The organism is Cellulophaga geojensis KL-A, assembly GCF_000568425.1.
Taxonomy (GTDB): domain Bacteria; phylum Bacteroidota; class Bacteroidia; order Flavobacteriales; family Flavobacteriaceae; genus Cellulophaga; species Cellulophaga lytica.
This window is the reverse complement of record NZ_ARZX01000013.1, coordinates 57,672-108,478: the sequence shown is the minus strand read 5'-3', so window position 1 is coordinate 108,478 and position 50,807 is coordinate 57,672. Positions and strand designations below refer to the sequence as shown.

The 50,807-nt window shown below is 33.1% G+C and carries 44 protein-coding genes (1 of these 44 only partly in view); 22 read left to right on the top strand and 22 right to left on the bottom strand.

The annotated features are described in order from the left end of the window. Positions 1–106: 106 nt before the first annotated feature. Complete coding sequence (locus KLA_RS10890; RefSeq protein WP_034645814.1) at positions 107–451, bottom strand: YegP family protein; 345 nt, start codon at positions 449–451, stop codon at positions 107–109. 394 nt (positions 452–845) lie between these two features. On the opposite strand from KLA_RS10890, the gene KLA_RS10885 reads away from it, so the two are divergent. Then, positions 846–1,925 carry a metallophosphoesterase gene (locus tag KLA_RS10885; RefSeq protein WP_034645813.1) on the top strand — a complete coding sequence of 360 codons (1,080 nt, stop codon included), beginning with the start codon at positions 846–848 and terminating at the stop codon, positions 1,923–1,925. A gap of 105 nt (positions 1,926–2,030) precedes the next feature. Beyond that, entirely contained in the window at positions 2,031–3,206 is a 1,176-nt protein-coding gene (locus tag KLA_RS10880; RefSeq protein ID WP_034645812.1) for a dicarboxylate/amino acid:cation symporter, read from the top strand. A gap of 129 nt (positions 3,207–3,335) precedes the next feature. Here the strand turns inward: KLA_RS10880 and KLA_RS10875 are convergent, their stop codons facing one another. The 10 genes from KLA_RS10875 to KLA_RS10830 all read right to left on the bottom strand — a co-directional run bounded on the left by KLA_RS10875 (position 3,336) and on the right by KLA_RS10830 (position 21,122). Next, complete coding sequence (locus KLA_RS10875; RefSeq protein WP_034645811.1) at positions 3,336–4,973, bottom strand: sulfatase; 1,638 nt, start codon at positions 4,971–4,973, stop codon at positions 3,336–3,338. Positions 4,974–4,975: 2 nt separating this feature from the next. Then, positions 4,976–5,905, bottom strand: a complete 930-nt coding sequence (locus tag KLA_RS10870; RefSeq protein WP_034645810.1) for a carboxylesterase family protein — start codon at positions 5,903–5,905, stop codon at positions 4,976–4,978. Between the two features lie 9 nt (positions 5,906–5,914). Next, positions 5,915–8,179 (bottom strand): beta-glucosidase BglX, encoded by a 2,265-nt coding sequence (gene bglX / locus KLA_RS10865; protein ID WP_034645808.1) that lies wholly within the window; start codon positions 8,177–8,179, stop codon positions 5,915–5,917. Positions 8,180–8,236: 57 nt separating this feature from the next. Further along, positions 8,237–9,619: a glucoamylase family protein gene (locus KLA_RS10860; protein ID WP_034645806.1), complete on the bottom strand. Its 1,383-nt coding sequence runs from the start codon at positions 9,617–9,619 to the stop codon at positions 8,237–8,239. After that, entirely contained in the window at positions 9,609–10,946 is a 1,338-nt protein-coding gene (locus KLA_RS10855) for a glucoamylase family protein (protein WP_013620855.1), read from the bottom strand. The genes KLA_RS10860 and KLA_RS10855 overlap by 11 nt, the downstream gene beginning before the upstream one ends. Positions 10,947–10,981: 35 nt before the next feature. Continuing rightward, entirely contained in the window at positions 10,982–12,706 is a 1,725-nt protein-coding gene (locus tag KLA_RS10850; RefSeq protein ID WP_034645803.1) for a LamG domain-containing protein, read from the bottom strand. A 13-nt stretch (positions 12,707–12,719) separates the two neighbouring features. Further along, on the bottom strand, positions 12,720–14,270 hold the full coding sequence (locus KLA_RS10845) for a RagB/SusD family nutrient uptake outer membrane protein (protein WP_013620853.1): 1,551 nt from the start codon (positions 14,268–14,270) through the stop codon (positions 12,720–12,722). Positions 14,271–14,275: 5 nt separating this feature from the next. Continuing rightward, a complete protein-coding gene (locus tag KLA_RS10840; RefSeq protein WP_013620852.1) occupies positions 14,276–17,302 on the bottom strand; it encodes a SusC/RagA family TonB-linked outer membrane protein in 3,027 nt (1,008 codons plus the stop codon). A gap of 232 nt (positions 17,303–17,534) precedes the next feature. After that, positions 17,535–20,300, bottom strand: a complete 2,766-nt coding sequence (locus KLA_RS10835) for a triple tyrosine motif-containing protein (protein ID WP_013620851.1) — start codon at positions 20,298–20,300, stop codon at positions 17,535–17,537. 66 nt (positions 20,301–20,366) lie between these two features. Then, entirely contained in the window at positions 20,367–21,122 is a 756-nt protein-coding gene (locus KLA_RS10830; RefSeq protein ID WP_034645801.1) for a sulfite exporter TauE/SafE family protein, read from the bottom strand. A 74-nt stretch (positions 21,123–21,196) separates the two neighbouring features. Between KLA_RS10830 and KLA_RS10825 the strand changes: the two genes are divergently transcribed. Beyond that, entirely contained in the window at positions 21,197–23,008 is a 1,812-nt protein-coding gene (locus tag KLA_RS10825) for a sodium:solute symporter family protein (RefSeq protein ID WP_034645799.1), read from the top strand. Continuing rightward, the gene (locus KLA_RS10820; RefSeq protein WP_034645797.1) at positions 23,009–24,094 is read left to right on the top strand and encodes an acyltransferase family protein; all 1,086 of its coding nucleotides are present in this window, start codon (positions 23,009–23,011) and stop codon (positions 24,092–24,094) included. A 1-nt stretch (position 24,095) separates the two neighbouring features. On the opposite strand, the gene KLA_RS10815 is transcribed toward KLA_RS10820, so the two are convergent. Beyond that, positions 24,096–24,680 carry a riboflavin synthase gene (locus tag KLA_RS10815; RefSeq protein WP_034645796.1) on the bottom strand — a complete coding sequence of 195 codons (585 nt, stop codon included), beginning with the start codon at positions 24,678–24,680 and terminating at the stop codon, positions 24,096–24,098. A 55-nt stretch (positions 24,681–24,735) separates the two neighbouring features. Between KLA_RS10815 and pdxA the strand changes: the two genes are divergently transcribed. The 12 genes from pdxA (at position 24,736) to KLA_RS10755 (ending at position 36,459) form a co-directional block, all read left to right on the top strand. After that, positions 24,736–25,788: a 4-hydroxythreonine-4-phosphate dehydrogenase PdxA gene (gene pdxA / locus KLA_RS10810; protein ID WP_013620846.1), complete on the top strand. Its 1,053-nt coding sequence runs from the start codon at positions 24,736–24,738 to the stop codon at positions 25,786–25,788. 167 nt (positions 25,789–25,955) lie between these two features. Further along, positions 25,956–26,489, top strand: a complete 534-nt coding sequence (locus KLA_RS10805; protein WP_034645794.1) for a YceD family protein — start codon at positions 25,956–25,958, stop codon at positions 26,487–26,489. 9 nt (positions 26,490–26,498) lie between these two features. After that, positions 26,499–26,696 (top strand): 50S ribosomal protein L32, encoded by a 198-nt coding sequence (gene rpmF / locus KLA_RS10800; RefSeq protein ID WP_013620844.1) that lies wholly within the window; start codon positions 26,499–26,501, stop codon positions 26,694–26,696. 172 nt (positions 26,697–26,868) lie between these two features. Further along, complete coding sequence (locus KLA_RS10795) at positions 26,869–27,864, top strand: beta-ketoacyl-ACP synthase III (RefSeq protein ID WP_034645792.1); 996 nt, start codon at positions 26,869–26,871, stop codon at positions 27,862–27,864. 40 nt (positions 27,865–27,904) lie between these two features. Further along, complete coding sequence (gene accB, locus KLA_RS10790) at positions 27,905–28,390, top strand: acetyl-CoA carboxylase biotin carboxyl carrier protein (protein ID WP_013620842.1); 486 nt, start codon at positions 27,905–27,907, stop codon at positions 28,388–28,390. A 66-nt stretch (positions 28,391–28,456) separates the two neighbouring features. Further along, positions 28,457–29,812 carry an acetyl-CoA carboxylase biotin carboxylase subunit gene (gene accC / locus KLA_RS10785; protein ID WP_013620841.1) on the top strand — a complete coding sequence of 452 codons (1,356 nt, stop codon included), beginning with the start codon at positions 28,457–28,459 and terminating at the stop codon, positions 29,810–29,812. Between the two features lie 141 nt (positions 29,813–29,953). After that, on the top strand, positions 29,954–30,712 hold the full coding sequence (locus KLA_RS10780) for a DUF2314 domain-containing protein (protein WP_034645790.1): 759 nt from the start codon (positions 29,954–29,956) through the stop codon (positions 30,710–30,712). A gap of 95 nt (positions 30,713–30,807) precedes the next feature. Next, a complete protein-coding gene (locus KLA_RS10775) occupies positions 30,808–31,497 on the top strand; it encodes a hypothetical protein (protein ID WP_034645788.1) in 690 nt (229 codons plus the stop codon). 4 nt (positions 31,498–31,501) lie between these two features. Continuing rightward, positions 31,502–33,442: a hypothetical protein gene (locus tag KLA_RS10770; RefSeq protein ID WP_034645786.1), complete on the top strand. Its 1,941-nt coding sequence runs from the start codon at positions 31,502–31,504 to the stop codon at positions 33,440–33,442. Between the two features lie 12 nt (positions 33,443–33,454). Continuing rightward, on the top strand, positions 33,455–34,852 hold the full coding sequence (locus KLA_RS10765) for a hypothetical protein (RefSeq protein WP_034645784.1): 1,398 nt from the start codon (positions 33,455–33,457) through the stop codon (positions 34,850–34,852). Between the two features lie 45 nt (positions 34,853–34,897). After that, entirely contained in the window at positions 34,898–36,016 is a 1,119-nt protein-coding gene (locus KLA_RS10760) for an NAD(P)/FAD-dependent oxidoreductase (RefSeq protein ID WP_034645782.1), read from the top strand. Next, on the top strand, positions 36,010–36,459 hold the full coding sequence (locus KLA_RS10755; RefSeq protein WP_034645780.1) for a 3-oxoacyl-ACP synthase: 450 nt from the start codon (positions 36,010–36,012) through the stop codon (positions 36,457–36,459). Before KLA_RS10760 ends, KLA_RS10755 begins: the two co-directional genes overlap by 7 nt. A 64-nt stretch (positions 36,460–36,523) precedes the next feature. On the opposite strand, the gene KLA_RS10750 is transcribed toward KLA_RS10755, so the two are convergent. The 9 genes from KLA_RS10750 to KLA_RS10715 form a co-directional block, all read right to left on the bottom strand. Next, complete coding sequence (locus tag KLA_RS10750; protein ID WP_034645777.1) at positions 36,524–36,910, bottom strand: plastocyanin/azurin family copper-binding protein; 387 nt, start codon at positions 36,908–36,910, stop codon at positions 36,524–36,526. A gap of 35 nt (positions 36,911–36,945) precedes the next feature. Continuing rightward, positions 36,946–37,479, bottom strand: a complete 534-nt coding sequence (locus KLA_RS10745) for a carboxymuconolactone decarboxylase family protein (RefSeq protein ID WP_034645775.1) — start codon at positions 37,477–37,479, stop codon at positions 36,946–36,948. Between the two features lie 54 nt (positions 37,480–37,533). Beyond that, on the bottom strand, positions 37,534–37,695 hold the full coding sequence (locus KLA_RS18095) for a hypothetical protein (RefSeq protein WP_156099830.1): 162 nt from the start codon (positions 37,693–37,695) through the stop codon (positions 37,534–37,536). A gap of 97 nt (positions 37,696–37,792) precedes the next feature. Further along, on the bottom strand, positions 37,793–38,635 hold the full coding sequence (locus KLA_RS10740) for a helix-turn-helix domain-containing protein (protein ID WP_034645774.1): 843 nt from the start codon (positions 38,633–38,635) through the stop codon (positions 37,793–37,795). A 132-nt stretch (positions 38,636–38,767) separates the two neighbouring features. Next, positions 38,768–40,216: a pyruvate kinase gene (gene pyk, locus KLA_RS10735; RefSeq protein WP_013620831.1), complete on the bottom strand. Its 1,449-nt coding sequence runs from the start codon at positions 40,214–40,216 to the stop codon at positions 38,768–38,770. Positions 40,217–40,218: 2 nt separating this feature from the next. Next, positions 40,219–40,683, bottom strand: coding sequence for an IPExxxVDY family protein (locus KLA_RS10730; protein WP_013620830.1), 465 nt, complete (start codon positions 40,681–40,683; stop codon positions 40,219–40,221). A 110-nt stretch (positions 40,684–40,793) separates the two neighbouring features. Then, positions 40,794–41,534 (bottom strand): ribonuclease III, encoded by a 741-nt coding sequence (gene rnc / locus KLA_RS10725; protein ID WP_013620829.1) that lies wholly within the window; start codon positions 41,532–41,534, stop codon positions 40,794–40,796. Positions 41,535–41,538: 4 nt separating this feature from the next. Further along, positions 41,539–42,789 (bottom strand): beta-ketoacyl-ACP synthase II, encoded by a 1,251-nt coding sequence (gene fabF, locus KLA_RS10720; protein WP_013620828.1) that lies wholly within the window; start codon positions 42,787–42,789, stop codon positions 41,539–41,541. A gap of 114 nt (positions 42,790–42,903) precedes the next feature. Then, on the bottom strand, positions 42,904–43,137 hold the full coding sequence (locus tag KLA_RS10715; protein ID WP_008269813.1) for an acyl carrier protein: 234 nt from the start codon (positions 43,135–43,137) through the stop codon (positions 42,904–42,906). A gap of 162 nt (positions 43,138–43,299) precedes the next feature. Here KLA_RS10715 and KLA_RS10710 point away from each other — a divergent pair, with 162 nt between their 5' ends. The 5 genes from KLA_RS10710 (at position 43,300) to KLA_RS10690 (ending at position 49,110) form a co-directional block, all read left to right on the top strand. Then, positions 43,300–43,866: a phosphoribosylglycinamide formyltransferase gene (locus KLA_RS10710; RefSeq protein ID WP_034645769.1), complete on the top strand. Its 567-nt coding sequence runs from the start codon at positions 43,300–43,302 to the stop codon at positions 43,864–43,866. Next, positions 43,866–44,498: a viroplasmin family protein gene (locus KLA_RS10705; RefSeq protein WP_034645766.1), complete on the top strand. Its 633-nt coding sequence runs from the start codon at positions 43,866–43,868 to the stop codon at positions 44,496–44,498. Before KLA_RS10710 ends, KLA_RS10705 begins: the two co-directional genes overlap by 1 nt. Before the next feature lie 86 nt (positions 44,499–44,584). Next, complete coding sequence (locus KLA_RS10700; RefSeq protein ID WP_013620825.1) at positions 44,585–45,511, top strand: PfkB family carbohydrate kinase; 927 nt, start codon at positions 44,585–44,587, stop codon at positions 45,509–45,511. Positions 45,512–45,559: 48 nt separating this feature from the next. Further along, entirely contained in the window at positions 45,560–47,458 is a 1,899-nt protein-coding gene (locus KLA_RS10695; RefSeq protein ID WP_013620824.1) for an amidophosphoribosyltransferase, read from the top strand. Positions 47,459–48,213: 755 nt separating this feature from the next. Beyond that, complete coding sequence (locus KLA_RS10690) at positions 48,214–49,110, top strand: metalloprotease (RefSeq protein ID WP_034645764.1); 897 nt, start codon at positions 48,214–48,216, stop codon at positions 49,108–49,110. A gap of 406 nt (positions 49,111–49,516) precedes the next feature. On the opposite strand, the gene KLA_RS10685 is transcribed toward KLA_RS10690, so the two are convergent. Then, a complete protein-coding gene (locus KLA_RS10685; RefSeq protein ID WP_034645819.1) occupies positions 49,517–50,125 on the bottom strand; it encodes a superoxide dismutase in 609 nt (202 codons plus the stop codon). A gap of 122 nt (positions 50,126–50,247) precedes the next feature. Between KLA_RS10685 and KLA_RS10680 the strand changes: the two genes are divergently transcribed. Beyond that, positions 50,248–50,807: the 5' portion of a UvrD-helicase domain-containing protein gene (locus tag KLA_RS10680; protein ID WP_034645762.1), read on the top strand. 2,560 nt of this gene lie beyond the right edge of the window; only the first 560 of its 3,120 coding nucleotides appear in the window; its start codon is at positions 50,248–50,250; its stop codon lies beyond the right edge, outside the window.

Below are 50,807 nucleotides of genomic sequence, written 5' to 3'. Positions count from 1 at the left end.
ACAGAAATGTAAAGGCTTTTTTGGTTTTAGGGGATAATTGAGGAGACAAATTTTGATTCGTTTTTTTGTTATAAATAAGTTAATTAAAAATTAAGTTATTAAATTACTACTCTTCCTCACTAAAATTTTTAATTGTAGCCACTGTTGCATATAGCATTACAGATGCAATGCCTAGTTCTTTTGCTTCTTCTGTATTGTATGTATTGCTTTTGCCTAGCAACGTATCTTCATTTAAATACAAATAAAAGTAGTGTTTGTTGTCTTTTGTTAATTTACTATGGTAGTAATCATAGTCATAAGCATATTGTTTTATAAAAATAATTTGCTGCTTACACTCTTCTAAACTTTTAAAAACCTCGCCATATAGTATTATTTCTCCTTCACTAGTTTTTAAATTAAAGTAGTACTCATTAGTAATGGTCTTCTTAATCTCGTAGTATGGTTTAGTCATATTGGTTGTGCGTAGAAAAATACAAACTTACATTATTTAGCTTACAATAAAATACAGAAATAAATAAATACATAAAGAAAAGGTCTTGCCTACTAATTTCGATAACTTCCCCCATTACCGCATTAGCAAGCAGACCTATTACCTTACTAATTGTTACCAATAAAATAATAACAACGCAAACTTATAACTTGCGTTAAATAAAGTATTACGGAAATCTGTAATGAGCAGCTATTTTTTTAGGTTGACACTTTACAAATATGCTCCTTTTTTAATATTAAGTTAACTTTATATAATTTGTTTTATAGATTCCAAAAGTAATTTTTCAGTTATTTTTGATGACTAAAATAAAAGAAGACAATCAATTTTTTTAAGGTTGATAAATAATTACACTTGTATGAAAAAGGTTTACCAGTTTATAGTAGTAGCGTTGTTACTTTTTACAACCCAACAATCTATTATAGCCCAAAAAAAATACGAAGCACCAAAACTATCTAACCCAAACTCTTGGAGTTTAATCTTGGTGCCAGATACCCAAAACTACGTTAAGTACCAACGCAACCAAGGCACTTTAGATTTAATGACGGCTTGGATAAGTGAAAACGTAGATTCGCTAAATATTAAAATGGTATTGTGTACCGGGGATTTGGTAGAGCAAAACGATATGATTGTACCAAATGGAAAAAACGGAAACCAAACAAGCAGACAACAATGGATGGCTGTGTCTAGAATGTTTGGTAGGTTAGATGGGCAAGTACCTTATGTGTTGGCTGCAGGTAACCATGATTACGGATACAAAGGTGTAGAACACAGAGGATCTAACTACAATACGTATTTTCCGGCACATAAAAACCAAGCTAATTATAAGTTACTAAGTGCGGCTGCAAAAAATGCTGGCGGTCACCCAAGTTTAGAAAACGCAGCTTTTGATTTTACAGCGCCTAACGGGCGTAAATTTTTATTTATGACCTTAGAGTTTGCACCAAGAGATACTATTGTACAATGGGCAAAAAATGTTGTTGATGAAGATAGGTATAAAGACCATACAGTTGCAGTACTTACACACTCCTACTTAAACGCTAAAAACCAGCGTATAGAAAAAGAGAATTATCCTGTAAAAGATGCTAACTACGGAGAGGCAGTTTGGAAAAAATTAGTAGAACCATCTAAAAACATACAACTAGTCTTTTCTGGTCATATTGGTGGTGCAGATGATTTTAAAGCTCACGTGGGCTTTAAAGTAGACAAAAATAAAGGAGGTAAAAAAGTGAGTCAAATGGCATTTAACGCTCAAGCTATGGGTGGCGGGTGGCAAGGTAATGGTGGAGACGGTTGGTTACGAATTTTAGAATTTTTACCAGATAATAAAACGGTAAAAGTGCATACGTTTTCTCCGTTTTTTGCAGCATCACCAGCAACAAAGCACTTAGCATGGAGCACAGAAAGTTATAACGACTTTTCTTTTTCTTTAGATTAACTCTAGTTTATAAACCTAACTAGTTAATAAGTAACTGTTATTATAAATTAGTGACTAGCTTACTTAGGCTATATTTGTGTTTTTTACAAACATAAAAACTAGGCTATGCTTAAAAAAATTACTTCAAACCTATTATTTAAAGTATTTATTGCAATTATTTTAGGTATTTTAATTGGGTTGTACTTACCAGAATCTGTAAATAGGTTATTTAACACTTTTAAAGCTGTTTTTAGTCAGTTTTTAGGCTTTGCAATACCGTTAATCATTTTAGGATTAATTATGCCAGCTATTGCAGATTTAGGCAAAGGAGCTGGTAAACTATTAGTTATAACGGCTGCTATAGCGTATGGGTCTACGTTGTTTTCTGGGTTTTCAACCTACTTTGTAGCATCTGGTTTTTTTCCTTCTTTTATAGAAGCACAAACAGTACAAAATGTTGGTGAAGGTGTAGAAAAATTAAGTCCGTTTTTTTCCATAACAATTCCACCTGTGTTAGATGTAATGTCTGCTTTAGTGTTAGCATTTGTTATTGGTTTAGGATTAGCAACGCAAGGAGAGAGTAGTTTAAAAAAGGTAGCTAACGATTTTCAAAAAATAATAATGCTGGTGATAGAAAAGGTAATTATTCCTTTATTACCACTATATATTTTAGGTATTTTTTCTGCCATTGCTTATAACGGTCAGGTAGAGTCTGTACTTAGTGTGTTTTTAAAAATTATAGGAATTATTTTTATAATGCACTTTTTACTAATGTTAGTACAGTTTATTATAGCTGGTGCAATAACCAAGCAAAATCCATTAAAAGCATTGCTTAATATGGCTCCTGCATATTTAACAGCTTTGGGTACACAATCTTCTGCTGCTACCATACCAGTTACATTACAGCAAGTACAAAAAAATGGCGTATCTCCTAAGGTTGCTAATTTTGTTGTGCCACTTTGCGCCACTATACATTTAGCGGGTAGTACAATGAAAATTGTTGCCTGTGCAGTAGCACTTATGCTTATGCAAGGTTTAGATTTTAACTTTACAATGTTTGCTGGTTTTGTAATGATGTTAGGTATAGCTATGGTTGCTGCTCCAGGAGTTCCTGGTGGTGCAATTATGGCTGCTGTAGGTATATTACAAACAATGTTAGGTTTTAATGCAGAGGCACAAGCGCTAATGATAGCGCTTTATATTGCAATGGATAGCTTTGGTACAGCGGCAAATATAACTGGTGATGGCGCAATTGCATTAATAGTAAATAAAATAGTAAATAAAGATGAGGTTAGCGCGTAATTGTTAATGCAACATTGATATTAAATTAACATTTAAGACTTTAAAAACAGTAACATTTGCGCTAGATTAATTGTTCTTTTATTAATCTAATTTAAGTCAGTTTAAAGTCGGTGTGTATGCACCGACTTTTTAATTTATGGGTGTTCCTCTTAGTTTTTTAAATTGCTTGTATGCCTTGTCTACGTCTTCTTTTTTGGCTTTTGTAAACTCTTTATTAGTTATTTTATATTCTTTTTGAAGTTCTTTAAGTTTCGCATGCATTAACTTAATTTCTTTGGTATACGCTGCATTATTTATTTGGTTGTTTTGCTCTTTAGGGTCTGTTTCTAAATCGTAAAATTCCCAACTATCTATATCATCATAAAAATGAATAAGCTTATAGCGCTTTGTTCTAATACCGTAATGCTTTTTTACCATATGAAAAGCAGGATAGTCGTAATAGTGATAATAAATAGCGTCTCTAAAATCACTCTCGTTAACAGAACCATTTAATAAGCCCTTAAATGATACTCCTTGCATATCTTTTGCTTTATTAGGTATGCCAACAAAGTCTAAAATTGTTGGTGCATAATCTAAATTTTGTACTAAAGCATTAATTTGCGTACCTGGTTGTATGGCTTTTGGGTATTTTATAAGTAAAGGTGTTCTAAAAGAGTCTTCATACATAAAACGCTTATCAAACCAACCATTTTCACCCATATAAAAACCCTGATCAGAAGTGTATACTACAATAGTATTTTCATCTAAATTGTTCGTCTTTAAATAGTCTAAAATTTCACCCACACCTTCATCTACAGCTGCTATGGTTGCCATATAATCTTGTAAGTACCTTTGACCTTTCCAAATTGCTATTTCTTCATTACTTAAATCTGCCTCATAAAAAGCGTTGTTTTTTGCTAAATAAGCGCTGTCCCAAGTAGCTCTCTGAGTCTCTGTCATTCTATCAAAATCAGTGGTCCAAGGGTTATGTGCAAGCTTGGTTTTATTAACACCAGTAGATAGTTTTAAGTCGTGCCCTTCATACATATCATTATAAATGGTTTGTAATTGAGCTCTGCTAGCTTTTTGATTATTAAACTCTGGAAAATAAGAAGTAGGTAAAGTGAAAGAAACAGAATCGTATTTATTTAAATGACGTAAGGCTGGCATCCAATTTCTGTGAGGTGCTTTGTGTTGTACCATTAAAAAAAACGGAACACTATCTTTTCTTTTATTTTTTAACCAATTTATGGCATCTGCAGTAATTAAGTCTGTAGCATAGCCTTGAACACGGGTTGTATCACCATTAATTATAAAATCTGGATTGTAATAATTACCTTGATCTACAAGAATTTTCCAATCGTCAAAACCTTGTGGGTAATCATGTAAATGCCATTTGCCCATTAGGGCTGTCTGGTACCCTTCTTTTTTTAAAATTTTTGGCAATGTTTCTTGGTTTCCATCAAAATGATCTCCGTTTTGCCTAAATCCATTTATATGGCTGTGTTTACCGGTTAATATTACGGCTCTGCTTGGCCCACAAATAGAATTGGTAACATAACTACCATTAAAAATTGCGCCTTCTGTAGCTATTTTATCAATATTTGGCGTTGGTGCCAATTTACTAATAGGGTGGTTGTATGCACTAATGGCTTGTATTGCATGATCATCAGACATAATATAAATAATATTAGGTCTTTTTTTTGTTTGCTTTTCTGGAGATTTCTTTTGTTTGCAACCAATAGCAAATACTAATAAAACTACAATATAAAACTCCTTTTTAAACATAATTAATTTTTGTGCTTTACTTTAATTGTGCTTTGTATATTTTGTTTTTCTAAAACACTTTCTGTAATAAACTTGGCAATAAGGTTGGTGTAACTATAGGGGATGTTAGCCCAGTTATGGTTGCCATCTTTGTCACTTACAAGTGTGTGTGCAACATCCAATTTTTCTAATTTTTCTGCAATAGTATAAGAGCCATCTAGGATAATAAAACCAGGTTTATTTTCTTCACATAAATGATGAGGTGCAGTTGCGTATGGCACCATATTATCTTTAGCTCCGTGAAAAAGCATTGTTGGTATAGCTGTATTTTTAGTAATGTAATTTGCATTAACTATAGCACCTGCAAAAGAGATAACTCCTGCGTATTTAATAGTAGCATAAGGCAACTTTTTAAAGGTGTATTCATTCTTCATAAATACTGTGTTTAAAACAGCTTCTGCGCCAGCGCTACTACCAACAAGTATTATGCTTTCTGGATTAAATTTTAATTTATCTTTCTTATCAATTAAAAACTGTGTTGCTTTAATAATATCTCTAGATACAGATACAAATGTTTCTATTTTTTGATCTGCCGGACAATTACATCCAAAACCAAGTGAGTTGCCTTTGCGTACTAACCTATAGCTCATAGAGGCTACAGCGTAGCCTCTTTTTGCCATATCTTCACAAAATTTTATTTCTAACGGATTGTTGCGTTTTCCCCCACTGAAACCGCCTCCGTGAACTAAAATTAGTAAAGGTTTGTTTGTAACTGTATCTTTTTTGTAGCTATAAAAATCTAACTTTAAAGTATCTGCATAGCTATAGGTTTTCACCTTAATGTCTGAAAACACTTTTTGCGTATACCTTGTTTGTGCATAACCAATAGTAGTTGTAAGTACAATTAATATTAAAAAAGTAGCACGTTGTAAAAAAGTTAAATAATTAGGCATTTGTATCTTTTATTTTAGGGTTAAAGTAGCCTTTAGTTGGGCGTTAGAATTTGTCCCTACAAATATTTCAAAATCTCCTGGTTCAGCAACAAAATCTAAAGTACTATTGTAAAACTTTAAATCGTCTGCAGTAAGTACCAATTCTACAGTTTTAGACTCTCCTTTTTTTAAGAATACTTTTTTAAATCCTTTTAATTGTCTCATTGGAGGTGTAATGCTACGTACAACATCTCTTAAGTACAATTGCACAACTTCTTCACCATCAAAATTACCAGTGTTTTTTACTGTAACAGATACTGTTACGTCTTCTCCTTGTGCAATTTCTTTTTTAGATAGGTTGATGTTAGAATACTTAAAACTGGTATAACTAAGTCCGTAACCAAAAGGCAATAAAGGCGCATTTTTAACATCTAAATAATTGCTTTTAAATTTTTCAAAAGCTTCAGTTGGTGCTGGTCTCCCTGTAGTTTTAATACTATGGTAAATAGGAATTTGACCAACGTTTCTAGGCCACGTAGCTGTTAGTTTACCAGACGGATTATAATCACCAAAAATAACATCAGCAACGGCATTACCTGCTTCTATACCAGGATGCCAAACTTGAAGAATACTAACAGGAAGATTAAATTCTTCTTCAATAGTTAACGGTCTACCGCTCATTAATACTAAAACAACCGGTTTGCCTGTTTTAACAAGTTCTTGTATTAATCTTTTTTGACTATTAGGAATAGAAATATCTGTTCTACTTGCAGCTTCACCACTCATTTCAGATGCTTCACCAACAACGGCAACAACAACGTCTGATGTTTTAGCAAGGTCTAATGCTTCTTGCAAAAGTTCTTCAGATGACCTTTTGTCAATATCTACACGTGTTCCAAAAACATTTACTTTTTTAGCTAACTCAGTATCATCTGTAATATTTGCACCTTTAGCATATGTTATTTTGGCTTTAGAAGCAACGTTTTTAAATCCGTTTAAAATAGGAATAGACAATTGCGGGTCTCCTGTTGGTGCCCAAGTACCCAGCATATTATTTTTGTTATTTGCTAAAGGCCCCACTAACGCAATTTTAGCTGTTTTACTTAGTGGTAGTATGTTATTATGGTTTTTAAAAAGTACAAAAGAGCGTTTAGCAGCCTCCCTTGCTAATGTTTTACTCTTTTTGGTTAAAATGTCTTTTTTAGGTCTTTTTGCATCAATATACTTGTACGGATCATCAAAAAGGCCAAGTTTATACTTAGCTTCTAAAATTCTTCTACAAGCATTGGTAATTTCTTCTTCTGTAACACGGCCTTCATCTAAAGATTTTTTTAGTGTAGTTAAAAAACCCTCGCCAACCATATCCATATCTAAACCAGCTTTTAAAGATAATGCAGATACATCTTGTAAATCTCCAAGCCCGTGAGCAATCATTTCGTTTACAGAAGTGTAATCTGAAACCACAAAACCTTTAAACCCCCATTTTTTGCGTAATAAGTCTGTAAGTAACCATTTGTTACCGCTTGCAGGTATGCCATCTACATCATTAAAAGAAGTCATTATACTTGCTGCACCGGCATCTATACCAGCTTTATAAGGAGGTAAGTACTGGTTAAACATTTTTGTTCTGCTCATATCCACAGAGTTGTAGTCTCTACCAGCCTCTGCAGCACCATAAAGTGCAAAATGTTTTACCGTGGCTAACATTGTATTTTTAGCAGTTAAATTGTTTCCTTGGTAGCCGTGCACCATTGCTTTTGCTATTGCAGAACCTAAATACGGATCTTCACCAGCACCTTCAGCAATTCTACCCCAACGAGGATCACGCGCCACATCTACCATAGGAGAAAAGTTCCAGTTTATACCATCTGCAGTTGCTTCAAATGCAGCGGTCTCTGCCATTTTTTTAATCAAATCCATGTCCCAACTAGATGCTGTTGCAAGCGGAATAGGAAAAGTTGTTTTGTACCCATGTATTACATCAGAACCAAAGAATAACGGAATTTTTAAACGTGTATCATTTACCGCAAAGTCTTGTGCTATTTTTAGTTTTTCTGGTCCAGATATACCAAACATACCACCAACTTTGGCGGCTTTAATTTTTTCTTCAACGTTACTACTTACAACAGAACCTGTAGCAATACCTCCGCCAGGTGTTACCAAGTTTAGTTGTCCAATTTTTTCCTCTATAGTCATTTTAGCAAGCAAGTCTTCTATAAAAGGAACTTTTGTTTGCCCAATAGCCAAAAAGCTGCTGCAAAATGTGAGTATTAGTAGTAGGTTTGTTTTTTTCATATGCTGTAATTTTTATTTCCCGTGGTGGGTATTTTTTATCTTTTAGATTGATGTTTTTTATTCTGTATAGCTAAATTCTAACTTGTCTAAACCATTTTTTACATCGATATTTTGCATAAATAAGTCCCATAGAAGTCCGGTTCTGTAATTCTCTATCATAAGTAAAATAGGTCCTTGGTCTATAGCTAAATACTGTTCTGCAACCCAATAATTATATTCCGGACTAAACGCATCATAAAACCCAGCAGGGCCTAACAACTTATCTTTATTTTTGTAGAAATAATGCATTGCCAGCATAGATTCTGTTGGTGTATACGGTAAAGAACTAATTGCTGCTGTTGGCGAGATGACTCCAGTATCATTAGACGGACTATGAGCATTATACCCAATTGTACCGTCTGAATTTCTTGTATAACTGGCTGTTAAGCCCCAACAATCTTTTCCATAATCTTTAAATTGCTTTGGATTTTCTACACTATAGCTGTAATTTATTTTAGCGTGATTAGTGTTTACGTTCCAGTAATTTAAATACTCGTCTGATAATCCTTTAGGGTTTAGGCCCAAGTAGGAGTAATGAGCCCAAAATAATGGTCCGCCATATTCTTGGTTGCCAGCGTGTTTAGCCAATATAGGAAACCCATACTTTGTGTTAGTAGATGCAATTGAACCGTTAGATGCACAACCGTTTGTATATACCTCTTTAGAAATTGAATAATTGGGTGAAGCAGCAGCTAATACATAAGCAATTAATACTTCATTATACCCTTTTAGCTCTAGGTTTATTGCAAAATTGTTGTTAGGGCTCCAATGCCAGTATAGTGTATTTTCATTGTTTGTATACCAATCCCATTGCACACCTTTCCAAAGCTCATCTGCTTTTGCTGCTATAGCTTTTTCTTTATCAGAGCCATTTTTTAAATACTCCTTTAAACAAATTAAACCTTGAGATAAAAAGGCAGTTTCTACCAAATCTCCTCCATTGTCTAAATCGCTAAAAGGCATAACCTTAGCAGTTTCTCCATTAATCCAATGTGGCCAAGCACCGTGAAAACGATCTGATTTTTCTAAAAAATCTAGAATTTTGGAAAAACGATCTATACCTTCTTCCTTGGTAATAAACCCCCTTTCTATACCCACAATAAGTGCCATAATACCAAAACCTGTACCACCTGTTGTAACTGTGTATTCACTATTACTTGGGTCGTTAGGATGGTAGCGCTCTCTTGCTGCGCCAGAATTTACCTCAGCAAAATCCCAAAAATATTTAAAGGTTTCAGCCTGTGTAATATCTAGCAGCTCCTCATCTGTTATTGTAGGTGTAGAAATTGGATCGTCATCAGTAGGAAATTCAATTGGAGTATACTCGTAATCATCTCCGCTTTTGCACGAGATAATTACAAGTATAAGTAATGTTGTAAAAAGACTATTTTTAATTGTCATTTTTGTGCGTTGTAGAGAAACCTAGTTTTTCTAATCCCTTATGTAAGTCTTTGTTTTTCATAAATAAATTCCATAATAAACCTGTTCTATAGTTTTCTATCATTACAGGAATTGGACCTTGGTCTATGGCCAAATAACGAGGTAAAGACCAGTTGTTTTCTAAGCTGAAAGCATCATAAGGGCCATACTTACCAACAAGCGAATCTTGCTCTGTATACATATAGCGTAAAAACTGCATACTTTCTTTTGGTGTATATGGCATAGAAGATAATGCTGCTGTTGGTGATATTACACCTAAGTCGTTATCTGGTCTGTGGCCAGCATAGCCTTTTACAGAATAGCTAGATGTTAACCCCCATAAGTTTTTGCCATAACCCTTATACTTATTTGGATTTTCTACGGCGTGTCTGTAGTGTATTTTAGCGTGATTAACATTTAGTTTCCAATAGTCTGCATAGGCATCTGTTAATCCTTTAGGGTTTAAACCTAAGTATGAATAATGTGCCCAAAATAACGGACCAACAGGAGATGCATCATGCTCATAATGATTAAGCTCTGTTTCTAAACCATAATAAACAGTGTCTTTTGCAATTTGCCCATTTAGAGCCCAACCTTTATCATAAACCTCTTTAGATACAGGGTGTGTTGGTGATGCAGCAGCTAATATGTACATTATTAATGCTTCATTGTAACCACCAACAGGGAAATTCATTTTCCATGCTACATTAGGAGACCAATGCCAGTATAAGGTGTTTTCTCCTTTTGTGTACCAATCCCACTCTACTTCTTCCCAAAGTTTCTGAATTTTAGCAACTAGTTTTTGTTCACGTTCACCGCCATTTGCATAGTATTCTTTTACAGTTAATAAACCCTGAATTAAAAAGGCAGTTTCTACTAAATCTCCACCATCATCATACTGACTAAAGGGAGCAACTTTGCCACTAGGCATTAACCAATGTGGCCATGCACCATGAAAACGATCTGCTTTTTCTAAGAAATCTACAGATTTTTCAAATCTAGATAAAGCTTCTTCTTTGGTAATGTAGCCACGTTCTGCACCAACAACAATGGTCATTAGTCCAAATCCTGAACCGCCAATAGTTATAATGTCTTTATGGTGTGTTGGGTAAATACTGTCTAAATGTATACGTTCTCTAGCTAGTCCAGAAACAGGCTCTGCGCCATCCCAGAAATAGTTAAACGTTTGTTTTTGTACAGAGTCCAGTAAAGCTTCATCTGTCCAAACTTGTTTTTGAATTTTTTTTGGCTTGTTGTTGCACCCTGTTAATAAGGATGCAACAGCCAATACTACTAAAAATAATCTCATAAAAATGAATTAACTAAAAACTAAAAATGTATTTATTATAAATCTGCGTCTCTAATAGACTGTATTTCTTGTTGTGAAAGTGCTTTATTGTATAGGCGTAGTTCGTCTATAGCACTGTTATCTGATTTATGATCCCAGTAACTAAATGTTTCACCACCAGAACCCACTGTTATAAGGTCACAACCTGTCCAGTCTATAGGAGCAGCTAAGTCTGCAGAATTAACAGCAACACCATCAAAATAAATAGTGCTTTTTGTAGCAGAAACAACTAAGGTTACAAATACCCACTCTTGGTCTGCAACGTTAATAATGTCACCATCATTCCAGCTTTCATTAGTTCCAATACCAATATTGGCTTTAATTCTTTGTTCTGTGTCACTACCTTCTCTAAATAGCCTTAGTCCTTGAAAACGATCATCAGCATCATCACCAATAACTAAAATTCCTGCTCTGTCTGGGGTTGCATTTACTTTATACCAGAATGTTGCGCTAAACTCTGTGCCACTTAATAAGTTATTTGCAGGATAAGTTATATAAGAATCTGTAGTACTTGCAAAGGCGTTACTACCAATAACACTTTCATCTGCAAATCCTGGAGAACCAACTACGGTAGCCTCTTGAGCCGTAAATTTATTTTTTGTGTCGTTATCAAAAGCAGCGTAGAACATTTCTCCATCATAAACACCTGTATAAGGGTTAGTAACGTTTATCATATTTTCTATGTCGCTATCAGTAAGTGCTTTGTTAAAGAAACGTAGCTCATCAATAGCACTGTTGTCTGATTTATGGTCCCAGTAACTAAAAGTATCTCCACCAGCACCAATTGTAACAGTATTACAATTTGTCCAATCTACAGGTGCTGCCAAATCTGCAGTATTTACTGCAACACCATTAAAAAAGATAGTACTCTTGGTAGCAGAAACGGCAAGTGTAATATATATCCATTCTTGTTCTGCAACATTTATAACGCCACCATCATTCCAGCTTTCTCCTGCTCCTGTCCCTACATTAGCTTTTATTCTTTGCTCAGCGCCGTTACCTTCTCTAAATAATCTTATACCTTGAAAACGGTCTTCTGCATCATCACCAATAATTAAAATACCAGCTCTGTCTGGGGTTGCATTTACCTTGTACCAGAATGAAGCACTAAACTCTGTACCGCCAATTAAACCGTCTGTAGGATATTCTAAATATGCATCTGTAGCGCCTGCATATGCATTGGTGCCAACAACACTTTCTCCAGCAAAATTAGGGTTACCAACTTTAGTTGCTGCTTGTAAGCCAATAAGATCTATATAATCACCATCAAAAGGCATATATAAGGTTTCTCCGGCAAACAATGGTGTATAGGCAGGTTCTTTTTCAAAGTTTACAGAGGCTTCAGTGGTTTTACCTTCTAAATCTGTTGCGGTAATTGTTAGTTTATGTGTGCCATCAACTAAATTATCAAAAACTAAATCATCTATTAAAACACGTCTATAGTCTTTAAAACTTGTAAAAGATTGTATTGTATTATTATCTATGGCAACATTTATAGAGGCAACTTCTATATCATCAGTAACTTCAAAATCTATTACAATAGAAGTAACAATGTCTAGTACTTTAATTTTTGTGCCTTCTGTAGGATAATTTATTTTAACTTCTGGAGCAGTTTCATCTGCACCTGCAGCTACTTGCGTTATGTTATCTATACCTTGGTCACAAGAATAGAAAAATAATGCAGAAACCAAACAGGTTATTGTATATTTTAAATTTTTCATAGCGTTTAGTTTTTTAGTTTGATGAGTTTCCTAAAATTGGAAATTGGTCTACCTGTGGTTGTGGGTAAGGAAGGTAAACCTTGTCTTCAGAAAATGTTCTTCCGTCATAGTTTAGCTCGCTAAATCTGCCTAGTCTAACCATATCGTAATAGCGCTTGCCCCATTCCATACCCAGTTCGGCAAATTTTTCATCTATTACATTGTCTAATGTTACACCAGTAAGAGATGGCATACCAGCTCTTTCTCTTACCAAGTTTACAGCATTATCTGCAGTTATAGATGTTGCTGTTGCTCCTTGTGTAATGGCTTCTGCATACATTAATAAAATTTCTGCATAACGTATAACATTGTAGTTTTTGTTACTACCGTATTCTGTTCTGCCTTCTATTAATTGGTTTGATGGCAAATAGTGTTTACCACTAGAAAATAGGGCTCTAGAATAGTCGTTTATAACATCACCATCTCTGGTTGTGTTTTTTACAAAACTTGGTAAAGTAGCGTAATTTGGATCTGTTTGAAGCTCTGCAATACCGCGATCTGTAAATAGTACGCTAGTTTCTAAACGCACAGCTTCTCCACGGTCTAACATAAATTTTATAAATTTTAAGCTAGGCTCATAAAAACCCCAGCCAGATGCAGCACCAGTAACAGCCGGAGTCCAGTTTTGCGGGCCATAAGGAGCAAACAAATGTCCTTCTCTATCACCTTCACCTTGTCCAAAATCTGAATATTGTAAATCTAAAATACTCTCATCACTTAATTTACCAGGAGTTTTAAAAAGCTCATAATAATCTGTAAATAAACTAAACTTACCAGAGTTAATTATTTGTCCAGTTGCAGCAGCAACTTCTTGGTAATTTTTAAGTTCTTGGTTAGCCAATGCTTTTATAGCTAAAGCAGTATATTTTGTAACCCCTCCAGGGATATCTATACGCTCATTAGGTCTAGCGTCTGGTAAAAATGAAATTGCTTCATCCATCTGGTTAGATATATGTTGCATAACCTCATCCTTAGTAGGTAACTCTGTAACGTTTAAAAGGGCGCCAGTGTCTGAAGATTCTGGAATAAAAATATCTCCCCAAACCTGAGAAATTTGAAACAACATCATTCCTCTTAAAACTTTAGCTTCTGCAATGTATTGGTTTCCTTTATCAATACCGTCCGCATCTGCAAACTCTTGGTAACGTGCTATTTGTTCCATAGCTGTATGTGCTGTAATAACATCTACATATACGTTTTCCCAAAGAGAATTGTACATCCAATAATCTTTGTTATAATTAAAAAGGTCAGTTTCAGCAAAATCTTGTTGGTCACCTAAACCACCAGCATTAACATCGTCTCCACGAACAGAAATTAATAAAGGTTGTTCCCATCCACGAGATTGAAAAGCATCGTAAACACCAATGATAGACAATATCATATCCTCGGTTTTTGTAAAATCTGTACCACCAGCAAAGTTGTTGTTTTCCTGTGGCTCATCTAACTTGTCTGAACACCCAACAAATACTGATGCAATAAATGCTAGTATAAGTAGAGGTGATATATGTTTTTTATACAGTTTCATAAGTCTTATATTTTAATGTTAACTCCCATTGTATAAACTGCAGGGATAGGATATGTTTGGTTATCTATACCATTAGCAACCTCAGGGTTAAACCCGTTATAACCAAATATGGTTAATGGTTTTTCTGCTGTTAGGTAAATACGGGTTTTAGGAATACCTTTTAATTCTCCATTTTTATTAATTGTGTACCCAAGTGTTATGTTCTGAATTCTAAAGTAGTCACCATCTTCTACGTAGTAATCGTTTAATTTTTGGTTCCACCCTTTACGTACTGCGGCTGCAGACGGGTATGAGTTTGTAGTACCCTCACCGTGCCAACGGTTAACAGCAAAATCTCTGTCCCAGTTAGTATCACTAGTAAAAATTACTTCTAGTCTTTTACGGTTAAGTATTTTGTTGCCACCTTGACCAGAAGCAGTAGCCGTGAAGTCAAAATTTTTGTAGTTAAACCCAAAGTTAAATCCGTATGAGTATGTTGGTAAGTAAGATCCTAAAACTACGCGGTCATCATCATCAATAGTAGTAGGATCTCCACCGTTTTCTTTGTATTTAAAATCGCCAGGGACTAAGTTATTAGCTACAGCAACAGGGTCTGCAAGTATTTCTGCTTCATTTTGGTAAATGCCAACAACCTCGCGACCATAAAAAGCGTAAAGAGGTTCACCAACTATAGAACGTTGACGAAATTCTGCTGAGCCAGCATCTATATATTGTTGACCATCTAAACTTAATACTTCATTTTTAAGTGTAGAAAAATTACCGCCAATGTTATAACTAAAATCATCTGATACTTTTTTACTCCAGTTTAATGACATTTCAAAACCAGAGTTTCTAATTTCTCCTACGTTTTGTCTGGTAGAACCAGGTATTAATGGTCTTTGTACAGGGATAACGGCGTCTTTTGTATCTCTAACATAATAATCTGCCTCTAAAGATAAATTGTTGGCTAAAAAACTAGCATTTATACCAATGTTAGTTTCCTCTGTAACCTCCCATTTTAAAGAAGTAAAATCACTACCTGTGTTTAAACCGCTAAACATAGTGTCTCCTAACGCAGTTGTAACAACAGAAGAAGTAATAGAACCGTTACTGCCAGCAACATTATCATTACCTAATTTACCCCAACTACCGCGTAGTTTAAGAAAATCAAAAACACCATTGTTTTGCATAAAAGGTTCTTCAGATACAACCCAACCAGCACCAACTGTAGGGAAATAACCCCATTTTTCTTGGTATTTGTTAGTTCCGTCTGCTCTAAAGGTTCCGTAAAGTAGGTATTTACCATCATAATTATAAGATACTCTACCAAAGTATGAGAAACCATATTCTCTTGCACCACCATCACCAACACTATTTTCTACAATAGTCTGTGCTTGGTCTAAATAATAAGCTTCTTCACCAGACAACGGAAAGTTTAATCCTGTTGCACTTAAAAACTGATAAGATTCATCTCTGAACGAAGTACCAGCTAAGACAGTTACATCATGATTACCAAAAGATTCTTTATAAGTTAGAGTATTATCCCATATCTGATTTGATATTGTTGTGTTACTCTTTGTTAATGAAGCATCTGGTCTTTGAAAACTATCGCCAATGTAGTAAGGTAAATTAACACTTCTGTACTCTAGAGTTTGGTAGTTGTGGTTGTATGCAGTTTTAAACTTAAGTTTAGTAGGTATTAAGTCTATTTCTGCATAAAAATTAGCAAGTATATTTCTAATTTTTGTTCTGTTTTCATTAAAATCTAAAAGGGGAAAAGGGTTTTGACCACCTCTATAGCCTAAATCTTGTGCATTAGCATAGTTTGTAGGGAAAACATCTGGGTCGTTAGCTAAAGCCTCATCATACACAGGTAAAATAGGTACAGCAAAATAAGCAGCACGCCAAGCAGAGTTATCACCATCATATCTAGTAGCGTTACTAATTACCGTGTTAGCACCAACTTTTAACCAGTCGTTTGCATTAAACTCTATTTTACTTCTTAAGTTAAAACGCTCATATTCATTTTTAGTGTCTAATATACCTTGCTGCCCAAAGTAATTAGCCCCTACAGAATAACTAACATCTTCACTACCACCAGTTACACCAATACTATGGTTTTGTATTAAAGCTGGTCTTATAATTTCATCATACCAATCTGTATTAACATTAGGTACATTTGGGTTAACTCTACTACGACCGTAGCGCTGCATAGCATTTAGAATATAGTCTGCATCTGGTGCAGAACCAGATTCTAACGCTAAGGTTGTAAATTGTTCTGCGTTAGCAACTTTTAAAACGTTCTGTGCTACCTGAAAACCAGAGTAGCCATCATATGTAATTTCTGCTTTTTTATTAAATGCTCCAGATTTTGTTTCTATTAGAACAACACCATTTGCAGCTCTAACACCATAAATTGCAGATGCAGAAGCATCTTTTAAGACAGAAATGGATGTTATGTCTGCTGTATTTAAAAAATCTATATTGTCAAAAAACATACCGTCTACAACATACAAAGGGGCAGAGGCACCTGTGTTGTAAGACCCTATACCCCTTACTCTAATAGTTGGTCCTTGTCCAGGAGAACCGCTACTTACTACTTGCATACCTGCAACCTTACCTTGCATAGCCTGCATAGCAGAACCTGTAGGTACAGCTGCTAATTCCTCGGCTTTAACAGTGGTTATAGATGAGGTTAAATCCTTAGACTTCATTTCACCGTAACCAATTACAACAACTTCATCTAAAGACTCTGCATCTTCTTCTAAGGTTACATTAATTGTATTGGAATTATTTACAGCAATTTCTGATGTGATAAAACCAATGTAACTTATAACTAAAGTTCCGTTGTTTGGAACGCTGTTTAATTGGTAGTTACCATCAAAATCTGTTTGTGTTCCTGTTGTAGTACCCTTAATAATAATACTAGCACCTAATAAAGGTGTGCCATTATTGTCTACTACTTGCCCTTTAACCGTTATATTCTCTTGGGCGTAGGCAGACATCCCGAACAGAATAAAGCAGATTAATAATATTTGATTGAGTATTTTCATAATACATTAAAAATTGAGTTAGATTTTTACTAAATTAATAAAAGAGGCTGTTTACTAAGGTTTTAGCAACTACATAAAAACTACATCAACACAAAAATTACGCTACACACCGCCAATAGTATGGTTTGCAGTAGTATTGTAACCTAGTTTTTTATACACTTTTAACACTTTGATGTAGTAATGATGTACTGCGTGTTATGTAATTGTTAAGCTGTTTATGACAGAAAAACCTTTATTTAAAGGTGATTAAGAAGTTAGATATGTTCTCTGAGCTATCTATATTTAATTTTTTTCGTAAACGGTAACGATGTATTTCTACACCCCTAACTGTAATAGCCATAAGGGGTGCAATTTCCTTAGTAGATAGGTTCATTTTAAGGTAAGCACATAGTTTTAAATCTTTAGGAGTAAGCTTTGGGTATTCTTTTAAAAGATTCTCAAAAAAGTCGCTATGCAATTCTTTAAAATTCATTTCAAATCGTTTCCAGTCTTCTTTGTTGTTAACAGAATTGTTTAACCTTTTCATAAAGGATTTATAACGTTGCTGATTAGGAAATTTATCTTTGTTTTGAGTTAATAGGTTTTTTAGGTCTAAAATAATTTCATTCTTTTTAGCAATATTTAATGTAGTATTAGCTAATTCTTTTTGTTTAAGCTTTACTTCTTTTGCTAATTTTTCTTTCTCTAAAAGCGCAATTTTTTCATCTTGCTCTTTTTGCATACGCTCTTTAAGCTTATTGTGCTTAAGGTTTAGTTTGTATTTGTTGTATTTTCTAATAAGTATTATGGCGGCTATTACAAGTAAAAAGTAAATTAAAAGTGCAGGGCCAGACAAATACCAAGGAGCTTTAATAGTAAAGTTAATGACATTTGGAACAGATTTTTTATTGTCAATACCTACACCGTAAACCTCTAAAGTGTAACTACCGTGACTTAAGTTTTGAAACGATATAAAACCATTATCTAATTTAGCAAATTGAGCATCTTTGCCATCTAAACTATAGTAATATTTTGGGTGCATAACGCCAGATGAAGCAATTTTAATACTAATATTACCAGCATCTTTAAAAGGCAGTGTTATGTTTTTTGTATGTATTGGGTAACTGTTTTGTTTACCAGTAAAACTCACTAATTTAGGAGTTGGTAGCCTATTATTATCTTTTAACTGATTGTTTAACTTGTTAAAGTTTATTTGACTGTAACCATCTACAAGGGTAAAATAAAATGTAGAGTCGTTTACCTTAATAATATTTTCTGCCTCAGGTATTATACGTTTTTTTAAACTTTGGTTTTCAATAATAATATTGTCTTCCTTAAAATTGGTATAAGTAATTTTTTTACTGTTTTCATTGTCAATAAACCAAAAATGATCATCATTATAATACAACAACTCATTATTTTTAAATGAGCTAAACTCCTCTAACGTTACAATTTTGTCTAAAATAGGATCGTATTTAAACCACTCTCCCTGACTGTAAAAAACAATTTGGTTTTTAATATTGTAGAGTTTTACATTGTATTTATTAGGGGCATTTTTTCCGTTATATTCTTTGGAGCTAATTACAGAGTCATAGGTGCTATTTAATTTTAGTTTGTAAAAACCTTTATATGGGTGAGCAACCCAAAGTGTGTTAGCGTCTTCAAAACACAATTTTTTTACTGGTAAATTAAAGCCTTTTAATCGTTCTACAGTCCATTGGTTAATATCATCTTTACTGTATTTTGCTATTCCGGTATAAGTACCCTGTAAAAAGGATGATTTGTCCTCAGGTATTTTCTCTATTTGATAGCCTCCAGAAATATTAGAAACCTTAACCAAGCCATCTTTATTTAACTTAAATGTTCCTGTATTATGTCCACAAAAGAGCTCATTGTTTACAACTGCAATATCCCAAACGTGCCCCTGAGTGCCTTTTACAAAATGTAGCACATCATTATCTACATAATACAAACCAGTATTAGATCCTAAGTATACTTTGTTGTTGTACAAAGCAATGTCATAAACAGTACCTAAAACACCAGTAAAATCTGTGTAATATGTAATTGGGTGGTCTAGTTGAATGTGGTCTATACCATTGTCCAACCCTAGCCAAAGCTGATTTTTAAAAGCAACCATAGCTAAAATGGTGTTGTTTTGTAGTCCAACTTCGCGATTAATGCTTTTATAGGTTTTTGTGTTATTGTTGTATAAAAAGAGTCCGTTTTTTATAGTGCCAAAAGCAATGCTGTGCTGATTTAACACCATAATTTTATTAAGCTGATGCTGTTTTAATGTGTCGTTAATAGTGCTACCCCAAACATTAATTTCATTATTTTTAATTAAGTAACAACCGTTTAATTTGGTGCCAATTAACAAACCTTCTTTAATAGAAACCATATCTACTACAGTTTTATTTACAAAAGAAATGTTGTTTTTTAAGACAAGAGGTTCTAAGGTGTCACCTTCTAAATAAAACAAACCATCATCACCACCTGCAACTATAATTTGGTTGTTGTGTTTTGTAATATTGTTAACAATAATATCTGCTTTAACTACCGTTATTTTATTGTTTTTGTACACATATACTTTAGAAAATGACCTAAAAACAATTGCATTGTTATGAGGTATAATTTGCCAAAACTCTTCACTAGTAAATACGTGGTTTTTTATAAGATGTGTTAATGATGTGTATTTTAAAACACCTAGACTATCTTTTTTCCAAAATCCAAATTCTTCATATGAACCGGTGTAAATTTTATCATCTATAGCAGCAACAGATCGTATGGTGGTTTTACTAGGTAAGGCGTTAAGTTTCCATTCTTCTCCATTAAAATGTAAAAGACCAGCATTATTGGCAGAAAATAATTCGCCATCTTTATTAGTGGCTAATCCCCAATTTTTACTAGCAGCATTGTAATCAAATATTTTATAGTTGTGTATAGGTGGAAAAAGATTTTGTCCAACAATAACGTAGCAACTAATAAAGAAAAGTAAAATAAGCGAGGTTAAATTTTTCATAGGGGATATAGAAAACTTAATGATTTTATGTATGAATATAAGATTATTACAAGGAAAACCAATTAATTATCTAAGCAAGATTAGCAAAGCACCTATAGCTGTAAGAATTAGTATCATTTTTCTGAAAAATTTATCCTTAATGTACTTTACTAGAATGGTGCCAACAATAAAGCCTACAAAAATAGCAGGTAAAAGTTTTAGGTTTAAAAAAACAGATTCTTTTGTAATGGTATGCCACACAAAAATGTGAAAAGGGAGCTTAAAAATATTGGTAATTAAAAAAAGCCAAGCAGCTGTGCCTATAAACTGATTTTTAGGCAAGCGCATTGCTAAAAAGTAGATGTTAGAAAAAGAGCCAGCCAAATTACCAATCATTGTAGTAATACCAGCAAGTAAACCCATAGAGCCGGCAAATGCCCAATGTGTTGGTACATTTTTAGATTTTTTTTGATCCCACCAAAGCATCATCAAAACGGTAATTAATATAATACCACCCATACAGTATTTAAAAGAAGCTTCTGGTAAATCTTTACCAACAAATACACCTATTAAAATACCGCCAATCATCCAGGGTAAAAACTTTAAAATGTATTTCCACTGGGTATATTTCCTATAATAAATTACAGCAAAAATGTCGCCTACAACAAGCAATGGTACAAGTAAACCTGTAGATGCTTTAGAACCAAAAGCCAAAGCCATAAGTGTAACTACAATTATAGAAATGCCTTTTAAACCAGATTTAGAAACACCCATTACAAATACGGCTGTAAAAGCCAAAACCCATGCAGTTGTAGAAATGTTTGCTGTTATTAATAGACCCATAATTGGCGTTTAGCTAAAAAAGACAAAAGTATTGTAAAAAATAATATCTTTACTAATTAACCAACTACTAAAAAATGGAATTAAGTGCACTAGATTATACGCTAATCATTGTTTTTTTTACAATTGTTTTAGGTATTGGAGTTGTGGTTTCTAAAAAATCAGGAAAAAGCTCATCAGAATATTTTTTATCTGGAAGAACAATGCCTTGGTGGTTGCTAGGTCTTTCTATGGTTGCAACAACGTTTTCTACAGACACACCTAATTTAGTTACAGATATTGTTAGAACAGATGGTGTTTCTGGTAACTGGGTTTGGTGGGCATTTTTAATTACAGGTATGCTAACTGTTTTTGTTTATGCAAAATTATGGCGTAAGTCTAATGTTAGTACAGATTTAGAGTTTTATGAATTACGTTATGGTGGAAAACCAGCCAGTTTTTTAAGAAAATTTAGGTCTATATATTTAGGTGTTATTTTTAATGTAATTACAATGTCTGCTGTAACATTAGCAGCAATAAAAATTGGAGGAATAATGCTAGGTCTAGAGCCTTGGCAAACCGTAGTAAGTGCAGGTCTAATAACCGTTACGTTTAGTGCCTTAGGCGGGTTTAAAGGTGTGGTTTATACAGATTTTTTATTATTTTTTGTAGCAATGGGTGGTGCAATAGGCGCTGCTTACTATTTGGTTAATTTACCAGAAGTAGGCGGAGTAACAAGCTTACTAACACATGAAGATGTGAAAGGGAAATTATCTATTTTGCCAGATTTTAGCAATACAAATGCTGTAATTACCTTATTAGTTATTCCTTTAGCTGTACAATGGTGGAGTTCTTGGTACCCGGGAGCAGAACCTGGTGGCGGTGGTTACATTGCACAACGTATGTTGGCTGCAAAAGATGAAAACCATGCTATTGGTGCAACTTTCTTTTTTAATATTATGCATTACGCATTACGCCCTTGGCCTTGGATTTTAGTTGCTTTAGCATCTATAGTTGTTTACCCAGATGTTGCTAGTATAGCAGAAGCTTTTCCTAATATAGCAGCAGATAAATTAGGACATGATTTGGCTTACCCTGCTATGCTAACAAAATTACCAAGCGGATTATTAGGCTTGGTGTTAGCGTCATTAATAGCTGCTTATATGAGTACAATTTCTACTCAGCTTAACTGGGGATCATCTTATATAGTATATGATTTTTACAAGCAACAAGTAAATCCTAATGCATCAGAAAAACAATTGGTAGCTGTTGGCAGATTTTCTACTGTTGTATTAATGGTATTAAGTGCTTGTTTAGCCTTATTAATGCAAAATGCTATGGAGGTTTTTGATATGTTATTGTTGTTTGGAGCCGGTACCGGACTAATTTTTATTTTACGTTGGTTTTGGTGGCGAATTAATGCCTGGACAGAGATTGCAGCAATGTTTGCATCAGGAGTCTTATCTATCTTACTAAAAGTTACTCCGCTAGGAAACTATCTTTTTGCAGTAGATACAGGAGTTTTTCCAGATTGGTTTCAGATTCCGTTTGTAATGTTGGTAACAACTATAATTTGGGTAGCGGCTACATTTATGACTAAGCCAGAGTCTAATGAGGTATTAAACAGTTTTTACAAAAAAATACAACCTGGAGGACCGGGTTGGAAAAAAGTGGTAGATAATGCTAAAGCAGATAAAATAGATATTGTAAACCCTAATGAAAAATGGAGTGTTCCTTCTGGAATAGGGGCTATGGTATTAGGCTGTGTACTTATATACACATGTATGTTTGCAACTGGGTATTGGATTTATGGTGAAACAATAAAAGCATTAATATTTACGGGAATTGCCTTGGTGGCTGGTTTATTGTTAATAAAAGCTTGGAATAAAATGAAAAGTAACATTCTGTAAATGAAAAATAGGGTTGTATCTGTAGACATTTTTAGGGGAATTACCATTGTTTTAATGATTTTGGTAAATAACCCAGGAACTTGGTCTAGCGTTTATGCTCCTTTTTTACATGCGGATTGGCACGGTTATACACCAACAGATTTAGTGTTTCCTTTCTTTTTGTTTATTGTAGGTATTTCTATAGTTTATGCATATCATACCAAAGAAGTAACAGGAAAAACATATCGTAAAATTGTTATAAGGTCTTTAAAGCTAATTGGTCTTGGATTATTTTTAGGCGCATTTACGCTTTCATTTCCTTTTTTTAAAGATTTTAATGATATACGTTTTCCTGGAGTATTGCAACGTATTGGTTTAGTATTCTTTTTTACAGCAATTTTGTTTATAAAATTAAATTGGAAAGCGCTAGTGGCCGTTTGCGCTGCTATTTTAATAATGTATTGGTTATGGATGGGTTTTGTACCTATTAATGGTACTGCTCCTACCTTTGATAGAGCGCCAAACAATTGGGCAAATTTTATAGATTTAAAAGTTTTGGGATCTCATATGTGGAAAACAGATTATGACCCAGAAGGTGTTTTAAGTACTTTGCCTGCAATAGCTACCTCTTTATTAGGGGTATTTGTTGGTTTGCTCTTAAAATCTACCTACAAAAAGAAAACACAAATACTTTTACTTTTAGGTGTAAGCTTATTAACTGCAGGTCATATTTGGGATTTGTTTTTTCCTATAAATAAGGCTTTGTGGAGCAGTAGTTTTGTTTTAGTAACAGCCGGGTGGGCAACTATTATTTTGGCTGTTATTTATTATTTTTCTGATGTAAAAAACAAAAAGTTTGGAGGTGTTTTTAAATACGCAGGAGCCAACGCCATTACCGTTTTTTTCTTATCTAGTTTTATAGCTAAGCTATTTGCACTTATAAAAGTAGGAAATACATCTGTTCATGGTTGGTTATTTAAAAACCTCTATGTACATCAGTTTATATCTTTAAAAATTTCGTCAATAGTATACGCATTAACCGTAGTTACATTTTACGTACTATTAGCTTATGTGCTTTATAGAAAAAAGATTTTTATAAAAGTGTAATTTATTTGGCAATTAGTTTAGCAACATATTTTCCAATTACATCAAACTCTAGGTTTACAACTGTGCCTACTTTATAGGTGTTAAAAACAGTGTTTTCAAAAGTATAAGGTATAATAGCTACGCTAAATGTGTTTTTTCCGGAGTTAAAAACAGTTAAGCTAGTACCATCTATTGTAATAGAACCTTTTTCTATAGTTACATTATTATAATCTGCATTGTATTCAAAACTAAAAACAGCACTACCATCTTTTTCTTCAATAGCAGTACAAACTCCAGTTTGGTCTACGTGCCCTTGTACAATATGGCCATCTAACCTTGTGCCTAAAATCATAGCACGTTCTAAATTTACGTAAGAGTTTACTTTTAAAGCGCCAATACTTGTTTTTTGTAGCGTTTCATCAATAGCAGTAACAGTGTAGGTGTCATCTTTTATAGCAATAACGGTAAGGCAAACACCATTGTGAGCAACACTCTGATCTATTTTAAGCTCTGGTGTTAAAGTAGATTTTATAGTAATGTGTAGGTTACTATCTTCTTTGCGTAATGCGGTTACTTTCCCTAAAGTTTCTATAATGCCAGTAAACATATCGTTTTAATTAAGTAGTTTTGCGGTGTAAATTTAGACATTATACAGTTGAATTATGCAAGAAGATAAAAAAATTAAGGTAGGAATTTCTATAGGCGATTTAAACGGAATTGGCTGTGAAGTTGTTTTAAAGACTTTTGAAGACAACCGAATGTTAGATTTTTGTACCCCTGTTATTTTTGCATCAAACAAAACCATTTCTTTTCAAAAAAAAGAGCTAAATATAAATATTAATTACAATGGTGTGCCTGATGCAGATAAAGCTGTAGATAACAAAATTAATGTAGTTAATGTTTGGAAAGAAATACCAAAGACACAGTTTGGAACACCTACTGAAGAAAGTGGTAAATACGCTCTAAAATCTTTGCAAGCGGCAACAAAAGCTTTAAAAGAAGATAAAATAGATGTATTAGTTACAGCGCCAATAAATAAAAATAATATACAGTCTGATGAATTTAACTTTCCTGGACATACAGATTATTTAGCAAAAGAATTAGGTGGTAATAGTTTAATGTTTATGGTAACAAGTACTTTAAAAGTAGGCTTGTTAACAGACCATATTGCAGTTAAAGATGTAGCAAAAGCAATTACACCTAAACTTGTAAAAGAAAAAATAGCAACTATAGAGCACTCTTTAAAAGCAGATTTTGCCATACAAAAGCCAAAAATTGCATTGTTAGGCATAAATCCGCATAGTGGAGATAATGGTGTTATTGGTAAAGAGGACGATACAGTACTAAAGCCAACAATAACCGAATTAAAAAATCAGGGTAAAATGGTTTTTGGACCCTATTCTGCAGATAGCTTTTTTGGGTCTGATGCTTATAGTAATTTTGATGCAATACTTGCAGCTTATCATGACCAAGGTTTAATACCTTTTAAAACGCTGTCATTTGGTAAAGGTGTAAACTACACTGCCGGATTGCAAAAAGTACGTACATCACCAGATCATGGCACTGCTTATGAAATTGCAGGCAAAGGTAAAGCAGACCATAGTTCATTTAAAGAAGCTGTTTTTACAGCGCTAAAAATCTTTAAAAACAGGCAAGAATATGCAGAGCTAACCCAAAATCCGTTAAAAAAACAACGTTTAAAGAGAAAAGAGTAAGATATTTTTTCTAGATTTAAACAAAATTAAGCCCTAAAACAGGGCAAAACAATACCTAAACTATTAAGTAATAATATATTTACAATTTTTTAGTTGGGTTTTATTAAAATAATAATATCTTTGCACCCGCCTTTAACGAGGCTGGTACTTTAAAATATAGTGTTGTTATGATGAAGCTAAAGGAGTATTCCATTCCTTTTTCTGGATTAAAGCAGGGAAAGCACAGTTTTGAGTATAATATAGACAATAAGTTCTTTGAATCTTTTGAGTACAATGAGTTTAATGATGCCAATATACATATAGAGGTACAATTAAACAAAATGAGTACAATGTTAGAGCTAGAGATGAAAGCAGAAGGAACAGTAAATGTTTTTTGTGACGTATCTAGTGAAGCTTATGACCAACCTATAAACTCTACATTAGAGTTAGTAGTTAAGTTTGGCGAAGAGTATAATGATGAGAATGAAGAAATACTGATAATTCCTCACGGAGAGCATCAGGTTAATATTTCGCAATATTTATACGAAATGCTGGTATTGGCCGTTCCATCTAAAAGAATACATCCAGGAGTTTTGGATGGTACTTTAAGATCTAAAGCCGTAGATAAGCTACAAGAGCTACAACCAAAAGAAGAGAAGGAAAATAAAGAAGATATTGATCCCAGATGGGACGCATTAAAAAAGTTAATAACGGATAAATAAAGTTTCATAATGGCACATCCAAAGAGAAAAATTTCAAAAACCAGAAGAGACAAGAGAAGAACGCACTATAAAGCGGTAGCTCCAACAATTGCAAAAGATGCAACAACAGGAGAAATGCACTTGTATCACAGAGCTCACTGGCACGAAGGTAAATTATACTACCGTGGACAAATTTTAATTGACAAAGCAGAAGAAGCAGTAGCTTAATTCTACTTTTGTACAGTATTTAAAACTCTCACCGTAAAAGTGAGGGTTTTTTTATTTTTTATCAATTTTTGTCAAAAAAAAGCCAGTTTTGGTAAAAAGTCGTAAAAATTGACTAATTTTCCATGATTTTTAGACTTTTTTAAAATTTTTGATTAAAAAATCAAACTTATATATGGGTAAGATATCAGCGGCAATAACTGCAGTGGGTAAGTATGTTCCTGACTATGTTTTAACTAACAAGGAGTTAGAAACAATGGTAGATACAAATGATGAGTGGATTACCACCAGAACAGGTATCAAAGAAAGGCGAATTTTAAAAGAAGAAGGTAAAGGAACTTCTTTTATGGCAATTAAAGCAGCTGAAGATTTACTGCAAAAAAGAGGTATTAAACCAACAGAAATTGATTTAATTATAGTTGGTACTGCAACACCAGATTTACAAGTAGCGGCAACTGCTGCATATGTAGCTTCAGAAATTGGTGCAACCAATGCTTTTGCTTTTGATTTAGAAGCAGCGTGTTCTAGTTTTTTATACGGTATGTCTACGGCTACTAGTTATGTAGAGTCTGGCAGGTATAAAAAAGTATTATTAATAGGTGCAGATAAAATGTCATCTATATTGGATTATACAGACAGAACAACGTGTATAATTTTTGGAGATGGTGCAGGTGCAGCACTTTTTGAGCCTAATGAAGAAGGTTTGGGTTTTCAAGATGAATACTTAAGGTCTGATGGTATTGGGCGTAACTTCTTAAAAATTGATGCAGGCGGATCTATATTGCCAGCATCTGAAGAAACAGTTAAAAATAAACAACATTACGTTTTTCAAGACGGTAAAACCGTATTTAAATATGCAGTTTCTAATATGGCAGAAGTATCTGCCAAAATTATGGAACGTAACAATTTAGAAGAGAAAGATGTAGATTGGCTAGTTCCACACCAAGCTAATAAACGTATTATAGATGCTACAGCTAACAGAATGGGCTTAGACGCATCTAAAGTAATGATGAATATTCAAAAATACGGAAACACAACTTCTGCTACATTACCACTTTTATTAGCAGATTACGAAAATCAACTTAAAAAAGGAGACAACTTAGTATTTGCTGCATTTGGCGGTGGTTTTACTTGGGGTTCTATTTTCTTAAAATGGGCCTATAACTCTTAAATCAAAATAAAAACTTACAACTAAACAAAATCTAATTTTTATGGATATTAAAGAAATTCAGAGTTTAATTAAGTTCGTTGCAAAATCTGGCGCTAGCGAAGTTAAATTAGAAATGGAAGACATTAAAATTACCATTAGAACAGGAGCTTTAAACTCTGGTGGGGAGACTACTATTTTACAGCAAATACCTATGGGGCAAGCACCAATGGCACCAGCCGCTGCTGCACCTGCACCTGCTGCTGCAACAGATGCTGCACCAGCAAAAGAAGCTAGTAAAGAAGATAAATACATAACAATAAAGTCGCCAATTATTGGTACTTTTTACAGAAAACCATCTCCAGACAAACCAGTATTTGTAGAGGTAGGTGATACTATTGGGCAAGGAGATGTTCTTTGTGTTATAGAAGCAATGAAACTTTTTAACGATATAGAATCTGAAGTTTCAGGTAAAATAGTTAAAGTATTGGTAGATGATTCTTCTCCAGTAGAATTTGATCAACCTTTATTTTTAGTAGATCCATCATAAGAAATTTTAGACACTAAATACTTTTAGTTTTTTAGAATTTAGAATTAAAATTTAAAATTTCATAAGATGTTTAAAAAAATACTTATTGCAAATAGGGGAGAGATAGCGCTTCGTATTATTAGGACCTGTAAAGAAATGGGAATTAAAACGGTAGCGGTATACTCTAAGGCAGACGAAGAGAGTTTGCATGTTAGGTTTGCAGATGAGGCCGTATGTATTGGCCCTGCTCCTAGTAACGAGTCTTATTTAAAAATACCAAATATTATAGCGGCTGCAGAAATTACTAATGCAGATGCTATACACCCAGGTTATGGGTTTTTATCAGAAAACTCTAAGTTTTCTAAAATATGTGCAGAGCATGACATTAAGTTCATAGGTGCATCTGGCGAGCATATAGACCGTATGGGTGATAAAGCTAGTGCTAGGGAAACCATGAAAAAAGCTGGTGTACCTACAATACCTGGCTCAGACGGTTTACTTAAAGATGTTGCTGAAGCTAAAAAAGTTGCTAAAAAAATGGGATATCCTGTTATGATAAAAGCAACTGCTGGTGGTGGTGGTAAAGGTATGCGTGCTGTTTGGTCTGAAGATAAAATGGAAGCTCTCTATGAAAGTGCCGTACAAGAAGCTACAGCTGCTTTTGGAAACGGTGCTATGTATATGGAAAAACTTATTGAAGAACCTAGACATATAGAAATACAAGTTGTAGGTGACCAATACGGTAAAGCGTGTCATTTATCAGAAAGAGATTGTTCTATACAAAGACGTCACCAAAAATTAACAGAAGAAACTCCTTCGCCATTTATGACAGATAAATTGCGTGACGATATGGGAGCGGCAGCTGTTAAGGCAGCAGAATACATTAAGTATGAAGGTGCTGGTACTATAGAGTTTCTTGTAGATAAACACCGTAACTTTTACTTTATGGAGATGAATACCAGAATACAGGTAGAGCATCCTATAACAGAGCAAGTAGTAGATTACGATTTAATACGTGAGCAAATTTTAGTGGCTGGTGGTGTGCCAATTTCTGGTAAAAATTACTACCCTAAATTACACTCTATAGAATGTAGAATTAATGCAGAGGATCCTAGAAATGACTTTAGACCTTCTCCAGGAAAAATTACTACATTGCATACACCAGGCGGACACGGTGTACGTTTAGATACTAACGTATATAGTGGTTACACAATTCCTCCTTATTATGATTCTATGGTAGCTAAGCTAATTACAACGGCGCAAACCAGAGAAGAGGCTATTAATAAAATGAAACGTGCTTTAGATGAATTTGTAATTGAAGGCGTAAAAACTACAATTCCTTTTCATAGGCAATTAATGGATCATCCAGATTATTTGGCAGGTAATTATACCACAGCCTTTATGGAAGATTTTGTTATGGAACCTAGCAAAGACGATGAATAAATTAAAAAGCTCCGATATTTTATCGGAGCTTTTTTTTGGTGGTAACTAGCTCATCCCTTTTCACGGTTTACAGGGTATTTGCTATTGTGTAATGCCTATATCTTTGCTGCATATAACTTTACACAAAAATTTAAACTACTTATGAGTAATTCAGATAATAATATATTTTTTGTAAAACAAGATGATGAAATGTCATTAGCCTTTAAAAAAGCACAGGAAACATTTAAGTATTTTTGGAGAGAAATGTACTGGGAGTACAGAAGAGTTATACCTGGGCTAGACTTGGCTATTGTAAAGTTTCCTTTTGAACAAACTTTTAAAGGAGAAAGTGAACCAACTATAGAGCATATGTGGGTGCGCAATATAAGTTTTGACGGAGAAAATATAACTGGCGTTTTAGCTAACAACCCAATGCAATTAACAAATGTGGCAGAAAGTGATACTGTTAGCTGCAGTAGGTCTAAAATAAGCGATTGGATGTTTGCAACATCAGGTAAAACATACGGTGGTTTTACAATACATACCTTAAGGTCTGGTATGAGCGATGAAAAAAGAAAACAACATGATAACGCTTGGGGTTTAGATTTTGGCGATTTTAATAAAATTATGTTGGTTAATGGTCAAGCAGAAAACCCAGAAAATCTTGTAGAGCATCCAATGTGTGTAAATACTGCAGATAAATTTTTAGAATTCTTTAAAGAAAATCCAGATGAAATTTTAATTAAAGATGAAGCTGGGTATACAGTTTTACATAGGCAAGCTATAGCTGGTAATAAAACCACTATAGATATTTTATTGAGTCTTGGAGCAGATAAAAATGTTACAGATAGTAACGGTTTAACAGCTTTAGACTATGCTCAAAAATTAAACTGGTCTCATATTATTTCTGTTTTGGCGTAACATATAATGCTATTGGTAGTCTAACTAATTAATTTAGGTTAACGGCAATTTTAGTGTTAAAACGCAGTTTACTATTATAATTTATATCAATTTATATGTTAAAAAGACTATTTACCTACACTCTTTTATTTGCATCATTATTGCTTTGTACAAGTTGTTTTGAAATTTTAGAAGAAATAAGCTTTAATAAAGACGGTAGCGGGCGTATAACCGTAACTGCAAACCTAAGTAAAAGTAAATCTAAGTTGGCTTCTGTAATGCTCTTAGACAGTGTTAATGGACATAAGGTGCCTTCTAGGGATGATATAGAATTGGCAATTAAAAATGCAGTAGATCACTTAAAAAAAACAGAAGGCATATCTAACATAGAAAAAAGTGTAGATTATGATAATTATATATTTTCTATAGCATGCGATTTTAAATCTGTAGCAAATGTTAATTCAATTTTTAAAGAAATGATTAACAACCAAAATAGAAGAGAAAAAACCAGTTTTAGCACAACTAATTTTTCATACAATAAAGTTAATCATCAGTTTAAGAGACACTTTAAGTATGATGCTAGTATAAAAAGAAAATTCAATTCGCTTAAGTCAGAAGACAAGAAAGTTTTTAATGATGCCAGTTACACAACAATTTATAGGTTTAATTCATCTGTAAAAAGTGTTTCTAATTCAGGTGCTAAAATAGCTCCAAACAAAAAGGCCGTATTTATGCGTGTGCCTGCATTGTCTTTAATAACAGGCCAACAAACCTTAGAAAATACCATACAATTAATCAACAATTAAAAGAATGAAAAAATTACTATTAAGCCTAACCATTTGTTGTGCTGCATATACAGCGCAAGCACAAGATTTAATACAAAACATACCCGCCAATTCTAGTGCGGTTGTTACTATAAAAGGAAGTAATGTTACAGACTTATTTTCTATTAAAGAGTTTGAAAACTCTAAAATAGGACAGGAAATGGTTAAAGAGTTAGCCAGAGAATCAGACGGTGACCTAACAAGTCTTAATGATTTAGGTATAGATTTTAATGCAAGTGCATATTATTTTTTACAAGCAGAAAAAGGTGTTTTTTCTAACTACTTTGCTATACCATTACGTTCTAAAAATGGGTTTGATAACCTAATTAAAAAGAATAACAGTAGTACCGAAAAGATAAAAACTGACGGTGATATAACTTATATGCAAGATAATTATGACGGCATTACTGTAGCCTGGAATGATAGAATGCTTGTTGTGGTTATTTCTGAAGATACAAACGAAGATGATGACTATAATTACTACAGTTATGATGATGTTACAGAAATAGAAGAAGCAGTAGAAGTTGCTGTTGATGTCGCAGGAGATGCTGTTGAAGCAGTAGAAGTTGAGGAAGTTGAAGAGGCTGAAGAAGTAATTGAAATTGTAGAAGTAGAAATTGAAGATGTTGAAGAGACGGTAATTGAATCTACCGAAGATGCAACATACTCTAATGATGATTACTATAAAAAAAGAGAAGAGCGTTACAAAAGAGAACGCCAAGAAAGAGAAGCAAAAAGAATAGCTAAAACTCAAAAAGCAAAAGTGCGTAATTTACAAAAGGCAAAAGCTTTTATAAATGGCGACCATTCATCTAACAACATTTTACGTAACAAAAGTTATGTTGCTAGTTTAGGAAAGCAAAACTTTGAGGCACACGCTTGGGCAGGAGATTTTATGAATCTTTATAATGAATTGGTGTCAAATAAAATGTCAGACTATGCATATGGTATGTATAATGTAGAGGAGTTATACAGGAACTCTTCAGTGTCATCTACCTTAGATTTTACCAATACCAGTGCAGTTTTAAATATAGATTATACTATGAGTGATGCTATGGCTAAACACGCTAAGGCTATGTATAATGGTAAAATGAATAAAGACTTTTTTAAGTATTTTAATCAAGATAAAATGCTAGGTTATATGTCTGTTAACGCAAGTACAGAGGGTTTGCTTACAGAGTATCCAAAACTTATGAAGTCTATGTTTGCTAACTCTACAAATAACGAAATGGCAACTGCAATACCACTTGGAGCAGACTTATTATCTGTATTTTTAGATGAAGAGGCTGTTGGTGAATTGGTTAGAGGAGATATGTTATTTGTAGTTAATGATATTGCTAAAAAACAAGTAACCTATACTACGTATGATTATGATGAAAACTATAATAGAATTCCAATAGAGAAAACAAAAGAAGAAACGGTACCAGATTTTATTTTTATGGCCACTTCTAACGGAGAAAGTATTTTTAACAAGTTTATGAATATTGCTGTTAAAGAAAACGAAATGACGGTAGATAACGGTATTTATAAGTTTAACACACCAAGAAGTGTACCTGTAAATGTATACGCAATGCACGCTAAAGGAGTGTTGTTTTTTGCAACGTCTAAAGACCAGTTGTTAGCCATTAGAAATGGTAGTTTTAAAGGTAGTGTAAGTGGTGATCACAAAAAAAATATTAGCAAAAATACTTCTGCGGCATATGTTAACGGTAAAAATATAATTTCTCAAATACCAGTTAATGAGTTGCCAAGAGAGTTTAAAAGAAAAATTAACTTTTTAACTAGTAATACAGAAGATCTTTTAATTACTACAGGTAAATTAAAGGGGAATAAGTCTAGCACTAAAGTTATTTTAAATACTCCAGAAGAAGGACATAAAAATGGCTTAGCATACTTTATTAATTTTATAGATGCATTTATAGACTAAGTTTTAAGCAATATGCGTTTAAAAAAAACAGTAAAAATAGTAGTCCCAATAATTATACTTTTAGGTATAGTTTATTGGGGCTATAAGTTTATAAACAACACATCATCCTTATTGGGAGTTGTGCACAAAAATGCAGATGCTGTTGTTAAAATAGATTTGCACGGTATACAAGAAACTATAGTTTTAGATGCGCTATCTTCACCTAAGTTTTATTATGATAATATATCATTTTCAAGTAGTAAAAAAGAGAAAGATTCTACCTTAGATAAGGGCATTAACTTAAAACCATATACAGTAGTTTTATATACACTTAAAAATGTAGAAAACACAGTTTTTTCTACATTTCCAATAGATAATTTTACAGGTTTTAATGCATATGTAAAAGAGTACATAAAAAATAAAAAAGGTAAAATACAGAATGCAGAAGGTTATAAATACGCAGTATTAGAAAAATCTAAAGTTTGTATAGCTTGGAGCTCTAAAAACCTTGCAATTGCGGCTACACCAAGTAAAATAGATATTACAAAGGTTTCTGCCGTTTTTACAGATGTTTTGGTAGATGAAAAGTTGATTACAGATAAAAACAATAACTTAATTGAGCAATTAAAAAATGCCAAAGACCATATTGTATACCTAAAAGGAACAAGTGTAATTGGTTTAAATTTTGAAGATGGAAAACTAGCTGTATCCGGACAATTAGAAGTTGATAAATCTTCAGTTTTTTCAAAAGAAATTACAGTAAATAGTGTGCCAAATGCTTCTTTACAACTGTATTTAGATTATAGTTTTGCTGATGAAAATCACAAGAAAGACTTTATATCAACCTTTAAAAATAGCTCTTTTTTACAAAAAAGTAATTTACAGATAGATAGTATTGCAAAGTACAGTAATGGTTTTTTTAGCTTGGTAGTAAGTGGTAAAACCAAACAGCAAGACACTATTATTACATATGATTATGATGATAATTTTAATAAAGTAGAAAAGAAAACGATACAAGAAAAAGAGGTGCCAAAAATGTATGTAAATTTAGGTGTAAATAAAAATGGTTTACCAGCTTATTTACAAGAACAAGGCGCTATAGAACAAGGTGTATTTACTGCGTTACCTATTTATAATTTTTATGTGTCATCAGCAACAAAAACAAGCTTGTTTGCTACTACTAAAAATATCCCTAAAACAGCGGTTTTTAAAAGCGCTAACTTTTTAGATATTACAGCAGATTTCTCTAAGTTAAAGAACGATATAAGCTTTCCTAAGTCTAATTTACTATTTGAACTTTTAAATACACTAGAAGTAAAAGCAAACCAGGTTAAACCGGGAGTTGTTGGTCTAAAGGGTACATTATCTGCAAAAAGAGACGATGTAAATATTATAACTCAACTCTTTTTTGGCTTAGAAAACGCTAAATAACATTTTTGCACGTAGTTACTTAGTTTTAGTTCTTATTTTAGTAAGATGAATTTTAGTTATTGGGAGCATAAAACGTGGTTATCTGCAATAGATTTTACTATTGTTGGTAGTGGTATTGTAGGGTTAAATTGTGCTTTGTATTTAAAAGAGCGTTTTCCTAAAGCTAAGATTTTAATTTTAGAAAAGGGAATGTTGCCACAAGGAGCTAGTACTAAAAATGCTGGTTTTGCTTGTTTTGGTAGTATTTCAGAGGTTTTATCGGACTTGGACTCGCATACAGAAGAAGAGGTTGTATCACTAGTTAAAAAAAGATTGGATGGTATAAATTTATTGCGATCTAATTTAGGTGACACTGCTATTGGGTATAAAAATTATGGCGGACATGAATTGTTTTTAACTGCTAATAAAGATTTATATGAGCATTGTTTAGATAAAATTAATGATGTAAACAGTTTGTTAAAGCCAGTTTTTAAAGCAGATGCGTTTGTGGCTACGCAGAATAAATTCAACTTTAAAAAAATAAAAGAAAATTATATAACTCATATTTTTGAAGGTCAAATTAATACTGGTGCAATGATGCAGTCTTTGTTGGCTAAAGCTCATCAAAAAGATATTTTAATTTTAAATAATACAAATGTAAAAGCCTTTACAACAACTGCAAATAGTGTAGCAGTGGAAACTAGTAATTTTACTTTACAGACTAAAAAGCTAATAGTTACAACCAATGGTTTTGCAGCAGAATTACTACAAGAAAAGGTTAAGCCAGCAAGAGCACAAGTTTTAATAACAGCGCCTATACCTAATTTGCATATTAAAGGGACTTTTCATTTAGACGAAGGGTATTATTATTTTAGAAATGTTGATGATAGAGTTTTATTTGGTGGAGGACGAAATTTAGACTTTAAAGCAGAAGAAACTACAGTATTTGGACAAACCAAAATAGTGCAACAAAAGCTTGAAGATATATTAAGAGAAACAATTTTACCCACCACACCTTTTAAAATAGATAAAAAATGGAGTGGTATAATGGGTGTTGGGAGCCAAAAAAAGCCAATAATAAAGGAAGTTGAACCTAACGTGTATTGTGGTGTGCGTTTAGGCGGAATGGGAATTGCTATTGGTAGTTTGGTGGGTAAAGAATTAGCAGATTTAGTAAAATGGTAAAGAAAGAAGAGCTTTTAGAGTTTTGCAGAAATTTTATAAATAATAGGGTTTCTAGAATACAAAGCAATATTACTGGTGTGCAAGATTCGCTTGCATCAGAAACTAAAAGCAGTGCTGGAGATAAGCATGAAACAGGAAGGGCAATGCTACAGCTAGAAAGAGAAAAACTTGGAGCACAACTACTAGAAGCAGAAAAAATGCAACAGTTATTGTCTAAAGTGAATATTGCAAAAAGTACTACTTTGGTTGGTTTAGGAAGTGTAGTATACACAGAAAAAAGCAATTACTTTATAGCTATATCAGCAGGGGAATTTGTGCAAAATAAAAATAAGTTTTATTGCATATCTGCAAATACGCCAATTGGTAAGTTGCTGTTGGGTAAGAGCGCAACAGACAGTTTTGTTTTTAATGGTACAACAATAAAAATAATTAAGGTGTTATAAAACAAAAATCCTTAACTAGCTTGTTAAGGCCAATTAAGGATTTTATTGCACAAAATGATAACACTTATTTTACTGTAATTGTATTGTTTGTAGCCGTTGGATTTAATGGGCAGAAATATACGTACTCGCCTTTTTCTAAAACTGTAGCATTAGATTTTTCTGTTTTACCATTAGCAACTGCTTTAGTAACATATGCAGTTTTAATATGGTTTTCTGGCTTATTAATATCTTTTCCTTTTTTTACAAGAACAAAACCTACATCATGACCAACGTTATTGTTTGCAATCTCAAAAACATAAGTACCAGGCGCCACAGTTAAATTTTTCTGTGTAAACTCGCCTTTAGTTTGTTCTAAAGAAATTACTTTACTCATTTTATCTTGAGCGTTACTTGTAAATACTACACCTACTAATAGGGCTACTAATGCTATTGCGTTTTTTAAATTTTTCATCTTTTATTGTTTAAAGTTTACTATTGATTAATTTTTTATAAAGCCTGTGCTACCGGAAAATCTACAGGAACTTTTGTTGTGCTATGTATATAGTTAGAAATGGTTTTATCGCCAACTAAAACAATTGTGTCTATTAAATTTTCTTTAGTATACCCAGCGTTTAAAAAGTTTTCTACTACATTTTTATCTGTAGCACCTCTTTTTTCGGTAATGTTTTTAGCTAACGCCGCTAATGCATCTAATTTAGAGTCAAAAGAAGCTTTACCAGCTCTTAATTCCAATATTTCTTCATCAGAAAAACCATTCATTTTTCCTATTGCTGTATGTGCAGATAAACAGTAAATACAATTATTAACTTCACTTACTGCTAAGTTTACAGCTTCTTTTTCTTTAGCGGTTAATGATGTTTTTGCTCCGCTTAAATTAAGGTAGTTTTCTAAGGCATTGTTAGAGTATGCGTAAGTTGCATATAAGTTGGGTACAAAGCCTACTTTTTTCTCTAATGAATCAAAAATTCCTTGATTTTTTTCGCTTACTTCTGCTCTTGTTGGTACGTTAAATGTGCTCATAATTCTTCTTTTTTAAGTGGCCACTTTACAATGGCTATTGTTATTATTTTTTAGTTATTGAAAATTTTGGATAAAAGGTTTTTCTGCATCACAATAGAAATCATGATGGTATTTTTTTTCACAATGGTCTGTAGCTAATACAGTCTGTTGTTTGCTTTTTTTCTCTGACCTAAATATTTCTATTAGGTTAAAAATAGAGGTATGTATGAAGTTCATAATTGCGTTGTTTTATAATTACAATGCAAAGATGCAACCTATTAAGAGCTATTTGTTAATAGCAATTTCCCGACGGCTTGTAGAAATTTCCCGACGGTTAATTTTTGTTTAATTCTCGGTATTTTGTAGGCGAGTAATTGGTCATTTTTTTAAAAAATGAACTAAAGTGTGCAGGATCATTAAAACCTAAATCATACGCAATTTCCTGGTTTTGCTTGTCTGTATAATTTATTAGTCGTTTTGCTTCAAGTGCAATTCTACTTAATATTATTTGCTGTGGTGAACTTTGGTTGTATAAAGCAAAAATGTTAGAAAGTGTTTTGGGGCTCTTAAATAACAGGTCTGCATAGTCACTAACTTTACGTTTGGTTTTAAAATGCTCGTCAACCAAAACGTTAAATCTACGTACAAGATCTATTTGCTCATTATTTAGCTTTTTTAAAGTAAGTTGTTCTTTGGCTAAACGTGTACATATAATTATAAGCCTTTTTAAGAGCATTTGAAGCATATCTCCTTGGATTTTGTCAGATGTACTAAACTCGTCTATAAAAATCTCATAGAGCGTACTAAATTTTCTTTTTTGGTCTTCCGGTATAGTTACAATTGGTAGTTCTTGTGTTCCAAAAAATAGAATTCCGTTACATGATACCTCACTGTCATGATCTCTTATGCAATAAAAAGGCCTGTTAAACATAAAAGCGGTTAAAGGTTTTTCTGTTTTTTGATAAGATACGTAGTGTAAGTATGTAGTTGTAATTAGTTGATTAGGTTGTAGTTCTATAATAGTATTATCTATTTCTAGAGTAACGGGCGTATTATTTTGGTTCCATAATATACTTATGGTGTCTTTATTGGTATTAAAATAGGTTAAATTTTTTTTAATATCATCTGTCATTCCAAAAACAGAATCTACTTTAGTGTCAGTAAATTTAAACTTCATAAATACGGTTGTTGTTGCTACATTTTAATAGTCTTAAAAACTAAGGTTTACTTACAGCAACTATATTGGTGTAAAACAAAAAGAATCCTGAGTAAACACTCAGGATTCTTTTTTATAAAACTTAAAAAGTTTTTATTTTTTTACGTTACAAGATTCTATTTCTGTAACACGTAGTGTATTAACCATACCTTTATTTGCTATTGGCATTGCGGCAAGACTAATAAGCATATCACCAACATCTAAAAATCCTTTTTGGCAGGCAATTGCATTTACGTCTTCTATAGTTTCATCTGTAGTTACATACTTATCATAATAAAAAGCTTTAACACCCCATAAAAGGTTTAATTGTGTTAATATTCTTTTGTTAGAAGTAAAAACTAAAATGTGAGCACTTGGTCTCCATGCAGAAATTTGAAAAGCAGTATAACCACTATTTGTTAAAGTAGATATTGCTTTAGCTTTAATTTCGTTAGCCATTATAGCTGCGTGGTAACATACAGATTTTGTAATGTATCTGTTAGTTTTAACATGAGGAGGGTTGTGAGGTACAGAAATTAAATCTGAGTTCTCTACGCTCATTAAAATGCTAGACATTTTTTCTATTACCTGTACAGGATAGTTACCAACAGAAGTTTCTCCAGAAAGCATAACAGCATCTGCACCATCCATAACAGAGTTTGCAACATCGTTAACCTCTGCACGTGTTGGTGTAAGGCTAGTAATCATTGTTTCCATCATTTGTGTAGCAATAATTACAGGAATACGTGCTTTTTTAGCAGTAAGTACCAATTGTTTCTGAATTAATGGTACCTCATGTGCAGGAACTTCTACCCCTAAATCTCCACGAGCAACCATTAAACCGTCACAATAAGCAACAATTTTATCTATATTTTCTACAGCTTCAGGTTTTTCAATCTTAGCTATAATAGGAATTTTATGGTCTGTGTGTTTTTTTATTAATGCTTGTAGGTCAATTAAGTCTTGACTAAAACGAACAAAAGAAAGTGCAATCCAATCTACATCTTGAGAAATTGCAAAAATTGCATCTTTAATATCTTTTTCTGTAAGTGCAGGTAAAGAAATGTTTGTGTTTGGTAAGTTTACTCCTTTTTTAGATTTTAATGGTCCACCTTGTATAACCTCTGCTTTTACTTCATCTTTTTTGTTTGTAGAGATTACTTTAAACATTAATTTACCATCATCTAAAAGAACCAATTCTCCTGGCTTAACATCTTTAGGGAAAGATGCATAGTTCATATATACCTTTTCTGCAGTACCTTCAAAAGGTTTTCCTGTTACAAAAGATATTTTATCTCCTGGAGCAACAACAACTTCACCAGCCATAACCCCAACTCTTAGTTTAGGTCCTTGTAAATCTGCTAAAATAGAAGTGTTAGAGCCTAGCTCATCACTTAACTCACGTATCATTTTAACACGCTCTGTAACATCTGAATAATCTGCGTGAGAAAAATTAATTCTGAAGACATTTACTCCAGCATTAATCATATCTCTTAAAATTTCTTTTTTACTTGTTGCAGGCCCTAGGGTTGCTACTATTTTTGTTTTTTTGTTAGTTGGCATTGTTAAAAAATTAAGTTGTTTTTAGATTTTAGGTTATCAACATCTATACTGTAAGCAGTAACAATTTTTGGTATGCTTACAATTTGTTTTAAAATTGAAGCTACAATTTCTTTGTCTTCTTGCTCTATTTTTAAAAAGTAATCTACATCCTTATATTCAGGAATAAGATAATGTGTTGTGTATGATAGTTCACTACCAAACAGACCTCCTTGTTCTTCTTGCTCTTCTATTTTACTATGGTTGCTAATTAAAGTCCAGTAATTGTGGTTGTCTACATCTTCCCATTCAAAAAAAGGAAAAGAAATGCGTTTGTTTACATCCAAATCTATTTTAGCTCTTCTAAAATTAGATTTTAAAAATAAATTAAGATTATAGCCAATTGCGTAATCTTCTAGACTGCTGTGTAGGGCAATTAATGAAAAAGAATCTTCAAAAAAATCTTCAGAAATTTTATGTATAGCTCCCATATTCTTTATGTCTGAAAGAGTAAATATAGGATTAAAACTTATACTAGCCTAGTATGTTTTAAGGTTTAAGCAAGGTATTTAAAACGAAAACGTTTTAGTTAACAATTATTTTACTTAGACTTCTTAATTTTGTCTTGTAAAGCAAAAAATGCACGTTTAGAAGCAGCTTCTTCTGCCTTCTTTTTTGATGTTGCTCTTGCTTTTGCAATTACATTATTGTCTATAGAAAGTTTAACGGCAAAGTGTTTTAAGGTGTCATTGCCTGTATCTTCATAAACATTGTAATTAAATTGCTTTTTTTGTTTTTGGCACCATTCTATAACCAAACTTTTATAGCTAATTACTCTGCCTTCTAATTGTTCTATATCTACGTATGGGCCAATTACTCTTTCGTTTATAAATTTTTCACAATATTGGTAGCCTCTATCTAGGTAAATAGCACCAACTAGTGCTTCAAAAACATTGCCGTGTATATTGTCTCCAAAGTGCGATTTAGAAATTCTACTCTCTACGTATTTTATTAGTTCTAAATCTTTCCCTAATTCATTTAAATGTTCTCTACTAACAATTTTAGAGCGCATTTTGGTTAAGTATCCTTCGTCTCCTAGCGGTACTTCGTTATATAGGTATTTAGAAATAATAGTGCCTAGCATAGAATCGCCTAAAAACTCCAAGCGTTCATAATTTAAAGGGTTACCGTCTTTATCTTTTTTGTTTGCAGATCTATGCAAAAAAGCTTTGCGGTATATGCTTATATTTTTAGGTTTAAAACCTAAAATGTGTGTTATTCCTAAAAAAAAATCCCCATCTTTTTCTGGATGGGAATTAAATATTTTGGAGATAAAACTCATTATCTTAGTTTAATTTTTTGAAAATTACACAAGCATTGTGCCCACCAAAACCAAACGTATTGCTTAATGCAACGTTTACGTCTCTTTTTTGAGCCTTATTAAGTGTAAGGTTTAACTTAGGATCTATGTTTTCATCTACAGTTTCATGGTTAATTGTAGGCGGTACAACACCGTGCTCCATTGCAAGTATAGATGCAATTGCTTCTATTGCTCCGGCAGCTCCTAACAAGTGACCCGTCATAGACTTAGTAGAGTTTATGTTAATATTATGTGCGTGTTCACCAAAAACTTTGCTAATAGCTTTTAACTCTGCTACATCTCCTAAAGGTGTAGATGTACCGTGTGTATTAATAGCGTCTACATCTTCTGGTTTTAAACCAGCGTCTCTTAAACAGTTTTCCATTACACGTACAACGCCAATACCTTCTGGGTGTGGTGCGGTCATATGGTAAGCATCACTAGATAAACCACCACCAGCTACTTCTGCATATATTTTTGCTCCTCTGGCAACAGCGTGCTCATATTCTTCTAACACTAAAGCGCCAGCTCCTTCACCTAAAACAAAACCATCTCTGGTAGCGTCAAAAGGTCTAGATGCTGTTTGCGGACTATCATTTCTGGTAGATAACGCGTGCATAGCGCCAAAACCACCCATACCTGCAATAGTAACAGCAGCCTCACTACCACCTGTAACAACAACGTCACAATGGCCAAGGCGTATAGTGTTTAACGCATCTATAATTGCATTTGCAGAAGATGCACATGCAGATACAGTAGTATAGTTAGGCCCCATAAAACCGTGTTTAATAGATATGTTACCTGGTGCTATATCAGCAATCATTTTTGGTATAAAGAAAGGGTTAAACCTTGGTGTACCATCTCCTTCAGCAAAGTTTAATACTTCGTTCTGGAAAGTTTCTAAGCCACCAATACCTGCTCCCCAAATTACGCCAACTCTAAATTTGTCTAGAGCGTCTAAATCTAATTTAGAATCTGCTATTGCTTCATCTGCAGAAACCATAGCGTATTGAGCAAACTTATCTAGTTTACGTGCTTCTTTTCTATCGAAAAAATCTGCAGGATTATAGTTTTTTAATTCGCAGGCAAATTTTGTTTTAAATTTTTCTGCATCATAATGGGTAATAGGGGCAGATCCGCTTTTTCCGTTTACTAACCCATCCCAGTATTCTTCTATGTTATTGCCTATAGGCGTTAAAGCTCCTAGACCTGTAACTACAACTCGCTTTAATTGCATGAACTCAAATTTTGTTAAATCTATTAATTAGATATGTGTAAATTAAAAAAAAAAATCCATGCAGCAAGACTACCACATGGATATTTTTTTAAATCTTGTTCAAGATATAATAAATTACTTTGCTTCTTCTATATAACTTATTGCTTGACCAACTGTTGCAATGTTTTCTGCTTGATCATCTGGAATCTGAATATCGAATTCTTTTTCGAACTCCATAATTAACTCAACAGTATCTAAAGAATCTGCTCCTAAGTCGTTAGTAAAGCTCGCTTCTGTAACAACTTCGTTCTCATCAACTCCTAATTTGTCAACGATTATAGCTTTTACTCTTGATGCAATGTCTGACATAATAATTTTGTTTTAATAATTTTAATTGAAGGCAAAAATAAAAAACTTTGGTTTAAATACACCATTTGTCGTTAAAATGTGTCAATTTTTAATTTAATTTAATATTGAAGTGTTAATTTTACACCTCATTTTTTATTCAATAATTACCTTATTTGGCGCTCTATGAAACGTATTGTTCTACTTGCTTCTGGTTCTGGTTCTAATGTAGAGAACATAGCAAATTATTTTAAAGACAACCCTTTGGTTACTATTACCTGTGTACTTACTAACAAAAGAGATGCCAAAGTCATAGATAGATGTAACAGGTTGAATATAAGTTCTTTATACTTCAATAGAGAGGCTTTTTCTAAGTCAGACTGCTTATTAGACATAATTAAGGGTATGCAACCAGATTTAATTATTTTGGCGGGTTTTTTACTAAAAATACCCCAAAAGTTTGTTGATGCTTTCCCTAATAAGATTGTAAATATACACCCTGCATTACTGCCAAATTATGGAGGAAAAGGAATGTACGGCATGCATGTGCACAATGCAGTAAAAAATAATAACGAGTCAAAAACTGGCATAACAATTCATTATGTAAATGAAAATTATGATGAAGGAGCTATAATTTATCAGGCAGAAACAGCAGTTAATAGTAACGATTCTGTAGATGACATTGCAAAAAAGGTACACATGTTAGAGTATGAGCACTTTCCAAAGGTAATAGATCAACTTTTATCAAAATAATGGGTAAAAAAGGAAAATTTTATACAGTTTGGAAAGGTAAAAAACCCGGAATTTACGATTCTTGGGCTGCTTGCAAGGCTGCCATTAATAAAGAAAAAGGCGCCCAGTATAAGTCTTTTCCAACTTTTGAAGCTGCAAAAAAAGCTTTTAATGGTAGTTATGATGATTATAGAGGTAAAAAAATTACTACAAGCTTGTCTAAAGCAGAGCTAGATAAAATAGGGCAACCAAATTACAACTCTATTGCTGTAGATGCAGCATCTAGTGGCAACCCAGGTATTATGGAATACCGTGGTGTAGACACCCAAACCGCCAAAGAGCTTTTTAAACAAGGGCCTTTTAAACAAGGTACTAATAATATAGGAGAGTTTTTAGCTTTGGTACATGGCTTGGCATATCTTAAAAAAAATAATAGTAACCGTATAATTTATACAGACTCTAGAACAGCTATGAGTTGGGTACGCAAAAAAAAGTGCAATAGTAAATTAAAGGAGTCTAAAAAAAATGAAGATGTTTTTGAGTTAATACGTAGAGCAGAAGATTGGTTAAAAACAAATACATACACTACAACAATTGTAAAATGGGAAACTAAAGCTTGGGGAGAAATTCCTGCAGACTTTGGGCGTAAATAGTACTTTTTCTTGTTTTTATAAATTGATGTTCTAATGAATCGGAATTGCTATTTCAAAAATGTATCTTTGCACCAAAATTAACTTATATGAGCAAATTGTTAATTGTGGGTACAGTAGCTTTTGATGCTATAGAAACCCCTTTTGGTAAAACAGATGTTATTCTTGGTGGTGCAGCAACGTACATAGCTTTAGCTGCGTCACAATTTAAAGTAAACTCTGCAATAGTATCTGTTGTTGGTGAAGATTTCCCTCAAGAACACCTAGACTTATTAAAGAGTAAAAATGTAGATTTATCTGCCTTAGAAATTGTAAAAGGAGGTAAAACATTTTATTGGAAAGGTAAATATCATAACGATTTAAACTCTAGAGATACTTTAGCTACAGAGTTAAACGTATTGGCAGATTTTAAACCAGTAGTTCCAGAAAGTTATAAAGAAGCAGATGTTGTTATGTTAGGAAACCTACACCCTAGCGTACAAATGAGTGTTATTGAACAAATGACAAAAAAACCAAAGCTTATTGTTTTAGATACAATGAACTTTTGGATGGATAATGCATTAGATGAATTGTTAAACGTAATTAAGCATATAGATGTTATTACAATTAATGATGAAGAGGCAAGACAATTAACAGGAGAATATTCTTTAGTTAAGGCAGCTGCCAAAATACAAACAATGGGACCAAAATTTGTTGTTATTAAAAAAGGAGAACACGGAGCATTATTGTTTAAAGATGATAATGTGTTTTTTGCACCAGCATTACCGTTAGAAGAGGTTTTTGACCCTACAGGTGCAGGAGACACTTTTGCAGGTGGCTTCTCTGGTTATTTAGCAGCTTCAGGTAACGTTTCTTTTGACAATTTAAAAAGCGCAATAATTCACGGTTCTAATTTGGCCTCTTTTTGTGTAGAACGCTTTGGAACAGAGCGTATGGAGAAATTAGAAAAAACAGAAGTAGACAAGAGGCTGCGTCAGTTTGCAGAATTAACCCAGTTTAACATAGAATTACAATAATAATTACAAGCCCATTTATGGGCTTTTTTTAATATCAATTTATAAGAAATGAGTGACGCCATTAAACACGAATGTGGAATTTCTATGATTAGGCTGTTAAAGCCCTTAGAGTATTACAAAGAAAAGTACGGTACAGCTTTTTACGGAGTAAATAAAATGTACTTAATGATGGAAAAGCAACACAACCGTGGACAAGACGGTGCAGGTTTTGCCAGCATTAAATTAGATATGAAGCAAGGAGAGCGTTATATGAGTAGAGTGCGTTCTGCTCAAAGTCAGCCAATACAAGATATTTTTGCTCAGATAAATGACCGTATAAACACTGCTTTACAAGAAAACCCAGAGTATGTAGACAATGTAGCTTTACAAAAAAAACACATTCCTTATATAGGAGAGGTGTTGCTAGGGCACGTACGCTACGGTACTTTTGGTAAAAATAGTATAGAGAGTGTGCACCCTTTTTTAAGACAAAATAATTGGATGCATAGAAACCTAATTGTGGCAGGTAATTTTAACATGACCAATGTTAATGAACTTTTTGACAATTTGGTGCAAATTGGTCAGCACCCAAAAGAAATGGCAGATACAGTAACTGTTATGGAAAAAATAGGTCATTTTTTAGATGACGCTGTAGCAAAACTTTACAAGCAAATAAAAAAGGAAGGGTTTACTAAATTAGAAGCTTCACCAATTATAGCAGAGCGTTTAAACGTTGCTAAAATTCTTAAAAAGGCAGCTAAAAACTGGGATGGTGGTTATGCTATGTCTGGTTTATTAGGTCATGGAGATAGTTTTGTGCTTAGAGATCCTGCAGGTATTAGACCCGTTTACTATTATAAAGATGATGAGGTTGTTGTTGTAGCATCGGAAAGACCAGCAATACAAACAGTATTTAACGTACCTTTTGATGAAATAAAAGAACTAGAACCTGGACACGCTCTTATAGTAAAGAAAAGTGGTAAAGCTAATATTAAACAAATTCTAGAGCCAGTAGAGCGTAAAGCATGTTCTTTTGAGCGTATTTATTTTTCTAGAGGTAGTGATAAAGAAATTTATAAAGAGCGTAAAGAGCTTGGTAAGTTACTTTTTCCGCAAATATTAGAGTCTATAGATGGTGATATTAAAAACACTGTTTTTTCATACATACCAAATACAGCAGAAACTTCTTTTTATGGTATGGTTAAAGAGGCGCAAAACCACTTAAACCGTAAAAAGGAACAGCAAATTTTATCTATAGGAAGAAAAATTACATCAGAGGAGTTACACGAAATACTAGAGGTTAGACCTCGTATAGAAAAAGTAGCCATTAAAGATGCTAAACTTAGAACATTTATTACACAAGACAGTAGTAGAGATGATCTAGTAGCGCATGTATATGATATATCTTACGGTTCTGTAAAAAAGGGAGACAACCTTGTTATTATAGATGATAGTATAGTACGTGGTACAACGCTAAAAAAGAGTATTTTAAAAATACTAGATAGGTTATTACCAAAGAAAATAGTAGTAGTTTCATCTGCTCCACAAATTAGATATCCAGATTGTTATGGTATTGATATGGCTAAACTAGAAGACTTTATTGCTTTTAGGGCTGCCTTAGCACTACATAAAGAAAATGACTCTATGGATATTGTAAAAGGTATTTATGAGAAATGTTTAACACAAGTAAACAGACCAGACAAAGAGGTTGTTAACTATGTGAAAGAGTTTTACAAGCCTTTTACGGCAAAGCAAATTTCTAAAAAAATAGGAGAATTACTTAGCTCATCAGAAATTAAAGCAGAGGTAGAAATTATATATCAAACTGTAGAAAGTTTACATGAGGCTTGTCCTAAAAATTTAGGAGATTGGTACTTTACCGGAGATTACCCTACTCCAGGAGGTAACAGAGTGGTTAACAGAGCATTTATTAACTTTTATGAAGGTAAAAGTGAACGAGCGTATTAAAATGCATCGATGAAATGCATTAAATAGTGTATTTTGTCGGTAATATATGCGTTTTAGCTTTTTTATGCAGCCAAAGGGTAGTTACATAGCTAATTTTGTGATTACCATAGCATAAGTAGGTTAAGTTCATGGTAAAATTTGGGGAAAAGGTGGAGGAAACTCCGCCTTTTTATTTTTTATACTATACCATTCATCGGATAATATGTAGTTGGACTGATGAAATGGGCGTTAATCCGATACTTTAGGAACAAAATATAAACTTAAGTTATCTTTGCTGTACCATAGCATAAGTAGGTTAAGTTCATGGTAAGATTTGGGGAAAAAGGTGGAGGAGACTCTACCTTTTTATTTTTTACTACTTTCCTGAAATTCAATTCCTTTTTAAAAAAATATATAAAAAACACTTAGTCTAGTAAACTCTTTAGTTTAACTAATATTGTTTATTGCACTATATAATTAGTATACATTTGTTATCACCATAGCATAAGTAGGTTAAGTTCATGGTAAGATTTGGGGAAAAAGGCGAAGGAAACTTCGCCTTTTTATTTTTACCCAAATTTGTAAAGTCTTCATTTTTATTTAGCTGTAACTATCATAGTACTAGTCTTTTTCATTTTTTAAACCCTTATTTGAGTTCTAACACCCTAGTTATCCGATAATTATATTTGTATTGTTAATTTTTTTAACTTATTTCATAAATAGTAAGAAAATATTTACTAATATTGTGTTAACTAATAATCAATACAATATTAATTATGAAAAACTTAAATTTTAAAAGAACCTACCTACTAGGGTTAACTTTTGTAGCAGTTTTACAGTCTTGTTCTAAAGATACAGACTCTTTGGGACAGCAAACCGAAGTTGCAGAAGCACAAGAGTTGGCAATTTCTGAAGCTTTTGAAAACGAATTACATGAATGTGGTTATGTAGACGGTAACTGGAGTAGTACAGCATATTTAAGCAGTTCTATAGGAACGTCTTCTGAGACTAATTTTATGCAAACACAAAACTCTAAAATTGCAGCAGTATGGGGAAGACCAGCTGTGCCACTTAGTTTTGTAAAAGACAACTCTAACCCTAACTCTACTTACAATGCTATATCTTATGGTAGTGGTAAAATTTATTACGGAGAAGCCATTTATAATGCTGCAAAGGCACAAGGGCAAATAGCAAATGTTATGATATTAGCACATGAGTTTGCTCATCAATTACAATTTACATACGGTTACCCATCTAAAAATGAATCTACTGCCAGAGCAGCAGAATTAGAGGCAGATGGTATGGCAGGTTACTATTTAAGAAGACCTAATGGCTACAACAAAACTAGTTTTTCTCAGATAGCTACTGCTTATGAATTTGCAGCTTCTATTGGAGATAATAACACAACCAGTCCTGGTCACCACGGGCGTAGTTACCAAAGACGCTCTGCAGTAAGATTAGGGTTTTTATTAGGTGCTTATGATTTAAATGCGGCTAGTTTTGACTACAACTTTTTTTACTACTATAACGGAGTTTTAAATGGATCTTACAAGCAAGAAAAATCTGAATATTTTAATGCAGAATTAGATAAGTATATACGTTCTTACGCAAAAGAATTGCAAAAAATTAGCAACGGAGAAATGTCTGATGAAGAGTATTTTAATCTAGATTAAAAATTTATGAACACCTACTTTAGTATAATTTTTTAATTAGCGCTAAAATTTTAACAAAACTATGGGATTTTTGAGTTGAATTTCTAGTTGGTTTTTGGAGAAAAGACGAAGGAAACTTCGTCTTTTTGTTTGCTTGTAATCAAGCTATTAGGGTGCATTTCATCGATATTATTTGCAATATTCTATGTTATTGTGTTAATTTTTTTGCAGATTTTTTTTTTATTAGACACAATACCAGTAATTTAGCAGAGCCATAGCATAAGTAGGTTAAGTTTATGGTAAGATTTGGGACGAAAAGGGTAGAGACTTCTCTGCCCTTTTCTATTTTATAGAATTAAGTAGAAATTTTATATAAAAAAAGCCACTCTAAAATTAGAGTGGCTTTTGTATTTTTAAGTGTAATTTTTTATTTGTTACTAGCGTAAAGTTCAGATACTTTTTCCCAGTTAATTACATTAAAAAATCCACCAATATAGTCAGGTCTTCTGTTTTGGTAATTTAAGTAATAAGCATGTTCCCAAACGTCTAATCCTAAAATAGGAAAACCGCCACAACCAACACCAGGCATTAATGGGTTATCTTGGTTAGGAGAAGAACAAACCTCTACTTTACCACCTTTATGTACACATAACCAAGCCCAACCAGAACCAAATCTAGTTGCTGCTGCAGTAGAAAAAGCTTCTTTAAAAGCATCAAAAGAACCATAAGCATCATTAATAGCTGTTGCTAACTCGCCAGTTGGTTCTCCGCCACCGTTTGGAGACATTACTTCCCAAAAAAGTGAGTGATTGTAAAAACCACCACCGTTGTTACGTACTGCACCATTACTCATATCTAAATTAGTTAAGATATCTTCTATAGATTTCCCAGCTAAATCAGTACCTTCAATAGCACCGTTAAGTTTAGTTGTGTATCCGTTGTGATGTTTAGTATGGTGAATCTCCATAGTTCTTGCATCAATATGTGGTTCTAACGCATCATATGCGTAAGGTAATTTTGGTAATTCAAAAGCCATAATTATATCTATTTTTAAGTTAAAAAAATGTCGTAGCTCAAATTTACAATATTCTAAGGCATTTTCCATAACGTTTCTGTTAAGAACATTGTAATATTATGTAATTTGCAGCTAAAAACTAGTTGGAAACTTCGCCTTACAAAATATACAGTGCATCTGCAGGTTCTGGTAAAACGTATACCTTGGCCAAGGAATACCTTAAAATAATTTTATCTTCTGCAACAGCAAAAAGTTACAGACAAATATTAGCCATTACATTTACCAATAAGGCTGTTAATGAAATGAAACAGCGAATTTTAGATAATTTGTATGCTTTTAGTAAAGTAGATGAAGAGAATAAGCCATCAGACTTATTTTTAGATGTTGCAAAAGAGCTAAATGTTTCTATTGAAGAGTTACAAAAAAGAGCTAAACAAGTACATAAAAGTATACTACACAATTACGCTTTTTTTGATATTTCTACCATAGATAAGTTTACACACAGGCTTATTAGAACCTTTGCTAAGGATTTAAAAATACCTCAGAATTTTGAGGTTGTTTTAGATGTAGAATTGTTGTTGTCTGAAGCTGTAGAAAGATTGCTAGCAAAAGCTGGTACAGATAAGCTTTTAACAAGCACGTTATTAGAATTTACTTTTGAGAAAATTGATGATGACAAAAGCTGGGATATTTCTTTTGATTT

Coding starts and splice junctions, on each gene's coding strand:
- KLA_RS10890 (WP_034645814.1), bottom strand. CDS start 451: ATGACTAAACCATACTACGAGATTAAGAAGACCATTACTAATGAGTAC.
- KLA_RS10885 (WP_034645813.1), top strand. CDS start 846: ATGAAAAAGGTTTACCAGTTTATAGTAGTAGCGTTGTTACTTTTTACA.
- KLA_RS10880 (WP_034645812.1), top strand. CDS start 2,031: ATGCTTAAAAAAATTACTTCAAACCTATTATTTAAAGTATTTATTGCA.
- KLA_RS10875 (WP_034645811.1), bottom strand. CDS start 4,973: ATGTTTAAAAAGGAGTTTTATATTGTAGTTTTATTAGTATTTGCTATT.
- KLA_RS10870 (WP_034645810.1), bottom strand. CDS start 5,905: ATGCCTAATTATTTAACTTTTTTACAACGTGCTACTTTTTTAATATTA.
- bglX (WP_034645808.1), bottom strand. CDS start 8,179: ATGAAAAAAACAAACCTACTACTAATACTCACATTTTGCAGCAGCTTT.
- KLA_RS10860 (WP_034645806.1), bottom strand. CDS start 9,619: ATGACAATTAAAAATAGTCTTTTTACAACATTACTTATACTTGTAATT.
- KLA_RS10855 (WP_013620855.1), bottom strand. CDS start 10,946: ATGAGATTATTTTTAGTAGTATTGGCTGTTGCATCCTTATTAACAGGG.
- KLA_RS10850 (WP_034645803.1), bottom strand. CDS start 12,706: ATGAAAAATTTAAAATATACAATAACCTGTTTGGTTTCTGCATTATTT.
- KLA_RS10845 (WP_013620853.1), bottom strand. CDS start 14,270: ATGAAACTGTATAAAAAACATATATCACCTCTACTTATACTAGCATTT.
- KLA_RS10840 (WP_013620852.1), bottom strand. CDS start 17,302: ATGAAAATACTCAATCAAATATTATTAATCTGCTTTATTCTGTTCGGG.
- KLA_RS10835 (WP_013620851.1), bottom strand. CDS start 20,300: ATGAAAAATTTAACCTCGCTTATTTTACTTTTCTTTATTAGTTGCTAC.
- KLA_RS10830 (WP_034645801.1), bottom strand. CDS start 21,122: ATGGGTCTATTAATAACAGCAAACATTTCTACAACTGCATGGGTTTTG.
- KLA_RS10825 (WP_034645799.1), top strand. CDS start 21,197: ATGGAATTAAGTGCACTAGATTATACGCTAATCATTGTTTTTTTTACA.
- KLA_RS10820 (WP_034645797.1), top strand. CDS start 23,009: ATGAAAAATAGGGTTGTATCTGTAGACATTTTTAGGGGAATTACCATT.
- KLA_RS10815 (WP_034645796.1), bottom strand. CDS start 24,680: ATGTTTACTGGCATTATAGAAACTTTAGGGAAAGTAACCGCATTACGC.
- pdxA (WP_013620846.1), top strand. CDS start 24,736: ATGCAAGAAGATAAAAAAATTAAGGTAGGAATTTCTATAGGCGATTTA.
- KLA_RS10805 (WP_034645794.1), top strand. CDS start 25,956: ATGATGAAGCTAAAGGAGTATTCCATTCCTTTTTCTGGATTAAAGCAG.
- rpmF (WP_013620844.1), top strand. CDS start 26,499: ATGGCACATCCAAAGAGAAAAATTTCAAAAACCAGAAGAGACAAGAGA.
- KLA_RS10795 (WP_034645792.1), top strand. CDS start 26,869: ATGGGTAAGATATCAGCGGCAATAACTGCAGTGGGTAAGTATGTTCCT.
- accB (WP_013620842.1), top strand. CDS start 27,905: ATGGATATTAAAGAAATTCAGAGTTTAATTAAGTTCGTTGCAAAATCT.
- accC (WP_013620841.1), top strand. CDS start 28,457: ATGTTTAAAAAAATACTTATTGCAAATAGGGGAGAGATAGCGCTTCGT.
- KLA_RS10780 (WP_034645790.1), top strand. CDS start 29,954: ATGAGTAATTCAGATAATAATATATTTTTTGTAAAACAAGATGATGAA.
- KLA_RS10775 (WP_034645788.1), top strand. CDS start 30,808: ATGTTAAAAAGACTATTTACCTACACTCTTTTATTTGCATCATTATTG.
- KLA_RS10770 (WP_034645786.1), top strand. CDS start 31,502: ATGAAAAAATTACTATTAAGCCTAACCATTTGTTGTGCTGCATATACA.
- KLA_RS10765 (WP_034645784.1), top strand. CDS start 33,455: ATGCGTTTAAAAAAAACAGTAAAAATAGTAGTCCCAATAATTATACTT.
- KLA_RS10760 (WP_034645782.1), top strand. CDS start 34,898: ATGAATTTTAGTTATTGGGAGCATAAAACGTGGTTATCTGCAATAGAT.
- KLA_RS10755 (WP_034645780.1), top strand. CDS start 36,010: ATGGTAAAGAAAGAAGAGCTTTTAGAGTTTTGCAGAAATTTTATAAAT.
- KLA_RS10750 (WP_034645777.1), bottom strand. CDS start 36,910: ATGAAAAATTTAAAAAACGCAATAGCATTAGTAGCCCTATTAGTAGGT.
- KLA_RS10745 (WP_034645775.1), bottom strand. CDS start 37,479: ATGAGCACATTTAACGTACCAACAAGAGCAGAAGTAAGCGAAAAAAAT.
- KLA_RS18095 (WP_156099830.1), bottom strand. CDS start 37,695: ATGAACTTCATACATACCTCTATTTTTAACCTAATAGAAATATTTAGG.
- KLA_RS10740 (WP_034645774.1), bottom strand. CDS start 38,635: ATGAAGTTTAAATTTACTGACACTAAAGTAGATTCTGTTTTTGGAATG.
- pyk (WP_013620831.1), bottom strand. CDS start 40,216: ATGCCAACTAACAAAAAAACAAAAATAGTAGCAACCCTAGGGCCTGCA.
- KLA_RS10730 (WP_013620830.1), bottom strand. CDS start 40,683: ATGGGAGCTATACATAAAATTTCTGAAGATTTTTTTGAAGATTCTTTT.
- rnc (WP_013620829.1), bottom strand. CDS start 41,534: ATGAGTTTTATCTCCAAAATATTTAATTCCCATCCAGAAAAAGATGGG.
- fabF (WP_013620828.1), bottom strand. CDS start 42,789: ATGCAATTAAAGCGAGTTGTAGTTACAGGTCTAGGAGCTTTAACGCCT.
- KLA_RS10715 (WP_008269813.1), bottom strand. CDS start 43,137: ATGTCAGACATTGCATCAAGAGTAAAAGCTATAATCGTTGACAAATTA.
- KLA_RS10710 (WP_034645769.1), top strand. CDS start 43,300: ATGAAACGTATTGTTCTACTTGCTTCTGGTTCTGGTTCTAATGTAGAG.
- KLA_RS10705 (WP_034645766.1), top strand. CDS start 43,866: ATGGGTAAAAAAGGAAAATTTTATACAGTTTGGAAAGGTAAAAAACCC.
- KLA_RS10700 (WP_013620825.1), top strand. CDS start 44,585: ATGAGCAAATTGTTAATTGTGGGTACAGTAGCTTTTGATGCTATAGAA.
- KLA_RS10695 (WP_013620824.1), top strand. CDS start 45,560: ATGAGTGACGCCATTAAACACGAATGTGGAATTTCTATGATTAGGCTG.
- KLA_RS10690 (WP_034645764.1), top strand. CDS start 48,214: ATGAAAAACTTAAATTTTAAAAGAACCTACCTACTAGGGTTAACTTTT.
- KLA_RS10685 (WP_034645819.1), bottom strand. CDS start 50,125: ATGGCTTTTGAATTACCAAAATTACCTTACGCATATGATGCGTTAGAA.